Source organism: Achromobacter denitrificans NBRC 15125 (assembly GCF_001571365.1).
Classification (GTDB): domain Bacteria; phylum Pseudomonadota; class Gammaproteobacteria; order Burkholderiales; family Burkholderiaceae_B; genus Achromobacter; species Achromobacter denitrificans.
This window is the reverse complement of the sequence record NZ_BCTQ01000047.1, coordinates 1-40376: the sequence shown is the minus strand read 5'-3', so window position 1 is coordinate 40376 and position 40376 is coordinate 1. Positions and strand designations below refer to the sequence as shown.

33 protein-coding genes and 1 pseudogene are annotated in these 40376 nt (G+C 70.1%); 18 read left to right on the top strand and 16 right to left on the bottom strand.

Translation table 11 applies throughout. The features are described from left to right. Both ADE01S_RS27170 and lpdA read left to right on the top strand, forming a co-directional pair. A partial coding sequence (locus tag ADE01S_RS27170; protein WP_062684884.1) for a dihydrolipoamide acetyltransferase family protein occupies nt 1–1038 on the top strand: 1038 nt, incomplete at its 5' end. Nucleotides 1039–1040: 2 nt separating this feature from the next. Then, nucleotides 1041–2441: a dihydrolipoyl dehydrogenase gene (gene lpdA, locus ADE01S_RS27165; protein ID WP_062684883.1), complete on the top strand. Its 1401-nt coding sequence runs from the start codon at nt 1041–1043 to the stop codon at nt 2439–2441. A 70-nt stretch (nt 2442–2511) separates the two neighbouring features. Here lpdA and ADE01S_RS27160 read toward each other — a convergent pair whose 3' ends face one another. Further along, nucleotides 2512–3423, bottom strand: coding sequence for a LysR substrate-binding domain-containing protein (locus ADE01S_RS27160; protein WP_062684882.1), 912 nt, complete (start codon nt 3421–3423; stop codon nt 2512–2514). Nucleotides 3424–3512: 89 nt separating this feature from the next. Here ADE01S_RS27160 and ADE01S_RS27155 point away from each other — a divergent pair, with 89 nt between their 5' ends. Both ADE01S_RS27155 and ADE01S_RS27150 read left to right on the top strand, forming a co-directional pair. After that, a complete protein-coding gene (locus tag ADE01S_RS27155; RefSeq protein WP_062684881.1) occupies nt 3513–4793 on the top strand; it encodes an amidase in 1281 nt (426 codons plus the stop codon). Between the two features lies 1 nt (nt 4794). After that, a complete protein-coding gene (locus ADE01S_RS27150; protein WP_062684880.1) occupies nt 4795–5775 on the top strand; it encodes a Bug family tripartite tricarboxylate transporter substrate binding protein in 981 nt (326 codons plus the stop codon). A gap of 13 nt (nt 5776–5788) precedes the next feature. Here ADE01S_RS27150 and ADE01S_RS27145 read toward each other — a convergent pair whose 3' ends face one another. Next, nucleotides 5789–7795, bottom strand: coding sequence for a PEP/pyruvate-binding domain-containing protein (locus ADE01S_RS27145; protein ID WP_062684879.1), 2007 nt, complete (start codon nt 7793–7795; stop codon nt 5789–5791). 61 nt (nt 7796–7856) lie between these two features. Further along, complete coding sequence (locus ADE01S_RS27140) at nt 7857–9038, bottom strand: MFS transporter (RefSeq protein WP_062684878.1); 1182 nt, start codon at nt 9036–9038, stop codon at nt 7857–7859. Between the two features lie 109 nt (nt 9039–9147). Here ADE01S_RS27140 and ADE01S_RS27135 point away from each other — a divergent pair, with 109 nt between their 5' ends. After that, nucleotides 9148–10056 (top strand): LysR substrate-binding domain-containing protein, encoded by a 909-nt coding sequence (locus ADE01S_RS27135; protein WP_062684877.1) that lies wholly within the window; start codon nt 9148–9150, stop codon nt 10054–10056. 63 nt (nt 10057–10119) lie between these two features. On the opposite strand, the gene argH is transcribed toward ADE01S_RS27135, so the two are convergent. After that, nucleotides 10120–11541: an argininosuccinate lyase gene (gene argH / locus ADE01S_RS27130; RefSeq protein ID WP_062684876.1), complete on the bottom strand. Its 1422-nt coding sequence runs from the start codon at nt 11539–11541 to the stop codon at nt 10120–10122. Nucleotides 11542–11679: 138 nt separating this feature from the next. Here argH and ADE01S_RS27125 point away from each other — a divergent pair, with 138 nt between their 5' ends. From ADE01S_RS27125 to ADE01S_RS27115, 3 genes are all read left to right on the top strand, one after another. Further along, nucleotides 11680–13002 carry a mechanosensitive ion channel family protein gene (locus ADE01S_RS27125; protein ID WP_087881498.1) on the top strand — a complete coding sequence of 441 codons (1323 nt, stop codon included), beginning with the start codon at nt 11680–11682 and terminating at the stop codon, nt 13000–13002. 56 nt (nt 13003–13058) lie between these two features. Further along, complete coding sequence (locus tag ADE01S_RS27120; RefSeq protein ID WP_062684875.1) at nt 13059–15119, top strand: NAD(+) synthase; 2061 nt, start codon at nt 13059–13061, stop codon at nt 15117–15119. 128 nt (nt 15120–15247) lie between these two features. Next, nucleotides 15248–15586: a P-II family nitrogen regulator gene (locus ADE01S_RS27115; RefSeq protein WP_062684874.1), complete on the top strand. Its 339-nt coding sequence runs from the start codon at nt 15248–15250 to the stop codon at nt 15584–15586. A gap of 56 nt (nt 15587–15642) precedes the next feature. Here ADE01S_RS27115 and gspF read toward each other — a convergent pair whose 3' ends face one another. Then, complete coding sequence (gspF, locus tag ADE01S_RS27110) at nt 15643–16848, bottom strand: type II secretion system inner membrane protein GspF (RefSeq protein WP_062684886.1); 1206 nt, start codon at nt 16846–16848, stop codon at nt 15643–15645. Nucleotides 16849–17027: 179 nt separating this feature from the next. Between gspF and gspD the strand changes: the two genes are divergently transcribed. After that, the gene (gene gspD, locus ADE01S_RS27105; RefSeq protein WP_062684873.1) at nt 17028–19640 is read left to right on the top strand and encodes a type II secretion system secretin GspD; all 2613 of its coding nucleotides are present in this window, start codon (nt 17028–17030) and stop codon (nt 19638–19640) included. Nucleotides 19641–19696: 56 nt separating this feature from the next. Then, entirely contained in the window at nt 19697–21124 is a 1428-nt protein-coding gene (gene gspE / locus ADE01S_RS27100) for a type II secretion system ATPase GspE (protein ID WP_062684872.1), read from the top strand. A 56-nt stretch (nt 21125–21180) separates the two neighbouring features. Here gspE and gspN read toward each other — a convergent pair whose 3' ends face one another. From gspN to ADE01S_RS27055, 9 genes are all read right to left on the bottom strand, one after another. Then, the gene (gspN, locus tag ADE01S_RS27095) at nt 21181–21930 is read right to left on the bottom strand and encodes a type II secretion system protein N (RefSeq protein ID WP_062684871.1); all 750 of its coding nucleotides are present in this window, start codon (nt 21928–21930) and stop codon (nt 21181–21183) included. 1 nt (nt 21931) lies between these two features. Next, complete coding sequence (locus tag ADE01S_RS27090; protein WP_062684870.1) at nt 21932–22513, bottom strand: type II secretion system protein M; 582 nt, start codon at nt 22511–22513, stop codon at nt 21932–21934. Next, nucleotides 22510–23550 (bottom strand): type II secretion system protein GspL, encoded by a 1041-nt coding sequence (gspL, locus tag ADE01S_RS27085; RefSeq protein WP_062684869.1) that lies wholly within the window; start codon nt 23548–23550, stop codon nt 22510–22512. The genes ADE01S_RS27090 and gspL overlap by 4 nt, the downstream gene beginning before the upstream one ends. Next, a complete protein-coding gene (gene gspK, locus ADE01S_RS27080) occupies nt 23529–24500 on the bottom strand; it encodes a type II secretion system minor pseudopilin GspK (RefSeq protein WP_062684868.1) in 972 nt (323 codons plus the stop codon). The genes gspL and gspK overlap by 22 nt, the downstream gene beginning before the upstream one ends. Continuing rightward, nucleotides 24497–25102 (bottom strand): PulJ/GspJ family protein, encoded by a 606-nt coding sequence (locus ADE01S_RS27075; RefSeq protein ID WP_062684867.1) that lies wholly within the window; start codon nt 25100–25102, stop codon nt 24497–24499. The genes gspK and ADE01S_RS27075 overlap by 4 nt, the downstream gene beginning before the upstream one ends. A 2-nt stretch (nt 25103–25104) precedes the next feature. After that, nucleotides 25105–25506: a type II secretion system minor pseudopilin GspI gene (gene gspI / locus ADE01S_RS27070; RefSeq protein WP_062684866.1), complete on the bottom strand. Its 402-nt coding sequence runs from the start codon at nt 25504–25506 to the stop codon at nt 25105–25107. Beyond that, nucleotides 25493–25981, bottom strand: coding sequence for a type II secretion system minor pseudopilin GspH (gspH, locus tag ADE01S_RS27065; protein WP_062684865.1), 489 nt, complete (start codon nt 25979–25981; stop codon nt 25493–25495). Before gspH ends, gspI begins: the two co-directional genes overlap by 14 nt. Next, the gene (gspG, locus tag ADE01S_RS27060; RefSeq protein WP_062684864.1) at nt 25953–26381 is read right to left on the bottom strand and encodes a type II secretion system major pseudopilin GspG; all 429 of its coding nucleotides are present in this window, start codon (nt 26379–26381) and stop codon (nt 25953–25955) included. The genes gspH and gspG overlap by 29 nt, the downstream gene beginning before the upstream one ends. 85 nt (nt 26382–26466) lie before the next feature. Next, nucleotides 26467–26913 carry a hypothetical protein gene (locus tag ADE01S_RS27055; RefSeq protein WP_062684863.1) on the bottom strand — a complete coding sequence of 149 codons (447 nt, stop codon included), beginning with the start codon at nt 26911–26913 and terminating at the stop codon, nt 26467–26469. Nucleotides 26914–27125: 212 nt separating this feature from the next. On the opposite strand from ADE01S_RS27055, the gene ADE01S_RS31675 reads away from it, so the two are divergent. The 3 genes from ADE01S_RS31675 to ADE01S_RS27040 are packed head-to-tail and all read left to right on the top strand — an operon-like array spanning nt 27126 to nt 31549. After that, on the top strand, nt 27126–29129 hold the full coding sequence (locus ADE01S_RS31675; RefSeq protein WP_075873523.1) for an alkaline phosphatase family protein: 2004 nt from the start codon (nt 27126–27128) through the stop codon (nt 29127–29129). A 20-nt stretch (nt 29130–29149) separates the two neighbouring features. Continuing rightward, on the top strand, nt 29150–29338 hold the full coding sequence (locus ADE01S_RS27045) for a hypothetical protein (RefSeq protein ID WP_062684862.1): 189 nt from the start codon (nt 29150–29152) through the stop codon (nt 29336–29338). A 36-nt stretch (nt 29339–29374) separates the two neighbouring features. Then, complete coding sequence (locus ADE01S_RS27040; protein WP_062684861.1) at nt 29375–31549, top strand: phosphocholine-specific phospholipase C; 2175 nt, start codon at nt 29375–29377, stop codon at nt 31547–31549. On the opposite strand, the gene ADE01S_RS27035 is transcribed toward ADE01S_RS27040, so the two are convergent. Then, entirely contained in the window at nt 31544–32455 is a 912-nt protein-coding gene (locus ADE01S_RS27035) for a LysR family transcriptional regulator (RefSeq protein ID WP_062684860.1), read from the bottom strand. The two genes, ADE01S_RS27040 and ADE01S_RS27035, sit on opposite strands and share 6 nt — an antisense overlap. Before the next feature lie 110 nt (nt 32456–32565). On the opposite strand from ADE01S_RS27035, the gene ggt reads away from it, so the two are divergent. The 5 genes from ggt to ADE01S_RS27010 all read left to right on the top strand — a co-directional run bounded on the left by ggt (nt 32566) and on the right by ADE01S_RS27010 (nt 39579). After that, entirely contained in the window at nt 32566–34194 is a 1629-nt protein-coding gene (gene ggt, locus ADE01S_RS27030; protein ID WP_062684859.1) for a gamma-glutamyltransferase, read from the top strand. A 35-nt stretch (nt 34195–34229) separates the two neighbouring features. Beyond that, entirely contained in the window at nt 34230–35741 is a 1512-nt protein-coding gene (locus ADE01S_RS27025; protein ID WP_062684858.1) for an ABC transporter substrate-binding protein, read from the top strand. 129 nt (nt 35742–35870) lie between these two features. Further along, nucleotides 35871–36815, top strand: a complete 945-nt coding sequence (locus ADE01S_RS27020) for an ABC transporter permease (RefSeq protein ID WP_062684857.1) — start codon at nt 35871–35873, stop codon at nt 36813–36815. Further along, nucleotides 36812–37690 (top strand): ABC transporter permease, encoded by an 879-nt coding sequence (locus tag ADE01S_RS27015; RefSeq protein WP_062684856.1) that lies wholly within the window; start codon nt 36812–36814, stop codon nt 37688–37690. Before ADE01S_RS27020 ends, ADE01S_RS27015 begins: the two co-directional genes overlap by 4 nt. 14 nt (nt 37691–37704) lie before the next feature. After that, complete coding sequence (locus ADE01S_RS27010; protein WP_088145713.1) at nt 37705–39579, top strand: dipeptide ABC transporter ATP-binding protein; 1875 nt, start codon at nt 37705–37707, stop codon at nt 39577–39579. Between the two features lie 237 nt (nt 39580–39816). Here ADE01S_RS27010 and ADE01S_RS32200 read toward each other — a convergent pair. Further along, a pseudogene (locus tag ADE01S_RS32200) lies at nt 39817–40335 on the bottom strand (LysE family translocator). Nucleotides 40336–40376: the final 41 nt, after the last annotated feature.

Below are 40376 nucleotides of genomic sequence, written 5' to 3'. Positions count from 1 at the left end.
GCGGCCGCGGGCCAGCCCGCGCAGGCCGCCGCAACGCCGGCGCCCGACGCTCCGCCGGCGAAAGCGCCGCAAGCCGCCGCGCCCAAGGCGCCGGACACCCCCAAGCCCGCCAGCCGCCCGCCCGCGCGGGAGTCCGCTGGCGCCGTCGCCCGTCAGCCCGGCGAGAAGCCCCTGGCTTCGCCCGCCGTGCGCAAGCGCGCCTGGGACCTGGGCATCGAACTGCGCTACGTGCACGGCAGCGGCCCGGCCGGCCGCATCCTGCATGAAGACCTGGACGCCTATCTGCAAGGCCAGGGCGCGTCGGCCCAGGCCCGCGGCGGCGCGGCGTACGCCGAGCGCAACGACGAAGAGAACGTGCCCGTGATCGGCCTGCGCAGGAAGATCGCGCAGAAGATGGCGGAGTCCAAGCGCCGCATTCCGCATTTCAGCTACGTCGAGGAAATCGACGTGACCGAACTGGAGGAATTGCGCACCCAGCTCAACCTGAAGTGGGGCGAGTCCCGCGGCAAGCTGACCTTGCTGCCGCTGCTGGCGCGCGCCATGGTGGTGGCGTTGCGCGACTTCCCGCAGATCAATGCGCGCTACGACGACGAGGCGGGCGTGGTGACGCGCTACGGCGCCGTGCATATCGGCATCGCCACGCAGAGCGACGGCGGCCTGATGGTGCCGGTGTTGCGCCACGCCGAAGCCCGCGACCTGTGGTCGATGGCGGCGGAGATCGGCCGGCTGGCGCAGGCGGTGCGTTCCGGCAGCGCCGGGCGCGACGAACTGTCGGGCTCGACCATTACCATCACCAGCCTGGGGCCGCTGGGCGGCATCGTCACCACGCCGGTGATCAATCATCCCGAGGTCGGCATCGTGGGCGTGAACCGCATCGTCGAACGGCCCGCCATCCGCAACGGCGCGGTGGTGGCGCGCAAGCTGATGAACCTGTCGTCCTCCTTCGACCACCGTGTGGTCGACGGCATGGACGCGGCGCGTTTCATCCAGGCGGTGCGCGCGCTGCTCGAACAGCCCGCGCTGCTTTTCGTGGAGTAAGCATGAGCCAGACAACCAAGACGACAACCTTGCTGGTGATCGGGGGCGGACCTGGCGGCTACGTGGCCGCGATCCGCGCGGGCCAACTGGGCGTGCCCACCCTCCTCGTGGAAGGCGAGCGCCTGGGGGGCACCTGCCTGAACATCGGCTGCATCCCCTCCAAGGCCCTGATCCACGCGGCAGAGGAATTCGAGAAGGCAAGGCATTACGCCGACGGCTCGGCGCTGGGCATTTCCGTGTCCTCGCCGTCGATCGACATCGCCCGCACCGTGGCCTGGAAGGACGGCATCGTCGGCAAGCTGACCGGCGGCGTGGCGGCGCTGCTGAAGAAGAACGGCGTGGAAGTGGTGCAGGGCTGGGCCAGCCTGCTGGACGGCAAGACGGCGGAAGTCGAGACCGCGGCGGGCCGCGTGCGCATCCAGTGCGAACACCTGCTGCTGGCGGCCGGCTCCGAACCGACGCCGCTGCCGTCCATGCCCTTCGGCGGCATGGTGGTGTCTTCCACCGAGGCCCTGTCGCCCGCCGATATCCCGAAGAAACTCGTGGTGGTCGGCGGCGGCTACATCGGCCTGGAACTGGGCACCGTGTACCGCAAGCTGGGCGCGGAAGTGGCCGTGGTCGAAGCCCAGGACCGCATCCTGCCGACCTACGACGCCGAACTCACCAAGCCCGTGGCGGCCGCCTTGTCCAAGATGGGCGTCGAGCTGCACCTGGGCCGCAAGGTGCTGGGGCTGAACGGCAAGGGCAACGCGGTGCGGGTGCAGGACGCCGCCGGCGCGGAAACGCTGTTGCCGGCCGACCGCGTGCTGATCGCGGTGGGACGCCGGCCGCGCACGCAAGGCTGGGGGCTGGAAACCCTGCAGCTGGACCGCAAGGGCAATGCGCTGCGCATCGACGACCAGTGTCGCACTTCCATGCGCGACGTCTGGGCCATCGGCGATATCGCCGGCGAACCGATGCTGGCGCACCGGGCCATGGCGCAGGGCGAGATGGTGGCGGAGCTGGTGGCCGGCAAGCGCCGCCATTTCACGCCGGCCTCGATCCCGGCGGTGTGCTTCACCGATCCCGAGGTGGTGGTGTCGGGGCTGTCGCCGGCCGAGGCCGAGCGCGCCGGGCTGGATTGCCTGTCCGCCTCGTTCCCCTTCGCCGCCAACGGCCGGGCCATGACGCTGGAGTCCACCGACGGCTTCGTCCGGGTGGTGGCGCGGCGCGACAACCACCTGGTGGTGGGCTGGCAGGCGGTGGGGCGCGGCGTGTCCGAACTGGCGGCCGCGTTTTCGCAGTCGCTGGAAATGGGCGCCACGCTGGAAGACGTGGCGGGCACCATCCACGCGCATCCTACGCTGGGCGAGGCCGTCCAGGAGGCCGCGTTGAAAGCCTTGGGGCACGCGCTGCATATCTAGCGCCTGCGAGCGGCATCGCCCGGCAGCGATGCGCCCTCCGGGCGGCCCGTCTAACGGGGCGCCCGGAGCCCTAGCGCCGGTTGCCCGGCTGCGCCAGCGCCGCCCTGAATCCATCCACGGCCGGATTGGCCTGGTCGCGCAGCGCGGCCAGCACGATTTGCGCCTTTTCCCCTTGCAGGCCGCGCAGCGGCAGGAAGCGCAGCGAATCGGCGCGCATCCGGCTCAGGGACTGCGGCACGATGGCCGGCCCCGCGCCGGCCTCGATCAGCGTGAGCAGCGTGGGGATGACGCTTTCCTGCGCGATCTGCGGCTTGAGCTGCGCGCGCGCGAACAGTCCCTGGATCAGGTGGCGGAAGTAGGGCGAGATATCGTGCCGATACCCCACCAGCGGATAGGCCGACAGTTCCTCCAGCGAGACGTCGCGCTGATTGGCCAGCGCATGGTCGTGCCGCAGCGCCGCGCGCAGCGGCTCTTCATGGACGACCTCCATCCGGATGTCGGCGTCCAGCGCGTGCGGACGCATCAGCGCCACGTCCACCACCCGCGTGCGCAGCGCGGCTTCCATTTCCACCGTATTCATTTCGCGCAGATCGATGCGGACTTCCGGATGCGCGTCGCGGTAATGGCTGAGCGCCGATACCAGGGGCGATCCGGCGGCGCTGGGCGTGATGCCGATCACCAGCGCGCCCGTTTCGCCGCGCGCCGCGCGTCGCGCCTGCCGCAGCATGAGCTGGGTGTCGGCGGTGATCTTGCGCGCCCGCTCGTACATGACCTCGCCGGCGGGCGTCAGCTTCACCGAACGCGTGGTGCGCACGAACAAGGGCACGCCCACGATGGATTCCAGCCGCTTGATCTGTTGGGTGAGCGGCGGCTGCGTCATGAACAGCCGGGCGGCCGCCCGGCCGAAATGCAGTTCCTCGGCCACGGTGCAGAACATGATGAGCAGGCGGCCGTCGAGAAAGATTAATTCGGAAGTCGACATAATTACGCCGAAATTATAAATTGGACTTAGATTAGTCCAGTTCCTAAGATGCCGCATCGATTCAATCAGCAGGCACTTACGGATTCCTCATGTCCCACGCTTTTCTTCCTTCAGCCGTCGCCATTGCCCGGCGCGTCCGGCGCGGCGAGGCCGGGCCGCTGGCGGCGGCGCGCCAGAGCCTGGCCGCCATCGAACGGGGCGAGGCGGACCTGCGGGCATGGAGCCACGTCATGCCGGCCGAGGCGCTCGATGCCCTCGATCCGGCCGCGATTGCCGGCGGCGTGCTTGCCGGCGTGCCCGTCGGCATCAAGGATGTGATCGACGTGGCCGGCATGCCCACCGGCCATGGCGCGCCGGCGCTGGCCGCCGGGACCCAGGCCTTCGATGCCTGCGCCGTGGGGATGCTGCGCGCCGCCGGCGCCATTCCCATCGGCAAGACGGTGACCGCCGAATTCGCCTTCAGAACCCCCGGCCCCACGCGCAACCCGCATGCGCCGTCGCACACGCCGGGCGGCTCGTCCAGCGGGTCCGCCGCGGCGGTGGCGGCCGGCATGGTGCCGGTGGCGCTGGGCACGCAGACCGGCGGGTCGATGATCCGTCCGGCCGCGTTCTGCGGCGTGGTCGGCTTCAAGCCGAGCTTCGGCCGCGTGTTCCGCGACGGCATGAAGCTGACCTGCGAATCGCTGGACACCATAGGCTGGTACGCGAACGGCGTGGAAGACGCGCAGGCGGTCGCGCAGGCGCTGCTGGACGAGCCGGACGCGGATGACCGCGCCGACCGGACGCCCACGATCGCCGTTCAACTCGGCAATCCCCGCGCCGAGCTGAGCGCGGAAGGCCGGGCGGAGATTGCCCGGATCCAGGCCGTGCTGGGCGCGCACGGGGTGCGCTGCGTGAGCGTGGAGGCAGAGCGCGAAACGGCGCGGCTGCTGCGGGCGCACGACGTGATCATGCACTACGAATTCGCGCGCAGCCTGGCGCCCGTGGTGGAGCGCCGGGCGGATGCCGTGAGCGCCGCGCTGCGCCAGGCCGTCGTCGAGGGCCTGGCCATCGGCGCCGGGCAGTACCGCGAGATGCGGGCGCTGCAGGCGGAGCTTCGGCACGGCTGGCGCAGGCTGTACGACGGCGCCGACGCGGTGCTCACGCCCAGCACGCCGGGGCCCGCGCCGCGCGGCCTGGCGCATACCGGCGACGCCTCGTTCAACAAGATCTGGTCGGTGCTGGGGTGGCCATGCCTGCACCTGCCGACCGCTTTCAATCCCGCGGGACTGCCTCTGGGCATGCAATTGGTCGGCGATTGGGAGAGCGACCGCGCGTTGCTCGCCCTGGGCCGGAAACTACATCATCTGCTGATACAGCAAGGGGAATGACATGGATTTCAACAGACTGAAGCGAGGCGCGCTGGCGCTGTGCGCGGCCGCGGCGTTCGCGGGCGCGGGCGGGGCGCAGGCGGCCGGCTTTCCCGACCGGCCGGTCAACGTGTTCGTGCCCACCGCGGCCGGCGGCACGGTGGACATCGTGGCGCGCATCATGGCCGAGAAGCTGGCGCCGGAACTCGGCCAGCCCGTGGTGGTGATCAACAAGCCGGGCGCGGGCGGCGTCGTGGGCACGCAGGCTTTCCTGCGCGAGCCCCAGGACGGCTATACCGTGCTGTTCACGGCGAACAGCAACCAGCTGATCGTTCCCTGGGTGTACAAGGATGCGAAGTTCGATCCGCTCGAAGACTTCGCGCCGATCGCGGCGGTGGGCGAAGTGCCCAACGTGCTGTGCGTGAATCCCGAGTTCCCGGCGCGCGACCTGAACGAGTTCATGGCGCTGGTCAAGGCCAACCCCGACAAGTACCAGTACGCGTCGGCGGGCGCGGGGACGCTGAACCATCTGCTGGGCGTGATGCTGGACGAGCTGGGCGGCCTGCGCATGCAGCACATTCCCTACCGCGGGGTGTCGCCGGCCATGGCCGACGTGATGGGCAACCAGGTGCCCATGCTGTTCGCCAGCCTGCCTTCGGCGGTGGAGGGCATCAAGGCCGGCAAGCTGCGCGCGCTGGGCGTGAGCAGCGAAAAGCGCAACGCGCTGCTGCCGGACGTGCCCGCGATCAACGAAGCCATTCCGGGCTTCCGCGGCGACTTGTGGGTTGCCTTCTACGGCGCGAAGAACGCGCCGCCGGCTTCCGTCGAGGCCCTGAGCAAGGCGATTCGCAAGGTGATGGCCGATCCGGCGCTGCAACAGAAGTTCGCCCAGCTGGGCGTGACCATGATGCATGACGGTCCGGCCGAGCTCGCGGCGCGCCAGCAGGCCGAGTTCGCGCAGTGGAAGCAGGTCGTGCAGGCGTCGGGCGCCACGCCGGACTGAGGCGCGGCGGGCGCTAGCGGCTGCCGTCCACGTACGGCCGCGCCTGCAGGACCAGGATCTCGTCGCCCACGGCGGCCCATTCGATGTCCTGGTCCGCGCTGCCGCCCAGCGCCTGCTTGACCTTGCGGCCCACGGCCGCCAGCCGGGCCACCAGCGCGTCGTCCAGCACCTGGCGCCCGTCGCCGATGGGCACCTCGCGCACGCCGCCGGCGGCATCGGCGACCAGCTGGGTGTCTTCGGCCGAGCGGCTCAGCACCTGGACCGCCTTGGACCAGCTGGAATACATCACCTGTTCGGCCTGGCGCTTGCCTTCCACCACTTTGATCCCGAGCCCGCGCTTGGCGGAAATGTAGGTGACGAAGCGCCGGCCGGCATCGAACGGATCGCGGGTGATCATGACGCCGGAGCTGTCCGAGGGCACCGCTTGCTGCACCAGCACGGCCATCGCCACGGCGTCGTGGCCGATGCCCGCGGCGCGGCGCGCTTCATAGGCTTCGAAGTTGTAGACCGAGGCCCACACGGCCTGTACCGCCCGCGCCAGCGCGTCGGGCTGCGTGACGTTCGGCACGGTGGTGTAGAGGCCGGCGCCGCTGAAGCCGGGCAGGTCTTCGGAATTGGACGAGCTGCGCACGAAGACGCCGCGGCCTTGCAGGCGCGCCTGCCACAGTTCGCGCCAGGCGCGGGCAAGTTCCGCGTCGGGCGGGGCCTGTTCGATCTGCCGGCGCAGCGCGGCCAGTTCCGCGCGCCGCACGTTGGCGTCCGCGATGAAGTCGGCGCGCCGTTCCAGCGCCGCGACGCGTCCGGGAATGTCCAGCCCCGCGATGAAGCCGGCGTATTGGGCGAAGGGGATGCAGAAGCCGTCGGGCACGCCGGCCAGGGGCGGCAGGGCTTTTTTCAGGGCGCCGAGGTTGGCGGCCTTGACGCCGCAATGGCGACTGTCCCGCGCCGCCAGCGCGTCCAGGGGCTTGAGCGCGCGCATGCTCAGGTCCGGCTTGGGCAGGGTGCGCGCCGCCGGCGGCCGTTCGGGGGCGGCGGACGGATCGGCGGGCGTGACGCGGTAGCCGTCGCTCGCCACCGTCAGCTCCACCCACTGGCCGTCGTGCCGGCGCAAGGCGGCCACCGCGTCGCGCACGTAGGCGTTGGGAATGCGCCAGCCCTTGGCCAGCAGGTTGACGTGCGAGAGCAGGGTGGACGGCCGTTGCGTGACCAGTCCGGCCACGGGCGGCAGCGCCGCCGGCACCTCGTCCAGCACCACGATGTCGGTGGGCGACAGGTCGGGCGTGTCGTCGACCGAGGCGACGATGCGCAGCCGTCCCTGCGCGCGGCCGGTGTTCAGGGGCAGGAAGGTCTGCTCGCGCAGCAACGCTTCCTGCGTCACGTAGGCCAGGCCGGTTTGCCGGGCCGTTTCTTCGTGCAGCGTGGAGTTGGTCTTGAAGCGCAGCGCGTCGTAGAAGGCCGGACGCAGCGTTGCGTCGGCCAGGCGCAGCAGATCCGGCGTGAGCCGGTCGCCCTCCCAGAACTCGTAGGTGTATCCCGGCAGGTCCCGCTGCCAGCTCAGGGTGCCGAACAGGAATCGCCGCTTGGGCGTCTTGTACTGCGCGATCAGCGTGGCCTTGTCCATCCCCGGCATCAGGCCGCGCTGGCGCACGAAATTCTCGTGCAAGGCGTAACGCGGGGTGTCGAGGAAGTAGAGGCGGTTGGCGCGCTCGCGGTCGATCACGAACAGCACGTGCGGCATTTCCAGCGGCGTGCCGGGGTTGTAGACGCGCGCCAGGCGGTCGAACTCGGCGCGGTTTTCGATCTTGCCGGCCGAGGGCGGGGCGGCCCGGGGCGCGTCCGGCGCGGACGCGGGCGCGTCGTCGCCGATCCGCAGCTGCTGCTGGTTCTCGTAGGGCGAGGGTTTGCGGGCCGTCTGGGCATGGGCGCCGGGACCGGGCGCGGCGCACAGCAGGCTGAGGGCGGCCAGGAGGGCGGGCAGGGAAGACGAAGCAGGCCGGAACGATGCGCGTGGCGAACCCATGGATGGCGGCGGGAAATGGCGAAGCCGCGATGATATCGGAGGCGGCGCCCGCGCAGGGCGGTCAGGCCGCCGGCCGCGGCCGCAGCCGCGCGATCAAGGGAACGGCGAGCGCCGCCGGCAGGGCGACGGCCGCCGCCGCGTAGCCCACGCTGCCCAGGCCCCATTGCGAGATGGCAAGCCCGCCCAGCAACGCGCCCGCGCCGATGCCGGCGTTGGCCGCCGAGACGTTCAGCGTTCCCGCCATGGCCTGGGCTTGCGGCGCGGCCCGCATCACGCGCACCTGGCAGACCGGGTACAAGGCGGTGTTGGCGATGCTCCAGATGGCCAGGGCCGGCAGCATCGCCGCCGGGGACGAGGCCAGCGCGATGGCGGCCAGCGCGCCCAGGCCCAACTGCACGGTGAATACCAGGGTGGCCGCCAGCGGGCCGCGATCCACGGCGCGTCCGCCCAGCCAGTTGCCGGCCAGGCCCACGGCGCCGAAGCCCATCAGCCACCACCCCACCTGGGCGGGCGGCACGCCGGCGATGCGTTCGAGCACGTCCGCCAGGTAGGTGTAGGACGCGAACATGGCCGTGAACACCATGACGGACAAGGCGATATGGGCCTGCAGGCGCGGATCGCGCAGGATGCGCGCCTGCGCGCGCATGCTGGTGCGCGGCGGCCGGGGCAGGGCCGGCATGAAGGCGAGCATCAGCCCGGCCAGCGCCAGGCAGAGCGCGGCCAGGCCCCAGAAGCTGCCGCGCCAGCCCAGGGAAGCGGCCGCCAGCGTGCCCAGCGGGATGCCGAAGAGCATGGCGCCCGAGATCCCCAGGTAGACGCGGGCCACGGCCCGGCCCGCGTGGCGCGGGCCGGCCAGTTGCGCCGCGGCTTCGCTGGCCGTGCCCCAGAACACGGGCAGCGCCAGGGCGGGAACGAGGCGCGCCAGCGCCAGCACCCAGATGTTCGGCGCCGCCGCGGCCAGCGCATTGGCGGCGGCGAAGACCAGCAATATGGCCACGAACAGTCGTTTGCGTTCGACGTGCGAGAGCGCCGCGGTCAGCAGCGGGCCGGACAGCATGACGGTGAAGGCGAACAGCGTCACCAGTTGGCCGGCGGCCGAAACCGGGATCGACAGGTCGCGGGCCAGCTCGGGCAGCAGGCCCACGATCAGGAATTCGGTGGAGACGATGGCGAAGGCCGCGAGGGCGAGGATGCCGGTGGAGAGGGCGGCCGCGGGGGCGGCGGACTGGGGAGGCGCAATCATGGAGAGGCTCGGACAGGAAGACAGTCCTGAACGATATTAGGGATAGAATTTCTTATCTCAGGTATTTATTCCTGGGATTAAAGAAATAAATTCCTTAATAGCGCCGCCCATGATTCCTTCCGAACGCCTCAAGGGCATCGAGGCCTTTGTCTGCACCGCCGATGCCGGCAGCTTCACGGCCGCGGCCGAGCGGCTCAACCTCAGCGCCTCCGCCGTGGGCAAGAGCGTGGCGCGGCTGGAAGCGCGCCTGAACGCCCGGCTGTTCGAGCGCAGCACCCGCCACCTGGCACTTACCGACGCCGGCCGCGCGTTCTACGGAACCTGCGCGCGGGTGCTGGAGGAACTCCAGGATGCCGAGGCAATGCTGGCGGCCGAGCGGCGCGAGCCCGCGGGCCGCCTGCGGATCGACCTGCCCGCCACCTTCGGCCGCCTGAAGGCGCTGCCGCTGCTGCTGGATTTCTTCCGGCGGCATCCCCGGCTGCGGCCACAGCTGTCGTTCACGGACCGTTTCGTGGACTTGATGGAGGAGGGGATCGACGTGGCCGTGCGCATCGGCGGCCCGGACCGCTGGGCGCCCGGCCTGGGCCGCCGCTACCTGGGATCCGAGCGCGTGGTGTTCTGCGCGTCGCCGGACTACCTGGCCCGCCGCGGCGCGCCGCTGACGGTGGACGCGCTGTCGCGCCACGACGCCGTGGCCTACGGACGCGCCGATGGCGAGGCGCCGGCGTGGCGGATCGCGCAGGAAGGCGGGCCGGCTCGCCTGCTCCCGGTGGAAGGCGCCGTGGTGCTGGACAGCGCCGAAGCCCAGGTGGAAGCGGTGGCGGCGGGTTGCGGCATCGCGCAGCTGGCGACCTGGCTGGCGGCCGATGCCCTGCGCGATGGGCGCGTGGTCGAGGTGCTGCCGCAGCTGGCCGCCGAGGGGCTGCCGCTGTTTCTGGCCTGGCCCTTGAAGCGAGAGTCGTCGCCCAAGGTGGATGCGGTGCTGCGGGTGCTGGGCGAATCGCTGCGGATAGATTGAGCGGAAGCGACAAGGCCCCCATGACGGGGGCCTTGCGCGCGGCAAGCCAGCGGGCTTGCGGAATCAGCCGGCGGCCGTTTCCGCCAGGACCCGACGGGCTTCCTCGGCCACGCGCTCGGGGGCGGTGCCGCCCACGTGATTGCGGGCGGCGACGGAGCCTTCCAGGGTCAGCACGTCGTGCACGTCGTCGCCGATGCTGGCGTGGTAGGCCTTCAGCTCGGCCAGCGAGAGGTCGGCCAGGTCGCAGCCGCGCTGTTCGCAGTCGCGCACGGCGTGGGCCACCACTTCGTGGGCGTCGCGGAACGGCACGCCGCGCTTGACCAGGTAGTCGGCCAGGTCGGTGGCGGTGGCGAAGCCCTGCAGGGCGGCGGCGCGCATGTTGTCGGCCTTGACCTTGATGCCGCCGGCCATGTCCGCGAAGATGGTGAGCGTGTCGCGCAGCGTGTCCGCCGTGTCGAACAGGCCTTCCTTGTCTTCCTGATTGTCCTTGTTGTAGGCCAGGGGCTGGCCCTTCATCAGGGTCAGCAGGGCGACCAGGTGGCCGTTGACGCGGCCGGTCTTGCCGCGGGCCAGTTCGGGCACGTCGGGGTTCTTCTTCTGCGGCATGATCGAGCTGCCGGTGCAGAAGCGGTCGGCCAGGTCGATGAAGCCCACGCGCGGGCTCATCCAGAGCACCAGTTCTTCGGACAGGCGCGACACGTGCGTCATGATGAGCGCGCCGGCGGCGCAGAATTCGATGGCGAAGTCGCGGTCGGACACGGCGTCCAGCGAGTTGCGGCACACGCCGTCGAAGCCCAGCGTCTTGGCGACGCGTTCGCGGTCGATCGGGAAGGACGTGCCGGCCAGGGCGGCGGCGCCCAGCGGCAGGCGGTTCACGCGGCGGCGGCAATCGGCCAGGCGCTCGGCGTCGCGGCCGAACATTTCGGCGTAGGCCAGCAGGTGGTGGCCGAACGTGACGGGCTGGGCGACCTGCAGGTGCGTGAAGCCCGGCATGATGGTGCCGGCGTTCTCCAGCGCGACGGTGGCCAGCGCGTGGCGCAGCTGGCGCAGCAGGTCGACCAGGGTGTCGATCTCGGTGCGCAGCCACAGGCGGATGTCGGTGGCGACCTGGTCGTTGCGCGACCGGCCGGTGTGCAGGCGCTTGCCCGCGTCGCCCACCAGCTCGACCAGGCGCTTTTCGATGTTCAGGTGCACGTCTTCGAGGTCGAGCAGCCACTGGAAGCTGCCGGCGTCGATTTCGGACAGGATCTGCGTCATGCCGCGCTGGATGTCGGCCAGGTCCTGGGCGCCGATGATGCCCTGGGCGGCCAGCATGTCCGCGTGCGCGAGCGAACCCTGGATGTCGTAGCGCGCCAGGCGCTTGTCGAAATCCACGGACGCCGTGTAGCGTTTGACGAGTTCGGAAACCGGTTCCGAGAACCGGGCGGACCAGGCCTGCGCCTTGTTGGCGAACTGGTTTTGATCGGGGGAGGGAGTCTTTGCCATGATGGGCGGAATTATAGGGCCTCGCGCGGGGCGCGGGGCGGCGGCCGACGGGGTTTTACGGACCGGGAACCGCGCATTGCCGCGACTTGGCCGATAATCCCGGGTCAGATTCACGAACTTAGTGCGAGAAGAGAGCCTATGCCCCTGGAATGGGAAGAGCTGGTCACCCAATTGGATACCCATCTGCCGCGCGAGGCCTGGGCGCAGACGCTGATCGGGATCGGCGTGCTGATCCTGATCGCGCTTTTCATCCAGTGGGTCGTCGCGCGGGTCGTGCTGCTGCTGGCGCATCGAGCGCTGGTGCTGAGCGGGCGGGGCGACTGGGACAAGGCGCTGCAGCGCCGCCGCGCCTACCAGAACCTCTGGTACGCGGTGCCGTTCGCGGTGGTGTCGCTGGGCATCGGCCTGGTGCCGCACGTCGAGTGGGCGGTGACGGTGGTGGGGCGGCTGGCGCACGCCGGCGCCTGGATCTGCGTGTTCGTGGCGTTCTCGGGCGTGCTGAGCGCCTGGCAGGACACCTATTCGGCCACGACGCGGGCGCAGACCCGCTCGATCAAGGGCTATATCCAGATCAGCAAGCTGATCCTGATGGCGGTTTGCACCGTTTTGGTGCTTTCCATCCTGATCGACCGCTCGCCGCTCTGGATGATCTCCGGCCTGGGCGCGCTGTCGGCCGTGCTGCTGCTGGTGTTCAAGGACACCTTGCTGTCCCTGGTGGCCAGCACCCAGCTCACCAGCAACGACATGCTGCGCATCGGCGACTGGATCGAGATGCCGCAATCCAACGCCGACGGCTTCGTGAAGGACATCGCGCTGCATACGGTGAAGGTGCAGAATTGGGACAATACCGTCACCACGGTGCCCACCTACAAGCTGTTCTCGGAAAGCTACCGCAACTACCGGCACATGTTCGAGTCGGGCGGGCGGCGCATCAAGCGCACCATGCGCGTGGACGCGGCCAGCGTGCGGTTCCTGACCGAAGAGGAATCGCAGCGGCTGATGCGCTTTCGCCTGCTGCACGATTACCTCCAGGCGAAGACCCACGATATCGCGCAGACCAACCAGACGATGGGCGAGCTGGCCAGCGTGCCGGCCAACCGCCGGCGGCTGACCAACATCGGCACCCTGCGGGCCTACGCGCTCGCCTACCTGAAGCAGAATCCGGAAGTCCGCCAGGACATGGCGATGATGGTGCGCATGATGGAGCCCACCTCCGAAGGCATCCCGGTCGAGGTCTATTGCTTCACCGCCGTGACGGCCTGGGTCGAGTACGAGCGCATCCAGGGCGACATCTTCGACCATCTGCTGGCCATCCTCCCGGAGCTGGGCCTGCGCCTGTACCAGCAGCCCTCGGGCGCCGACATCGGCGCGATGGGCAGCTATCTGCGCGAGGGCGCGCTGCAATCGGCGCTGGCTTCCGCGTCCGATCGCGGGCTGACCGACGCCAAGATGCCGCGCTAGGGCGGCGCCGGGCGCGTGAGATAATCTGGCCTATTGCCGTCAACAGGCCTCAGCCGATGTCGAACCCGTTCTTCAACCTGTATTCCCACGGCTTTGCCCGGGTCGCGGTCGGCGTGCCCGAATGCCGGGTCGCCGATCCGGCATTCAACGCCGCGCAGACCATTTCGCTGGCCCAGCAGGCCGCCCAGGGCGGCGCGGTGCTGGCGGCGTTTCCCGAACTGGGCCTGTCCGCCTACACCTGCGACGATCTCTTCCACCAGAAGGCCCTGCTGGACGCCTGCGAGGCCGCGCTGGCCGAGGTGGTGGCGGCGACGGCCGAGCTGGACATCGCCATCATCGTCGGCGCGCCGCTGCGCGTGGCCCACCAGCTGTTCAATTGCGCCATCGTGGCCGCCGGCGGCCGGGTGCTGGGCGTGGTGCCCAAGAGCTACCTGCCCAACTACGGCGAGTTCTACGAGGCGCGCCAGTTCAGCGCCGCCGATTGCGCGGCCGCGGCCGAGATCACCCTGCTGGGTCAGACCGTGCCGTTCGGATCCGAGCTGGTGTTCCAGATGGAGCAACTGCCGCTGTTCCAGTTCCACGTCGAGATCTGCGAGGACGTCTGGGTGCCCATCCCGCCGTCCTCGTTCGCGGCGCTGGCGGGCGCCACCGTGCTGGTGAACCTGTCGGCCTCCAATATCGTGGTCGGCAAGTCGGAATACCGCCACCAGCTGGTGGCGCAGCAATCGGCGCGCTGCCTGTCCGCCTATATGTACACCTCGGCCGGGCGCGGCGAATCCTCCACCGACATGGCCTGGGACGGCCAGGCGCTGATCTACGAAAACGGCGAATTGCTGGGCGAATCCGAACGCTTCCTGGGCCATTCCCACCTGATTTTCTCGGACGTGGACCTCGAACGCCTGTCGCGCGAGCGCATGCGCCAGACGACCTTCGGCCAGTCCGTGCGGCGCCACCAGGACGAGGTCCGCAAGTTCCGCAGCGTGTCCGTGCCCGTGCGGCCGCCCCTGGAAGACGCCGAGCTGCCGCTCGAACGCCGGGTGGCGCGCTTCCCCTACGTGCCGGCCGACCCGCGGCGCCGCGACGCCCGCTGCAAAGAGGTCTACAACATCCAGGTGCAGGCCCTGGCCCAGCGCCTGTCGGCCAGCGGCATGTCCAAGGTCGTCATCGGCATTTCCGGCGGGCTGGATTCCACCCACGCGCTGCTGGTCTGCGCCGAGGCCATGGACGCCCTGGGCCTGCCGCGCGCCAACATCCTGGCCGTCACCATGCCGGGCTTCGCCACCAGCACCCGCACCTTGCAGCAGGCGCGCCGCCTGATGGCGGTGGTGGGCTGCACCGCGTCCGAGATCGACATCCGGCCCAGCTGCCTGCAGATGCTGAAGGACCTCGGCCATCCCTACGCCGAGGGCCAGCCGGTCTACGACATTACCTTCGAGAACGTCCAGGCCGGCGAGCGCACCAACCACCTGTTCCGCCTGGCGAACTTCCGCAACGCCATCGTCATCGGCACGGGCGACCTGAGCGAGCTGGCGCTGGGCTGGTGCACGTACGGCGTGGGCGATCACATGTCCCACTACAGCGTCAACGCCAGCGTGCCCAAGACGCTGATCACGCACCTGGTGCGCTGGGTGGCCGAGTCCGGCCGCCTGGGCGACGAGGGGGCGGCGGTGCTGCTGGACGTGCTGGGCACCGACGTCAGCCCGGAACTGGTGCCGGGTGGCGCCGACGACAAGCCGGTCCAGAAAAGCGAAGACGCCATCGGCCCCTACGAACTTCAGGACTTCAACCTCTACTACACCCTGCGCTACGGTTTCGCGCCCACCAAGGTCGCCTTCCTGGCGCTGGCGGCGTGGCGCGACCGCGAGGCGGGCGCCTGGCCGGAAGGCGGGCACGTGGCCCGCAACCAGTACGACCTGGCCGCGATCAAGCGCAACCTGAAGATCTTCCTGGACCGCTTCTTCCGCCTCAGCCAGTTCAAGCGCACCTGCGTTCCGAACGCCCCGAAGGTGGGTTCGGGCGGCTCGCTGTCGCCGCGCGGCGACTGGCGCGCGCCCAGCGATTCGGAATCGGTGGTGTGGATGCGCGACGCCGACCGCATTCCGGACGAGGCGCCGTAACCGGGTTTTCCCGCGCCGCGCGAACCCGCCATGGCCCGGCGTGGCCGGTGGTATTCTCTTATCCATCGCGCCTTGCCGCCAGGCCGCGGCAGGGCGCCGCAACAGATCGAACATCCAGGACGACCAACGTGAAACAAGTCACCGCCATCATCAAACCCTTCAAGCTCGACGAAGTCCGCGAAGCGCTGGCCGAAGTCGGCGTCAGCGGCCTGACCGTGACCGAAGTGAAGGGTTTCGGCCGCCAGAAAGGCCATACCGAGCTCTACCGCGGCGCCGAATACGTGGTCGACTTCCTGCCCAAGATCCGCGTCGAAGTCGTGCTGCCGGACAACCAGGTCGAAGCCGCCATCGAAGCCATCGTCAAGGCCGCCCGCACCGGCAAGATCGGCGACGGCAAGATCTTCGTCACGCCGGTGGAACAGGCCATCCGCATCCGTACCGGCGAAAGCGACGAAGAGGCGCTGTAAGCCGCGGGGCCAGGGCGGCCTTCGCCACGAAGGCCGTCGCCGGACGCCCGGCGCCCCTACCGGATGAGCTGATTCATCTCCAGGATCGGCATCATCACGGCCAGCACGATCAGCAGCACGAATCCCCCCATCAGCAGGATCAGCGCCGGCTCCAGCAGGGCCGTCATCGCCATCGCGCGCCGTTCCAGGTCGCGCGAGAGGTTCTGCGCGCCGCGGTCCAGCAGCTCGGGCAGGCGGCCCGTTTTTTCGCCGCTGGCGATCAGGTGCACGAGCAGGGAAGGAAAGACCTTCTGCGCGCCCAGCGACGCGGATAGCGGCGCGCCTTCGCGCACGCGCGCCGCCGCGTCGTCCACCGCCAGCCGCAGCACGTCGTTGCCCAGCGTGCGGCGCGCGGCTTCCAGCGCCGTCAGCAGCGCAACGCCGCTGCCCGACAGGATGGCGAGCGTGGAGGCGAAGCGCGCCGCGTTCACGCCCAGCACGAAACGCCCCGCCAGGGGCAGGCGCAGCACGCGCGCGTGCCACGCGCGCCGGGCCGCGGGCGCCCGAAGCGCATAGCGCCACAAGGCGATGGCGGCGGCCAGCGCGGCGCCGGTGGCGACGCCCCATTCGCGCACGTAGTCCGACAGCGCCAGCATCACCCGGGTCAGCAGCGGCAGTTCCTGCTTGGCCTGGCTGAACGCGGACACGACCTGGGGCACCACGTAGCCCAGCAGGAAGATCACGATGACCACCGACACGCAGGCCACGACCGCCGGATAGATGAAGGCCGTCATGACCTTGCTGCGCAGGGCGTTGCGTTCTTCGATGTAGTCGGCCAGCTTTTCCATCACTTGCGCCAGGTCGCCCGACTCCTCGCCGGCGGCGATCAGCGCCCGGTAGATCTCCGGAAAATCGCGCGGCCGCGCGGCCAGCGCCGTGGACAGCCGGTGGCCGGCGCGCACGTCGTCGCGCACGCCGCCCAGGCAGAGCGCGATGTGTTTCTTCTCGGCCTGTTCCAGCGTGGCGCTCAATGCCGCGTCCAGCGGCAGGCTCGCCGCCAGCAGGCTGGCGAGCTGGCGCGTGATCCAGGCCAGGTCGGCGTCCGACAGCCGCGCGCGCAGCGAGGCGCCCAGCCCCTCGGCGCGAGCCGCGGGCGCGGTGGACAGCGGCAGCAGGCCGCGGCCGCGCAACTGGTTGCGGGCGCCGCGCTCGGTGTCGGCGTCGATCGTGCCGCGCACGATTTTTCCGAGCGCGTCGGTCGCTTCGTAACGGAAGGATGGCATGGTGCGGAATGCGTTGGGCACGCGCGCGTCCGATCGCGCGAGAGGCCCGTATTTAAAGGGTTTCGAGGCCGTCACCTTGCCTTTGGAATGTGACCGTAGTGTTGCAGTGTCACCCCGTATACTCCGACGCGCTTTCACGTTTTTTCACACGATTTCACGTCTCAGGCACCTATCCCGTCATGCGTCACTTCGCGCAACTCAGCCTTGCGGTCTTGCTCGCGGCAAGCCAACTCGGACCCGCGGCCAGCACGGCTCACGCTCAACAGGCCGACAATCGCGTCAGCCTGAATTTCGTCGACACCGATATTCCCGCCGTGCTGCGGGCGCTGTCGCTATTCACGCAGCGCAACTTCCTGGTGGACCCGCGAGTCAAGGGCAAGCTCACGCTGGTGTCGGACCGGCCCGTGGACAGCGGGCAGGCGCTGGCCATGCTCACGGGCGCGCTGCGCCTGCAGGGCTTCGCCATCGTCGACGTCGACGGCGTGACCCGCGTGGTGCCCGAGGCGGACGCCAAGCTCCAGGGCAGTGCGGTGGTGGGCGATCCCCGGCCGGCCCCCGCCGGCGCCACGGGCGCCGGACGACCGCCCGCGCCGGTGCCGGTCGCGGCGTTCGCGAAGGGCCGGGGCGGCAGCAGCGGAGAAATGCTGACCCGCGTGTTCCCCCTGAAGTACGAGAACGCGGCCAACCTGGTGCCGGTGCTGCGCCCCATGGTGCCGCCGAACAACCCCATCAACGCCTACCCCGGCAACAACACGCTGGTGGTGACCGATTACGCCGACAACCTGGAGCGGATCGCCAGCGTGATCGCGCGCATCGACGTGCCCAGTTCCATCGATACCGACGTGGTGCCGGTGCGTTCGGGCATCGCCTCCGACATCGCGGTCCTGGCGTCGCAGCTGCTGGACACGCAAAGCAGCGATCCGACGCAGCGCATCGCGGTGGTGGCCGACCCGCGCAGCAACAGCGTGCTGGTGCGCGCCGGCAGCCCGGCCCGCACCCGGCTGGCGCGGGACCTGATCATGAAGCTCGACGCGCAGCAGACCCGCGCGGGCAACCTGCACGTGGTGTACATGCGCAACGCCCAGGCCACCCGAATCGCCGAAGTGCTGGGCGGCCTGCTGGCCGGCCAGGCCAATTCCGCGCCGGGCGCGAGCGGCGGTGCGAGCGGCGCCGGAGGCGCCCCGGCGGGCGCGCGCGCCCAGAATACCGCGGCCAACAATACGGCCCAGGCGGGCATGGGCATGTCCGGCGGATCGGGCTCGGGCAAGGGCGGGCTGTCGGGCGAGCAGGAGCGCATTGCGCGCGACGATCCGGGCACGCAGGCGGTGTCGTACTCGGCCGGCGGCGCCACCATCCAGGCGGACCCGGCGACGAACTCTCTGATCATCTCCGCGCCCGAACCGCTGTACCGCAGCCTGCGCGAAGTCATCGACCAGCTCGACCAGCGCCGCGCGCAGGTGCTGGTGGAAAGCCTGATCGTGGAAGTGAGCGAGGAGAAGGCCGCCGAATTCGGCATCCAGTGGATGTCGGGGGCGGGCAGCATCAGCGGCGGCGGCACCAGCTTCATCGGCGGCACCAACCTGGGCGGCAGCGGCATCACGGGCGGCGGCCCGACCTCCATCGACGCCCTGGCCAACGGCCTGAGCCTGGGCGTGGTCAAGGGCACGGTGGACGTGCTGGGCAACGAGATCATCAACCTCGGCGTGCTGGCCCGCGCCATGCAGAACACGGGCGAGGCCAACATCCTGTCCACGCCCAACCTGCTGACCCTGGACAACCAGTCGGCCAGCATCCTGGTCGGCAAGACCGTGCCTTTCGTGACGGGCCAGTACGTCACCTCGGGCAGCAACGGCAGCTCCAATCCGTTCCAGACCATCGAGCGCGAGGACGTGGGCCTGAAGCTCAACATCCGGCCGCAGATCTCGGAAGGCGGCGCGGTCAAGCTGGACATCTACCAGGAAGTCAGCAGCATCGACGAAACCCGCTCCTCGCCCACGACCGGCATCGTGACCAACAAGCGCGCCATCGATACCAGCGTGCTGATCGACGACGGCCAGATCATCGTGCTGGGCGGCCTGCTGGAAGACAGCGTGTCGCTCAGTTCGGACGCGGTGCCCGGCCTGGGCTCGATTCCGGTGCTGGGCGCGCTGTTCCGCTACGACACGCGCAAGCGCACCAAGACCAACCTGATGGTGTTCCTGCGGCCTTACGTGGTGCGCGACGCGCGCCGCAGCGCCAGCGTCACCATGGACCGCTACGACTACATGCGCCGCGCGCAGGCGGGCGCCCAGCCGGGCAAGCACTGGCTGCTGCCGGACCTGCAGGCGCCGATGCTGCCGCCGCTGGGCTCGGCGCCCTCGGTGTCGAACAACGCCTACGACATGCGGCCGGAACAGCTGGCCGACACCATGCGCCGCCCGCCGCCCGTCACGGTGGAATCCTTCGCGGTGCGCCAATACCCCGCGGCGGCGCAGCCCGCCGACCCGGCGCTGCCCATCCGGGTGAACCTTCCCCGCGGCGTGAGCGTGGCGGTGGACCCCGAATCGCTCTACGGCGAGGCGGACCGCAGCAGCGCCACCTTGCAGTTCGCCTCGGTCGAGGCGCGCGCCGACGCCGACAAGATCGCGCAGCGGGTTCGCGCCAGCGGCCTGCAGGCCTACGTGCAGCTCGGCCCCGGCGGCATGGGCTACGTGGTGCGCAGCCAGGTGGCCAAGGACCCGGGCACCATTTCCACCGCCACCGCGCTGCTGCGCGAACTGGGCTACAAGAGCGAAGTGGTGTCGCAGCTATGAGCGCGCCGGGCCGCCCCAAGCGCGAATACCGGAATGCGCAGCATGAAGGTCGTCCAATGAGCGCGCATCCCTTGCCCTATGCCTGGGCCCGCGCGCAACGCGCGGTGCTGTCGCTGCGGGGAGGGCGGGCGCAACTGACCGTCAGCCCGCGCACGCCCGAATGGGCGGTGCGCGAAATCCGGCGCTGCCACGGCGACATCGCCTTGGCCGAGGTGGAGGACGAGGCGCTGGAAACCCTGCTGACGGCGGCCTACAGCCACTCCGAGGACGCCGCTTCCGTCATGGGCGTGGCCGAGAACGAGATCGACCTGGACCGCCTGCTGCAGGACATGCCCGAGGTGGCGGACCTGCTCGAAGCGCAGGACGACGCGCCCGTGATCCGCATGATCAACGCGCTCTTCGCGCAGGCGGCGCGCGACGGAGCCAGCGACATCCACATCGAGCCCTTCGAGACCCATTCGGTGGTGCGTTACCGCGTGGACGGCACGCTGCGCGACGTGGTGTCGCCGCGCAAGGCCCTGCACGCGGCGCTGATCTCGCGCATCAAGATCATGGCGCACCTGGACATCGCCGAAAAGCGCCTGCCGCAGGACGGCCGCATCGCGCTGCGGGTGGGCGGCCGGCCGATAGACGTGCGCGTTTCGACGCTGCCCACCGGACACGGCGAACGCGCGGTGCTGCGCCTGCTGGACAAGGAGGCCGGGCGCCTCCAGCTGGAGCGGCTGGGCATGGCGCCCGGCGTGCTGGGGCAGCTGGACCGCCTGATCCGGCAGCCGCACGGCATCGTGCTGGTCACCGGGCCCACCGGCAGCGGCAAGACCACCACGCTCTACGCGGCGCTGAGCCGGCTGGACGCGGCCACCAGCAACATCCTCACGGTGGAAGACCCGATCGAGTACGACCTGCCCGGCATCAGCCAGACCCAGGTGAACGCCAAGATCGACATGAGCTTCGCGCTGGCGCTGCGGGCCATCCTGCGGCAGGATCCCGACGTGATCATGATCGGCGAGATCCGCGACCTGGAAACCGCGCAGATCGCGGTGCAGGCGTCCCTGACGGGCCACCTGGTGCTGGCCACGCTGCACACGAACGATTCGGTTTCCGCCGTGACCCGGCTGACCGACATGGGCGTGGAGCCGTTCCTGCTGGCGTCATCGCTGCTGGGCGTGCTGGCGCAGCGGCTGGTGCGCAAGCTGTGTCCGGCGTGCCGCCAGCCCGCCATGCAGGACGGCACGCGCGTGTACCACCCGGTGGGATGCGCGGCCTGCAATCACACCGGCTACAGCGGGCGTTCGGGCATCCACGAACTCTTCACGGTGGACGACGAGGCGCGCCGGCTGATCCATGAAGGCCGCGACGAACGCGAGCTGCGGCGCGCGGCCGCGGCCTCGGGCATGCGGACCATGCGCGAGGACGGCCAGCGCTGGGTGGAGGGCGGGCAGACCTCGCCCGAGGAAATCGTTCGCGTCACGCGCGACGCCTAGCGGCCGCGCCGCGCCCCTGGCTGCCGCATCGGCCGCCCAGGCGCCGCGCCGGCCGCCTAGGTGCCGAATTCCACCGTATCGCCAGAGCGGCGCCCCAGCATGGACATCAAGCCATCCAGCGCGGCGCGGTCCGCCTCGCCGGCGGAATGGGCATAGCTGGCCTGGCCCTGGAAGCGCAGGCCGCGGCCCGTGGCGCTGCCTTGCCCGGTCACGTCCAGCAAGCCGTTCTCGGTGCTCAAGGCCAGCGTGGCGCCGGCTTTTCCGCCTTGCACGCGCAGCACGTAGGTGCCCACGGACGCGACCGGCGCGAGCGCCGTGCCGGCATTGCGCCAGCGCAGCTCCGCCACCGGGCCCGAGGGCAGGGCGGCGCCCAGCCGCAAGGGCTGCCAGGCGATTTCCAGCATGCCTTGCGGCGCCATCGTGTTCCATGGCGCGCCGAGCGCGGCCAGCACCGACGCGGGCGCGCGCAGGGACTGGGCGGACAGCGCCAATCCATTCCAGGCCGGGCTGGCGCGCAGCGGGCCTTGCAGCCACGGGTGCGTGACGTCCAGGGCCAGCGCGCTCCAGCGCCATTGCCATTGCACCGGCTGGGGCAGCATGCGGCGCGCGCCCGGCGGGCCCAGCGCGATCCATGCGCTGCCGCGCCATAGCGTGCCGCTGGCGTCCGCCAGCGCGACCGGGGCGTCGTCGGGCAGCACCGCGAACAGCCACCGCGCGGGCAGCACGGCGGCGCCCGCGGCGGCGGCGCAGGCCGCGCCGGCCAGCAGCAGCGCGGCGCCCTTGCGGGACATGCGAAATCCGGCCATGTCAGCTCCGTGCCGCCGGCGGCGACAGCGTCACCGTGCCGTTGACCAGGCCGGGCAGCGGACGTCCATGGACGTTGGCCGCGCGGGTCAGGTCGATCTGCCGGATCGCCAGCCCCCAATCGCGCGCCGCGCCATCCAGCCACCGCAGCAGCGAGGAGGACGGCGCCTGCGTCAGGGTCAGCAACAGCCCCGGGCCCGTCTCGGGTTCGCCCAGGGCCCATTGCGCGGCCGGCAGGCCCGCGCGTTCCAGCGAGGCCGCCAGCTCGGCGGACGAGGGCATGGCGTTCACGGCGGCGGATCGGCGCCGCAAGGCGGCCGCCTGCGCGCTCAGGTCGGCCACGGCGGCGGCCTGCGCCCGCAGCCCGGGCAATTCCGCCTGGAGCTTCGCCATCGCCTTCAGCGGCGGCTCGATCAGGCCGACGAAGACCAGCGCGGCCCCCAGCGCCAGCGCGGCGCCGGCCAGCAGCCGCCGTTCGCGCGGCGCCAGTGCCCGGTAGCGTTCGCGGGCGCGCGCCAGCGCGGGATCGAGGGGCTTGCGGACGGATTGCCAGGCGGCGTCCAGGCGTTGCGTAAACGTAGTCATGGTTGAGCGCGCGTGACGCGCCAGGTGTGATCGGAGTCGGCCCGCTCCAGCTTCAGGCCCAGGGCGGCGGCCTGCTGGATCAGCGCGGGGGTTTCGGCGACACGCTGCGACTGTTCGCCGGCGTCGGCCAGCTGGAGCGTGAGCGACTGGTCGGCGTAGGTCAGGCGGGCGACCTTGTCGGCCGCGAACGGCAGGACCTGGGCCGCGGCCCGGGCCAGCGGCAGGAAGTCGCCCGCGCCGGCCGCGCCGCGGTTGGCCTGCAGCGCGTCCAGGCCCTGCTGCGCCTGGCGGGCCGGGTCCAGCACTACCGGCAGGTCGGGGAAGGCCGCCAGCACCTGGCGGCGCATGCCGTCGCGCAGCGCGTCGGCTTCGGCGCGCAGCTGCGAGGCGTAGCCATTCAATCCGGCGATCCAGACCACGGCGGCGGCCGCGCTCCAGCGCCAGACGGGACGCCAGCGGGAGGCGCGCGCCGGCGCCAGCCGGGGCATGGCCAGCGACCACGACGGGGAGGGCGCGAGCCAGCGCGGATCGGCCGGGTCGCGCAAGGGCGTGGATGCGTCGGGCGCCGATGCGTCGGGCGCCGGTGCGTCGGGCGCCAGCGTTTGCGTCGCGATCAGCGCATGGGCGCGCAGGCCCTGCGCGTTCAGCAGGCTCCAGGCGCGGCGCACGGGTTCGCGCGCCGCCCAGGCCAGCGGCACGGCGCCGTCGGCGCCGCGCGGGCCGTGGCCGACCGCCAGGGCGTCCAGGTCGCTCAGCACCAGCGGTTCCAGCGCGCTGTGGACGGCGGCCGCAAAGCGGGCGCGGGCGACGTCGGGGATATGCACGGTGGTGGCGATCACGTCGGCGGGATGCAGCACCGCTTCGCAGGCGGCCTGCGGATAGGCGTGCCCCAGCGCGCGCAGCGTGAGTTCGCCCTGCCGCGCGCAGCGCCCGCGCCGGTCGAACCAGGCATAGGGCAGGGGAGAGTCCTCGCCGAAGTCGGCGAGGGCCGGCAGCGCGAGGCGCAGGATGTTCTTCAAGGGTTTTCTCTTGTCCATATCGTGTCGGGCGCGGCCGGCGGCGTGCTGCGCATCAGGGCCTGCATGGAGATCCGCGCGCGTTCGTAGGCGACGGTGCCGGTGGCGAGGAACCAGGCGCTGCTGGTGGTGACGGCGGGCGCGGGCGTCTTGATGCCGGTGCCCGCGAGCCGGTTGGCGAAGTCGCCGGCGTTGTTGAACCAGTTGCCGCGGTCGCGTTCGCCGGCGAGGCTGCGGGCCTGGCTCAGCGACATGCCCGGCACCAGGGCCGCGAGGACCTCGGCGGGGGCGGTATTGACGTTGACCGGGGTGGCCAGCGGCAGCACCGTCATCGTGCGGCGCAGCTCGGCGCGCGCCTGCGGGTCCAGCGCCAGCAAGGCCGCGATCTCGTCCACGCCGCGTGGCAGCGGCGCGCGGGCCGCGGCGGCGCCGGCCTGGCCCGGCGTGCCGGCAGGCGGGTTGGCGGATGGACTGCCCGGCGAGTTGGCGACGGGGGCCGGCGGCTGAGCCGCCGTGATCACGCCGATGAACTGGGCGGCCAGCGTGTCGGGCAGTTGCAGCGTGGAGAGCAGCCGGCGCAGGACCTGCTCCTGTTCCGGTTGCGGCACGCCGTTGGTGGCGAGGTTATAGAGGTTGTACTTGCCCTGTTCGTCCTGGATCCGGCCGGAGAACACGGCGACGCGCTCGTCGCCGGGCCGCTCGATGCGCGTGTCCAGGATGGGCGTGGCCCAGATCTGGTCGCCGCGGGTGACGGGCTCGCGCCGGCCGTGGTCGCGCAGGATCAGCCGGGCCCAATCGATGCCGCCGGCCAGCATGGCGCGCGCCTGCACGCGCGCCAGTTCGTTCTCCACGCGGCGGGTGCTGGCGGTCTGGCGCTGGAACAGGCTGGCGCTCAGCGCCGCGACGATGGCCACGATGATGAGGGCGCTGACGACGGCCGCCCCGCGCTCGCGCCGGTCCGGGGCGCTCATGGCAGCTCCAGGATGCGGCTGAAGCGCTGCGGCGCGGCGGGCTCGCCGCGTTCCAGCGTGATTTCCAGGCCGGCGGGCGGGGCCGCGAGGCTGGCGTTGGCGTCGACCCAGCCGGTGCCCGGCACCCAGGCGCGCATTCGCAGGGCGCGCACGCCGGGCAGGAGCAGCAGGCCGCCGTCCGCGGCGGGCAAGGGGGCTTGCGCGGCGGACGGGCCGGCGGCGCGCCAGAGGCCGTCCTTGCGCACCTGCCAGTGCACGCGTTGCCACAGGCCGTTGCCGTCCGGATCGGGGCGCACCACTTCCAGTGCTTCGCCGCCGCCGGTGCGCCGCAGCAGGCGCAGGCCGCTGCCATAGGACAGCGCGTCCTGGCCGGCCGGCTCGAAGGCCGGCCCGGTGTAGGCGAGTTCCACGTCGCGGCCGATCTGGCCCAGCGCGCGCACGATGGCGTCGGTGTCCTCGGCCTGTTCCTCGATCCGGTCGCGGGCGCTGGACACGCTGGACAGGCCGCGCCAGGCCATGAGGCTGACCAGGGCCATGAGCGCGAGGGCCACCAGCACTTCCATCAGCGTGAAGCCGGCCTGCGAACGTGAAGGCGGGCGCATGGCTAGCGGACGCCGGACAAGAGGCCGTCGAGCTGCAGCAGGACGACCTCGGGCCGCGACGACGACGCGTCGCGCACGCGCACCGATACCTGGCGGAAACTGCGATTCACCGAGTTCGTGAATTCCAGGTCGCATTGCAGCGCGCGGCCGCCTTGGGCGCAGGGCTGGGTTCGCGAGCCCGCGCGCGGCAGGACCTGTTCCAGGCGCAGCTGGGCCAGCGCGTTCTGCGCGGCCAGCAGCGCGAGCGTCTTGTCCTGGAGGCTGCGGTTGTTGACCGCCATCACGCCGGTGGCGCGCAGCGCGGCCGCCATCGCCACGGCGATGATGGCCAGGGCCACCAGCACTTCGATGAGCGTGAAGCCGCGTTCGCGGGCGGGAGGGCGGGGCGGTTCAGCGGATGTCATAGCGTCCAGCGGCGTCGCGTTGCAGGATGACGCGGGCGTCCCCCGCGCGCAGCGTCAGCGTGATGGGCGCGGCGACCCATTCCGTGTTGAACACGAGCGGGCGGTCGGGCTCCAGGCGCAGGTCCACCGGACCCGTCGACCAGGCTTGCGGGCGCAGCACCTCGTCGCGTTCCATCGTGTCCGCGGGCACGGCGATGTCTTCCTCTGCGCTCATGCCGGGCGGGCGGCCCTGGCGTTCGAAAGACCAGCCCTGGCCGCTGGGCAGCCAGCGGATGGCGCGGCCGTCGCTGCGGGCTTCGCTCTGGGCCACGGCGAAGGCGTCGGCCAGGCGCTGGGCGTCGCCGCGCAGGCGATTCTCGCCCCGCCCCACGGACAGGCTCACCATGCTGGCCGCGATGGCGACGATCACCAGCACGACCAGGACTTCGACCAGCGTGAAGCCGCGTTCAGAGTTCCCAGGAGCCGATGTCGGCATCGCCATTCTCTCCGCCGGGCTTGTTGTCGGCGCCGAACGAGAACACGTCGATATCGCCTTTGACGCCGGGGCTGAGGTATTGGTAGGGATGGCCCCAGGGATCGTTGGGCAGCTTGTCCAGGTAACCGCGCCAGTTGGAGACGCCCTCGGGCTTCTCCGCGAGCGCCCGCAGGCCCTGGGCGGTGGTGGGGTAGCGGCCGTTGTCCAGGCGATAGAGCTTGAGCGCCTGCATGATGCCCGCGATGTCCTGGCGCGCGGCCACTTGCCGCGCCTGGTCGGGGCGGTCGAGCACGCGGGGGACGATCAGCGCCGCAAGAATCCCCATGATCACGATCACCACCATGATCTCGATGAGGGTGAAACCTTGCTGGCGGGCAAGCCCGCGCGGTAACTGACGCACTTTGCAACTCCGGTCTTCAGTAGAAGCCGAGGATTGTGGTCATGAAATATGACAGCAATATGGGCGCGCCGGTTTTCTTTCCGGGCTAGCCCGCGCGCGCGATGCCGGCGGGCGCGGGCTGGGCGGCGGGCGCCGGCAGCCGGCTGCCGCGTCCGGCCTGCTCCACGGTGACCGCGTCCGCGGCGACCTCGCGCAGCACGATGCCGGGCGCCACTTCATTGCCGACGCGCCAGGCCGCGGGCGGGCCGCCGTCGATGCTGAGGACGGCCGCGCCATCGGGCCCCGCGGCGATCACGCCCAGCACGCTGATCTGCGTGCGCATCGCTTCGTCCTTGCCGAACCAGAGGGCCACCGGCCCGTTGTCGGCGGCGCGCGGCGCGGCCGCGGCCGACACCGCGGGCGGCAGCGAGGCGGGCCGCGGCGCAAGCAGGATCGAGCCCCACGCGCCGAGGCCGGCCGCCAGGGCCAGGACGGCGAGAACTCGAAACGCCGCGGGCGCGGCGGGCAGGGCGGAACGCAAGGACAGGGGCATGGCGCAGGATACGGACGGGGATCGATCCGCCCGACTATAGCGGGCCTACATGACAGGACGGCGCGGCCAGCGCGGGGCCGATTCGCCGCGCCACACAAAAAGAATCCTGATCCGTCGATCAGCCTTTCTCTTTCTCGCTTCACGGGCCTTTCACTTTCGACGGCCACTATGTGCGCCAACGCAAAACCTGTTCATGAAGCGAGAAGAGAAGCATGCAAGCATTGGATTGGAGAAGATGGTGCGCCACCCTGTTGGCCACCAGCGCCCTGGCGGGCTGCGGCGGCGATGACGGCGACGACGAGGCCGCGCCGCCGACCGCGCCGCCGGTGACCGCGCCGGACCAGGCCCGCGCCGACAAGGTGCTGTTCATCGGCGTCGACGGCCTGACCTACGACGCCATGCGCCGCGGCGTGGCCGACAAATCCCTCGCCAATATCGGCCAGCTGACCGTCACGCGCGCCTGGACGGGCGGCGTCACGGGCGCCGTCACGCAACAGCCCACGCTGTCCGCGCCGGGTTGGGCGACGTTGTTGACCGGCCAATGGGCCGACCAGCACGGCGTCCGTTTCTCGGTGCAGGGCGAGGCGGTGAAAACCCCCACGCTGTTCGAGCGCGTGAAGTCGGCGCTGCCGGCGGCGCGCACCGCCGCCGCGTTCAATTCCACGACGCTGGCGGGGCTGCTCGGCCCCGACCGCGACGCGGGCTACCTGCAGGCGCTGACCGACTGTGCCGGCGTCGACGACTGCGTGGCGACGCAGGCGCGCGACCGCATCACGGAAGGCTATGACGTGGTGGTGGCGCAATTCGGCGCGCCGGAGCGCGTGGCCGCGGAGTCCGGCTTCGGCGGCGCGTACGACGAGTCCATCCGCCGCGCGGATGCGGCCATCGGCGCCCTGACCCGGCAGATCGCCGAGCGCAAGGCGGACCATCCCGGCGAGAAATGGCTGGTGGTCGTGGCTTCCAGCCACGGCCTGGGCAAGACCGGCGCCACCGACGGCCGTCCGTTCTCGTCGAACAAGACCATCCTGCTGGCGGCGAACCAGCCGGCCTTGCTGGGCGGCAGCGCCGACGACGCTTCGTTCGACGGCCTGTGGGACAACAACTGGTACGCGCTGCCCAGCGCCGCCGACGTGACGCCGACCCTGCTCGGGTATCTGGGCGCGCTGCCGGCCGTGGTCGACTACGACATGGCGGGCACCTCGCTCGCGGGCGCGCTGGCCTTGCGCAATGCCTCGGCCCGGACCTCGATGGACAACAAGAGCGTGACGCTCAGCTGGGTGCGCGTGGGCGAGCCCGCCGGCGACGTCGTGATCAGCCGCGACGGCGCGGAGATCGCGCGCGTGCCGGGCACGGACGCCGGGTACGTGGACAAGGGCTTCGCCTTCGATACCGAGGGCGTGCACACGCTGAACTACAGCGTGTCCGTAGGCAGCGCGGTCAGCGCCGTGCGCGCCACCGTGACCTACACCAAGCCCTTGCCCCTGCTGGCTTCGCTGCGCAGCGGCCTGACGATGCTGTTCCCCTTCGAAGGCAACGTCACCGACGTGGCCGCGGGCGGCGGCGCCATCACGCCGTATGACGGCGTGCAGGCGCCGGCCTACGCCGACCCGGGCGTGTTCGGAAAGATGTTCAAGAACGACCGCAGCGCGGACCCCCTGGGCGCCTTCAAGCTGGATTACCCGGCCGGCATGCTGGACGCCGCGACGGCCTTCACCATCGGCTTCTGGTACCAGTCCGACGGCACCGCCAGCGACCGCTCCATCCTGGGCAACAAGGACTACAACTCCGGCGGCAACCCCGGTATCACCATCGCCCAATGGGCCGGCCCGGTGCTGTATTTCAACCTGGCGGGCGGCGGGACGCGGGTCGACATCAACAACGTGAAGTTCACCCCGAACAAGCCGGTCTATATCGCCATGACCGTCGACAAGACGGCCAAGACGCTGACCGCCGCGGTCTACGACAGCGAGCTGGGCTATTCGACCCGCACCATCAGCACCGCCGCGGTCGATCTCACCAAGGTTGCCGGCAGCTACGGCCCGCACCTGGGCCTGAACGAAGACGGCCGCGGCACCTACGGCATCTGCTGCGCCGGCACCAAGGGCCCCTACACCATGTATTTCGACGACCTGGCCTTCTGGTCGCGGGCGCTGACGGACGACGAAGTGAAGTCCCTGGCCCTGTCCGGCAAGTCCGTTTCCGAACTGTTTCCCTGATGTTCCAAGGATAGAGAACGATGAGCATGTCCATGATTTCGCGCGGTTTCCTGCGCCTGGGCGCGGTGCTGATGCTGAGCGCCGCCTTGGCCGCCTGCGGCGGCGACGACGGCGACGACAGCCCGCCGCCCGCCAACGGCGGCCAGCCGGAAACGCCGGCCCCCGTGCCGCCGGCGCCCGCCAAGCCCGAACTGCGCTGCGCGCCCTGAACCGCGCCTCTCCCCGAATCCATAGGAATAGAATCCGTGACGTCCGAAAAAGACCAGGTCCACGCCGGCAAGCGCCGGTTCCTGCGCAATGCCGCCGCCTCGACCGCCGGCCTGACCGCGCTGTCGATGTTCCCGCCGGCGATCCGCCGCGCGCTGGCCATCCCCGCCAACAACCGCACCGGCACCATCAACGACGTCGAGCACGTGGTCATCCTGATGCAGGAAAACCGCTCCTTCGACATGTACTTCGGCACGTTCAAGGGCGTGCGCGGCTTCGGCGACCGCATCACCATCCCGCTGCCCGACAACCGTTCGGTCTGGGAGCAGAGCAACGGCACGCGCGTGGTGATGCCCTATCACCTGGACAGCACGCAGGGCAACGCGCAGCGCGTGGCCGGCACGCCGCATGACTACGTGGACGCCCAGATGGCCTGGGACGGCGGCCGGATGGAGCAATGGCCGCGCTATAAGCAGAACCAGTCCATGGGCTATTACCGCCAGAAGGAGGTGGAGTTCCAGTTCGCGCTGGCCGAAGCCTTCACGCTGTGCGATGCCTACCATTGCTCCACGCATGGCGGCACCAACACCAACCGCCTGTTCCACTGGACCGGCACCAACGACCCGCTGGCCCAGGGCAACGGCCCGTCCACCCGCAACCAGTGGGACAGCCTGGGCGCCTCGTCCACGGGCTGGACCTGGAAGACCTACCCCGAGCGCCTGCAGGAAGCGGGCGTGAGCTGGAAGGTCTACCAGAACCTGCCCGAGAACTTCGGCGACAACCCGCTGGCCGGTTTCCGCCAGTACCGTCGCGCCAACGAGCTCGCCGGCAACGGCGCCAACGGCGCGCCGTACCCGGCCTGGACGCCCGCCATGGACGCGGCCAACCCGCTGTACAAGGGCACGGCCAACACCATGCCCGACGGCGGCTTCCTGCAGTCGCTGCGCGAGGACGTGCTCAATGGCACCTTGCCCCAGATCTCGTGGATCGTGGCGCCCGCCACCTATTCCGAGCACCCCGGCCCGTCCAGCCCCATCCAGGGCGCCTGGTACATCCAGGAGACGCTGGACGCCCTGACCGCCAATCCCGAGGTCTGGAGCAAGACGGTTCTGCTCATCAACTTCGACGAGAACGACGGCTACTTCGACCACGTGCCGCCGCCCGCCGCGCCTTCGCTCAACCCGGACGGCTCGATGGCCGGCGCATCCACGGTGAACACCGACCTGGAACGCCACACCCGCGCCTCCGCCCAGGACGCCGCCGACAACCGCGTCTACGGACCGGGCCCGCGCGTGCCGATGTACGTGGTGTCGCCGTGGAGCCGCGGCGGCTGGGTCAATTCCCAGGCCTTCGACCACACCTCGGTGCTGCGTTTCCTGGAAGCCCGCTTCGGCGTGGCCGAGGACAACATCAGCCCGTGGCGCAGGGCGGTGCTGGGCGACCTGACGTCCGCCTTCAATTTCGCCACGCCCAACGACGAGAAGCTGCCCGACCTGAACCTGCTGACCCGCGCGGGCGCCGACCAGGTGCGCGCCGACCAGCAGGCGCTGACCGCCGTGCCGTTGCCGGACCCGTCCACCCAGGCCCGCCCGGTGCAGGAGCGCGGCGTGCGCTATTCCCGCGCCTTGCCCTACGAGCTGCACACCAGCGGCCGCGCCCGGCCGGGTTCGGGCGAGATGCGCCTGATCTGCGCCAACACGGGCGCCGCGACGGCGGTGTTCCACGTCTATGACCGCCTGCACCTGGACCGCCTGCCGCGCCGCTATACCGTGCAGCCCGACAAGCAGCTGGAAGGCAGCTGGGACGCGGCGGCCGACGGCGGCAAGTACGACCTGTGGGTGCTGGGCCCCAACGGCTACCACCGGCATTTCGCGGGCGACCTGGCGCTGGCGCGCACGGCGGGGCTGGATGCCGAGATCCGCGTCTGCTACGACGTGGCCAACGGCGACGTCTACGTCAGCTTCATCAACGGCGGCCTGGCCCCGTGCACGTTCGTGGTGGCGCCCAACGCCTACTACGCGAACCACGAGCGCTGGAGCTTCACCGTGCCGGCGGGCGGCCAGGTCGAGCAGCACTGGGCCCTGGCGGGCAGCGGCAGCTGGTACGACTTCACCGCCACCTTGCAGGAAGACCCGGCCTACGTGCGCCGTTTCGCCGGCCGCGTCGAAACCGGCCGGCCGTCGGTGACGGACCCGGCGATGGCCTCGTCATGAGTCCGGGGCGGCAATCTGCGCGTCGCGCTCGCGGAAGGCCGCGGCGCAACCCGCGCAGATTGCCGCCGTAATGCCCTGGCGGGCGTGCTCGCGCCGCTCCAGCATGCCGATGGAGCGCGCCAGCGGCCCCAGGTCCGGCGGCAGCCGGAAGATCCGCAGCTCGGGGCTTTGCTGCCAGTTCGAGCCGTGGATCAGGGGCAGCAGCGTCACGCCCACCTCCTGCCGCACCAATTCCACCAGCGTCTCGATGGCGTTGAGCTCCAGGAATTCGTCCAGAGGCACCGCCAGCCGCCGCAGCAGCCGGTCGATCTGCAGGCCGGTGCGCTGGGTGCGGTCGAAACGCAGGAACGGATTGCCCGCCAGCACCTGGCGCGCGTCCGCGCCCGCCGCCGAGCGCGGCGCGATGACCACCAGTTCTTCTTCATATAGCGGGGTCCAGCGGGTGCTGGCCATCTTGCGGCCGGCTTCCACCAGGAAGGCCGCGTCCAGCTCGCCGTCTTCGACCTTGCCCGCCAGCTCGCTGGCCTTGGCCGACAGGATGCGAACGTCCAGCTTGGGATGGCGCTTCTTCATGCCCGACACCACCTTGGACAGGGTGCCCATGCAGGACACGATGCTGCCCACCGAGACCGAGCCGGCCAGTTCGCCCGGCACGGTCCGCGGCCGCCTCATGCGGTCGTAAAGATCCAGCAAGTGCTTGATTTCCGGTAGCAATTCCCGGCCGGCTGCGTTAAGAATGGCAAGGCGGCCGCTGCGGTCGAACAGTTCCCGTCCCAGCTCCGCCTCCAGCGCCCGCATCTGGAAGCTGACGGCCGCCTGGGTCAGGGCCACCTGCTCGGCGGCTTCGGAAAATGAGCCATGGTGCGCGACCGCCAGGAAAGTGCGCAGGAAACGGATCGTACTCATAAAAAATTCTTTTATGACGGAACAAAAAATCAAATTGATTTAATTAGATCACAAGAGTACTTTCGGCTGCCTGGGCCGACCGCAGGCCTAACCGTTATGAGACTAGCGACATGAAATCCTTCGACTGGGGCAACCCCTATCCTTCCGTCCGCATTCCGCTGTTCGCCCGCAACGTGGTTTCCACGTCGCACCCGCTCGCGGCCCAGGCCGGATTGCGCATGCTGCTCAAGGGCGGCAACGCCGTGGACGCCGCCATCGCCGCGGCCGCCACGATCGTCCTGGTCGAACCCGTGTCCTGCGGCCTGGGCGGCGACTGTTTCGCCATCGTCTGGGACGGCAAGGAACTGCACGGGCTGAATTCGTCCGGCGTGGCGCCGGCCGCCTGGAACGTCGAGTACTTCAAGCGCAAGTACGGCGTGGGCGCCAACGGCCTGGCCATCCAGCCCAAGCGCGGCTGGGACGCGGTCACGGTGCCGGGCGTGGTGGCCGGCTGGGCCGCGCTGCACGAAAAGCTGGGCAAGCTGCCCTTCGAGCAGCTGTTCGAGCCCGCCATCGAGATCGCCGAGCGCGGCTATGCCGTGCCGCCGGTGGTGGCGCACAAGTGGGCCGCCGCCGCGGAGGAACTGAGCGCGCAGCCGGGTTACGCCCAGGCCTTCCTGCCCGAGGGCCGCGCGCCCAAGGTGGGCGAGCATTTCCGCTTCCCCGATGCCGCCAACACGCTGCGCCGCATCGCCGAATCGAAGGGCCGCGACTTCTATGAAGGCGAGCTGGCCGAGCGCATCGCCGCCTTCAGCAAGGAATGCGGCGGCGCCATGACCCTGGAAGACCTGCGCGGCTACCGCCCGGAATGGGTCAAGCCGATTTCCAAGTCCTACCGCGGCTACGAGCTGCACGAGATCCCGCCGAACGGGCAGGGCATCGCCGCGCTGATCGCGCTGGGCATCGTCGAGCGCTTCGACATGGCCGACATCCCGGTGGATTCGGTGCAATCGCAACATATCCAGATCGAAGCCATGAAGCTGGCCTTCGCCGACCTCTACAAGTACGTGGCCGACCCGCGCTCCATGCAGGTCACGCCCGAGCAGATGCTGTCGGACGCCTACCTGGACAGCCGCGCGAAGCTGATCCGCCTGGACCAGGCCACCCATTTCGAAGCCGGTCGCCCGCATGCCGGCGGCACCATCTACCTGACCGCCGCCGACGAGAACGGCATGATGATCTCGTTCATCCAGTCCAACTACATGGGCTTCGGCTCGGGCGTGGTCGTGCCGGGCACCGGCATCAGCATGCAGAACCGCGGCGTGGGCTTCTCGATGGACCCGCAGTCGGCCAATGTGGTCGAAGGCGGCAAGCGTCCGTTCCACACCATCATCCCGGGTTTCCTGACCCGCGGCGGCAAGCCGGTCATGAGCTTCGGCGTGATGGGCGGCGACATGCAGCCCCAGGGCCACATGCAGACCGTGGTCCGCATGATCGACTACCACCAGAATCCCCAGGCGGCCTGCTGCGCGCCCCGCTGGAAGGTCAATCGCGACTTCACGCTCGATATCGAGACCAATATGAAGGCTTCCACCATTGCGGGCCTGAAAGACCTCGGGCATGCTTTGAAGTCCGTCGACGATCCCTACATGGATTTCGGGGCGGGGCAGTTCATCTGGCGCATGTCCGAAAGCGACAACGAGCTGGGCTACGTCGCCGCCAGCGACAGCCGGCGCGACGGGCAGGCGGTCGGCTTCTGATACGCAATAGCGCAGCCACAAGGGGAATTTAAATAATGAAACGCTTGACCTTGACCTTCGGCGCCAGCCTGCTGGCGCTGGCCGCCGGCGCGGCTTCCGCCCAGAACATCCGGATCGGCCTGCAGGAAGATCCGGACGTGCTGGATCCGCACCGGGCGCGCACCTACGTGGGCCGCATCGTGTTCACGTCGCTGTGCGACAAGCTGGTCGACATCGATCCCAAGCTGCATTTCGTGCCGCAGCTGGCCACGTCCTGGTCGTTCAGCCCCGACAACAAGGTGCTGACGTTCAAACTGCGCGAAGACGCGCTGTTCCATGACGGCTCGAAGTTCGACGCCGCCGCGGCCAAGGCCAACCTCGAACGCGCCATGACCCTGCCGGACAGCCTGCGCAAGGGCGAGCTGGCCTCGGTGGAGAAGGTCGAGGCGCCCGACGCCGCGACGCTGGTGCTGACGCTGAAGAAGCCGGACGCCACGCTGCTGGCCCAGCTGTCCGACCGCGCCGGCATGATGCTGTCGCCCAAGACCTTCACCGACGACGTGGCGGCCGTGGGGCGCAAGCCGGTCTGCTCGGGCCCGTACAAGTTCGTCGAGCGCATCCAGAACGACCGCATCGTGCTGGAGAAGTTCGACCAATACTACGGCGCCTCGGACTACGCCTTCAAGCGCGTGACCTTCCTGCCCATCCCGGACACCACCGTGCGCCTGTCCAACCTGCGCGCCGGCGACCTGGACCTGCTGGAACGCCTCAACCCCTCCGACGTGCCGCAGGTCAAGGGCGACGCCAGCCTGACCTTCGCGCCGATCGCCGGCCTGGGCTTCCAGCAGTTCATGTTCAACGTGGCCAACGGCAAGCGCGCCGAAGACAATCCGTTCAAGAACAAGCTGGTGCGCCAGGCCTTCCAGTACGCCATCGACCGCAACGCCATCAGCGAAGTGGCCGGCGGCGGCATCTTCGATCCGGCCCAGCAGCCGTTCCCGCCCGCCAGCCCCTATCACAGCGACAAGTTCCCGCCCACCAAGCGCGACGTGGCCAAGGCCCGCGCGCTGCTCAAGCAGGCGGGCTTCGAGCGCGTGAAGGCCGAGGTCATGTTCGGCAACAACACCACCACCTCGTCGATCGCCGAGATCGTCCAGGCCATGGCCTCCGAAGCCGGCTTCGACCTGTCGCTGCGCCCCACGGAGTACGCGGCGCTGCAGAAGGAATCGGCCGGCGGCAACTTCCAGGTCGTGATGCTGGGCTGGTCGGGCCGGGTCGATCCGGACGGCAACATCCACGCCTTCGTCACTTGCAAGGGTGCGCTGAACGACGGCCACTATTGCAACCCGGAGGTGGACAAGCTGCTGAACGAGGCGCGCACCGTGCCCGACGAAGCCAAGCGCAAAGCCATCTACGACCAGGCGCAGACCATCATCCAGGACGAACTGCCCGGGGTGTATAACTATTACCAACCCTGGCCCTTCGCGATGGCCAAGAAGGTCAAGGGCTTTACTCCCTATCCGGACGGCATGATCCGGCTGAAAGGCGTGACGTTCGCGCAGAAGTAATCGCGGCGCGGCAGTTACGCGCCGCGCCAGCCGGACGCGCCTTGCGCGTCCGGTTGTCGTTTGCGGCGGCGGGGCGCCGCGGTTTATCCTCCCGGCCCCGTCCGCCGTTCCTGTCTTACGGTTTCTCATATGCTTAAACTCATCTTGCGCCGCGTGATCGTCGCGATACCGACACTGATACTGGTGTCGATGATCGTCTTCATGCTGCAGAAAATCCTGCCCGGCGATCCGGTGCTCACCCTGGCCGGCGAAGAGCGCGACCCGGCGGTCCTGGACTACCTGCGCGAAAAATACCGCCTCAACGATCCGCTGCCCGTGCAGTACGCCGCCTGGGCCGGACAGGTCCTGCAGGGGGACCTGGGCAAGTCGCTGCGCACCGACGTTCCCGTCACCACGCTGATCGGCCAGAAGCTGCCGGTCACGCTGCAACTGGCCGCCATGGCCATGTTCTTCGCGCTGCTGGTCGGCATACCCATGGGCATCCTGGCCGCCGTGCGCAAGGGCAAGCCCATCGAAATGGGCGCCAACATCGCGGCGCTGTCCGGCATGTCCATCCCGAACTTCTGGCTGGGCATCATCCTGATCATGGTGGTGTCGGTGCAGTGGAAGCTGCTGCCGGCGTCGGGCTACGTGCCGCCGTCCGAGGATTTCTGGCTCTCGATCAAGACCATGCTGATGCCGTCCCTGGTGCTGTCCACGGCGATCGCGGCCTACCTGATGCGGCATACCCGCTCGGCCATGCTGGAGGCCCTGTCGGCCGACTACGTGCGCACCGCGCGCGCCAAGGGCGTGTCGCCGCGCCGGGTGGTGCTGCGGCATGCCTTGCGCAATGCGCTGATGCCCATCGTCACCCTGGTGACCCTGTTGTTCGGCGAGCTCCTGGCGGGCGCCGTGCTGACCGAGCAGGTCTTCACGATCCCGGGATTCGGCAAGCTGGTGGTCGACGCCGTCTTCACGCGCGACTACGCGGTGGTGCAGGGCGTGGTGCTCTGCGTCGCGGTGGGCTTCATCCTGATGAACCTGCTGGCCGACATCCTGTACATCCTGGTCAATCCCCGCCTGAGGCATTCATGAGCGCACTTCCCGCAACGGCCGCGGCCGTCACGCCGCCCCGCAGCCGCAATCGCGCCTGGGCCAAATTCAAACGCAACCGCATCGCCATGCTGGGCCTGGGGATCGTCCTGCTGTTCGTGATGCTGGCCGTGCTGGCGCCGCTGCTGGCCAGCCACGATCCGTTCCAGACCAGCTTCACCACCATCCGCAAGGCGCCGTCGGCGTCCTACTGGCTGGGCACCGACGAACTGGGCCGCGACATCTTCAGCCGCATGGTCTACGGCGCGCGCGCCTCGCTGATGGCGGGCCTGGTGTCCGTCCTGATCGCCCTGATCGTGGGCGTGCCCTTCGGGCTGGCCGCCGGCTATTTCGGCGGCTGGACCGACAGCATCATTTCGCGCGCCACCGAGGCGCTGCTGGCGATTCCCTTCCTGATCCTGGCCATCGCGCTGGCCGCGTTCCTGGGCCCCAGCCTGACCAACGCCATGATCGCCATCGGCGTGTCGGCCGCGCCCAAGTTCATCCGGTTGACGCGCGGCCAGGTGCTGGCCGTCAAGAACGAGGACTACGTGCAGAGCGCCCGCGCGCTGGGCGCCTCCGACCTGCGCATCATCGGCCGGCACGTGTTCCCCAACGTCATGCCGCCGCTCATCGTGCAGGCCACCATCACCATCGCGACGGCCATCATCGCCGAGGCCAGCCTGTCCTTCCTGGGCCTGGGGCTGCAGCCGCCCAACCCGTCCTGGGGCTCGATGCTGAACACCGCCAAAAACTTCATGACCCAGGCGCCCTGGATGTCCATCTTCCCCGGATCGGCCATTTTCCTCGTGGTGCTGGGCTTCAATCTGCTGGGCGACGGCCTGCGCGACGCGCTCGATCCGCGTCAGGACAAGTAAACGATATGGCAACCATGGATCCCAAACGCGTCGTCCAGGTCAACGACCTGACCGTGCGCTTCAAGACCCCCGAGCGCACCGTGGAAGCGGTGCGCAGCGTCTCCTTCCACGTCGACCGCGGCGAAACCCTGGCCATCGTGGGCGAATCCGGCTCGGGCAAGTCCGTGACCTCGCTGGCGCTGATGCGCCTGGTGGAGTACGGCGGCGGCCGCATCGTCAACGGCGGCATGCTGCTGCGCCGGCGCAACGGCGAGGTCATGGACCTGCTCAACGCCCCGGACTCCCTGCTGCAGCGCGTGCGCGGCGCGGACGTGGCGATGATCTTCCAGGAGCCGATGACCTCCCTGAACCCGAGCTTCACGGCCGGCAACCAGATCGCCGAAGCGCTGCAGCTGCATCAGGGCCTGGACGCGGCCGCGGCGCGCGCCGAGACGCTGCGCATGCTGGAACGGGTGCGCATCCCCGAGGCCGGCGCCATCCTGGATCGCTATCCGCACCAGCTGTCGGGCGGCATGCGCCAGCGCGTCATGATCGCCATGGCGCTGTCCTGCAAGCCGCAACTCCTGATCGCCGACGAGCCCACCACGGCGCTGGACGTCACCATCCAGGCCCAGATCCTGCAGCTGATCCGTCAGTTGCAGGAAGAAATGGACATGGGCGTGATCTTCATCACCCACGACATGGGCGTGGTGGCCGAGGTGGCCGACCGCGTGCTGGTCATGTACCGGGGCGACAAGGTGGAAGAGGGCGGTTCGGACGAGATCTTCGCGCGTCCGCGCCACGCCTACACCCGCGCCTTGCTGTCGGCCGTGCCGCGCCTGGGCGCGATGCAGGGCACCGACGAGCCCTCGCCGTTCCCGCTGCTGCGGGTGGACGGGGCCGCGCAGGCGGCGCCGCAGCCGGGCGCCGCGCCCGCCGCGCCGCCCGTGGCCGCATCCTCCACCGTGCGCCGGGAGAACGGCCCGGTATTGAAGGTGCGGGACCTGACCACCAGCTTCGACATCGCCGGCGGCATCCTGGGCCGGGTGCAGAAGCGCGTGCATGCGGTGGAGAAGGTCAGCTTCGACCTCTATCCCGGCGAAACCCTGTCGCTGGTGGGCGAATCGGGCTGCGGCAAGACCACCACCGGTCGCTCGCTGCTGCAGCTCGTCAAGAGCAAGGGCGGCACCATCGAATTCGACGGCAAGAACATCGGCGCCCTGCGCGGCAGCGCCATGCAGACGCTGCGCCGGCACATCCAGTTCATCTTCCAGGATCCGTTCGCCTCGCTCGACCCTCGCATGACGGTGGGTTATTCCATCATGGAACCCCTGCTGATCCACGGCGTGGCGCGCGGCAAGGCGGCGCAGGACCGGGTGCGCTGGCTGATGGACAAGTGCGGGCTGCTGCCCGAAATGATCGACCGCTACCCGCACGAATTCTCCGGCGGCCAGCGCCAGCGCATCTGCATCGCGCGCGCCCTGGCGCTGAACCCCAAGGTGGTGATCGCCGACGAATCCGTATCGGCCCTGGACGTCTCCATCCAGGCGCAGATCGTGAACCTGCTGCTGGACCTGCAGCGGGAGCTGGGCGTGTCGTTCCTGTTCATTTCGCACGACATGGCGGTGGTCGAGCGCGTGAGCCACCGGGTGGCGGTGATGTATTTGGGGCAGATCGTCGAGATCGGGCCGCGCCGGGCGATTTTCGAGAACCCGCAGCATCCCTATACCAAGAAGCTGATGGCGGCGGTGCCCATCGCCGACCCGCGGCGGCGCCACCGCGAGCGCTCGCTGCTGGTGGACGAAATCCCCAGTCCGGTGCGCAAGGTGGGCGACGATCCGCTGGTCGAGCCCCTGGTCGCCGTGGGCGACGGCCACTTCGTGGCGCGACACGCCATCGGGGTGTATTGAGCGCCGGCAGCGGCCCCTCGTGGTTTTTCTCCATGCGAATGTCTGCGACGGACGCATGTGGCGGGCGCAACTGGACGCCCTCGGCGCGAACTGCCGGGCCGTCGCCTATGACCGGCGCGGCTTCGGGAGTCGAGCCGGGCGACGGGGGATCACTCCGCCGTGGCGGATCTGGTCGGACGTTGCGCGTAAGGTTCTGGCGGGCCTTGCGGAGGCCGGCCGCAGCCGGCTCCGCCGGCTTCAGCGCTTTTCCAGCGCCAGCTTCAACCCGAATGCGATGAAGACCGCGCCCGTCATGCGGTCCAGGCCGCGCATGACGGCCGGCCGCGACAGCCAGCGCGCCAGCGGGCGCGTCGCGGCCACCAGCAACGCGAACCACAGCACGCCCAGCAGGGCATGGATGGCGGCCAGCAGCAGGCTGAAGCGCAGCACGTCCGCGCCCGCGGGAATGAACTGGGGCAGGAAGGTGATGTAGAAAACGCCGACCTTGGGGTTGAGCACGTTGGTCAGGCAGCCGCGAACGAACTAGCCGCCGGCGCCGGTGGCGGCCGGCGCGGGCGCCTGCGCGCCGAGCGCCGCGGACGCGCCGCCTTTCCGGCTGCCCCACAACAGCTTCAGGCCCAGGTAGAACAGGTACAGCGCCGCGCAGAGGCGCAGCGCGTCGTAGGCGAGGGTGGATACCAGCAGCAGGGAACCCAGCCCGAACGCGGCGATGGCGCCCCAGACCAGGCAGCCCGCGCAGATGCCCAGCCCGGCCATGAAGGCGCGCCTGCCGCCCTCGACGGCGGCGGTGCGCAGCA

Bases quoted from the DNA above. Each gene is read 5' to 3' on its own strand.
- lpdA (WP_062684883.1), top strand. From the start codon at position 1,041: ATGAGCCAGACAACCAAGACGACAACCTTGCTGGTGATCGGGGGCGGA.
- ADE01S_RS27160 (WP_062684882.1), bottom strand. From the start codon at position 3,423: ATGTCGACTTCCGAATTAATCTTTCTCGACGGCCGCCTGCTCATCATG.
- ADE01S_RS27155 (WP_062684881.1), top strand. From the start codon at position 3,513: ATGTCCCACGCTTTTCTTCCTTCAGCCGTCGCCATTGCCCGGCGCGTC.
- ADE01S_RS27150 (WP_062684880.1), top strand. From the start codon at position 4,795: ATGGATTTCAACAGACTGAAGCGAGGCGCGCTGGCGCTGTGCGCGGCC.
- ADE01S_RS27145 (WP_062684879.1), bottom strand. From the start codon at position 7,795: ATGGGTTCGCCACGCGCATCGTTCCGGCCTGCTTCGTCTTCCCTGCCC.
- ADE01S_RS27140 (WP_062684878.1), bottom strand. From the start codon at position 9,038: ATGATTGCGCCTCCCCAGTCCGCCGCCCCCGCGGCCGCCCTCTCCACC.
- ADE01S_RS27135 (WP_062684877.1), top strand. From the start codon at position 9,148: ATGATTCCTTCCGAACGCCTCAAGGGCATCGAGGCCTTTGTCTGCACC.
- argH (WP_062684876.1), bottom strand. From the start codon at position 11,541: ATGGCAAAGACTCCCTCCCCCGATCAAAACCAGTTCGCCAACAAGGCG.
- ADE01S_RS27125 (WP_087881498.1), top strand. From the start codon at position 11,680: ATGCCCCTGGAATGGGAAGAGCTGGTCACCCAATTGGATACCCATCTG.
- ADE01S_RS27120 (WP_062684875.1), top strand. From the start codon at position 13,059: ATGTCGAACCCGTTCTTCAACCTGTATTCCCACGGCTTTGCCCGGGTC.
- gspF (WP_062684886.1), bottom strand. From the start codon at position 16,848: ATGCCATCCTTCCGTTACGAAGCGACCGACGCGCTCGGAAAAATCGTG.
- gspD (WP_062684873.1), top strand. From the start codon at position 17,028: ATGCGTCACTTCGCGCAACTCAGCCTTGCGGTCTTGCTCGCGGCAAGC.
- gspE (WP_062684872.1), top strand. From the start codon at position 19,697: ATGAGCGCGCATCCCTTGCCCTATGCCTGGGCCCGCGCGCAACGCGCG.
- gspN (WP_062684871.1), bottom strand. From the start codon at position 21,930: ATGGCCGGATTTCGCATGTCCCGCAAGGGCGCCGCGCTGCTGCTGGCC.
- ADE01S_RS27090 (WP_062684870.1), bottom strand. From the start codon at position 22,513: ATGACTACGTTTACGCAACGCCTGGACGCCGCCTGGCAATCCGTCCGC.
- gspL (WP_062684869.1), bottom strand. From the start codon at position 23,550: ATGGACAAGAGAAAACCCTTGAAGAACATCCTGCGCCTCGCGCTGCCG.
- gspK (WP_062684868.1), bottom strand. From the start codon at position 24,500: ATGAGCGCCCCGGACCGGCGCGAGCGCGGGGCGGCCGTCGTCAGCGCC.
- ADE01S_RS27075 (WP_062684867.1), bottom strand. From the start codon at position 25,102: ATGCGCCCGCCTTCACGTTCGCAGGCCGGCTTCACGCTGATGGAAGTG.
- gspI (WP_062684866.1), bottom strand. From the start codon at position 25,506: ATGACATCCGCTGAACCGCCCCGCCCTCCCGCCCGCGAACGCGGCTTC.
- gspH (WP_062684865.1), bottom strand. From the start codon at position 25,981: ATGCCGACATCGGCTCCTGGGAACTCTGAACGCGGCTTCACGCTGGTC.
- ADE01S_RS27055 (WP_062684863.1), bottom strand. From the start codon at position 26,913: ATGCCCCTGTCCTTGCGTTCCGCCCTGCCCGCCGCGCCCGCGGCGTTT.
- ADE01S_RS31675 (WP_075873523.1), top strand. From the start codon at position 27,126: ATGCAAGCATTGGATTGGAGAAGATGGTGCGCCACCCTGTTGGCCACC.
- ADE01S_RS27045 (WP_062684862.1), top strand. From the start codon at position 29,150: ATGAGCATGTCCATGATTTCGCGCGGTTTCCTGCGCCTGGGCGCGGTG.
- ADE01S_RS27035 (WP_062684860.1), bottom strand. From the start codon at position 32,455: ATGAGTACGATCCGTTTCCTGCGCACTTTCCTGGCGGTCGCGCACCAT.
- ggt (WP_062684859.1), top strand. From the start codon at position 32,566: ATGAAATCCTTCGACTGGGGCAACCCCTATCCTTCCGTCCGCATTCCG.
- ADE01S_RS27025 (WP_062684858.1), top strand. From the start codon at position 34,230: ATGAAACGCTTGACCTTGACCTTCGGCGCCAGCCTGCTGGCGCTGGCC.
- ADE01S_RS27020 (WP_062684857.1), top strand. From the start codon at position 35,871: ATGCTTAAACTCATCTTGCGCCGCGTGATCGTCGCGATACCGACACTG.
- ADE01S_RS27015 (WP_062684856.1), top strand. From the start codon at position 36,812: ATGAGCGCACTTCCCGCAACGGCCGCGGCCGTCACGCCGCCCCGCAGC.
- ADE01S_RS27010 (WP_088145713.1), top strand. From the start codon at position 37,705: ATGGATCCCAAACGCGTCGTCCAGGTCAACGACCTGACCGTGCGCTTC.